Source organism: Fodinicurvata fenggangensis DSM 21160 (assembly GCF_000686045.1).
Taxonomy (GTDB): domain Bacteria; phylum Pseudomonadota; class Alphaproteobacteria; order Kiloniellales; family DSM-21159; genus Fodinicurvata; species Fodinicurvata fenggangensis.
Map to the genome: position 1 here is coordinate 112,607 of NZ_JMLV01000004.1, position 55,607 is coordinate 168,213.

Annotated in this window: 57 protein-coding genes, 1 tRNA gene, 1 pseudogene and 1 riboswitch (1 of these 60 cut by a window edge); of the genes and pseudogenes, 15 read left to right on the top strand and 44 right to left on the bottom strand. The window is 60.2% G+C overall.

The features are described from left to right. From BP38_RS0108035 to BP38_RS22185, 5 genes are all read right to left on the bottom strand, one after another. Nucleotides 1–235, bottom strand: partial view of an enoyl-CoA hydratase gene (locus BP38_RS0108035; protein WP_026987305.1) — the 5' end (the start) only. Its footprint begins 566 nt before the window's first position; the window shows 235 of its 801 coding nt (coding positions 1–235); the start codon lies at nt 233–235; its stop codon lies off the left edge, out of view. Nucleotides 236–272: 37 nt separating this feature from the next. After that, nucleotides 273–722, bottom strand: coding sequence for an OsmC family protein (locus tag BP38_RS0108040; RefSeq protein ID WP_026987306.1), 450 nt, complete (start codon nt 720–722; stop codon nt 273–275). Between the two features lie 29 nt (nt 723–751). Continuing rightward, complete coding sequence (locus BP38_RS0108045) at nt 752–1,891, bottom strand: glycine cleavage T C-terminal barrel domain-containing protein (protein ID WP_026987307.1); 1,140 nt, start codon at nt 1,889–1,891, stop codon at nt 752–754. Nucleotides 1,892–2,053: 162 nt separating this feature from the next. Next, the gene (locus tag BP38_RS0108050; protein ID WP_026987308.1) at nt 2,054–2,545 is read right to left on the bottom strand and encodes an Lrp/AsnC family transcriptional regulator; all 492 of its coding nucleotides are present in this window, start codon (nt 2,543–2,545) and stop codon (nt 2,054–2,056) included. A 209-nt stretch (nt 2,546–2,754) separates the two neighbouring features. Beyond that, nucleotides 2,755–3,648, bottom strand: coding sequence for a LysR substrate-binding domain-containing protein (locus BP38_RS22185; protein ID WP_081816538.1), 894 nt, complete (start codon nt 3,646–3,648; stop codon nt 2,755–2,757). 285 nt (nt 3,649–3,933) lie between these two features. On the opposite strand from BP38_RS22185, the gene BP38_RS0108060 reads away from it, so the two are divergent. Together BP38_RS0108060 and BP38_RS0108065 are read left to right on the top strand one after the other, a co-directional pair. After that, nucleotides 3,934–5,124 carry an epoxide hydrolase family protein gene (locus BP38_RS0108060; RefSeq protein ID WP_026987310.1) on the top strand — a complete coding sequence of 397 codons (1,191 nt, stop codon included), beginning with the start codon at nt 3,934–3,936 and terminating at the stop codon, nt 5,122–5,124. Between the two features lie 603 nt (nt 5,125–5,727). Continuing rightward, a complete protein-coding gene (locus tag BP38_RS0108065) occupies nt 5,728–6,069 on the top strand; it encodes a Rap1a/Tai family immunity protein (RefSeq protein WP_026987311.1) in 342 nt (113 codons plus the stop codon). Between the two features lie 228 nt (nt 6,070–6,297). Here BP38_RS0108065 and BP38_RS19690 read toward each other — a convergent pair whose 3' ends face one another. The 8 genes from BP38_RS19690 to BP38_RS0108105 all read right to left on the bottom strand — a co-directional run bounded on the left by BP38_RS19690 (nt 6,298) and on the right by BP38_RS0108105 (nt 13,568). Further along, a complete protein-coding gene (locus tag BP38_RS19690; RefSeq protein ID WP_211250266.1) occupies nt 6,298–6,531 on the bottom strand; it encodes a rhodanese-like domain-containing protein in 234 nt (77 codons plus the stop codon). 44 nt (nt 6,532–6,575) lie between these two features. Then, nucleotides 6,576–7,499: an MBL fold metallo-hydrolase gene (locus tag BP38_RS0108075; protein WP_035724255.1), complete on the bottom strand. Its 924-nt coding sequence runs from the start codon at nt 7,497–7,499 to the stop codon at nt 6,576–6,578. Continuing rightward, entirely contained in the window at nt 7,496–9,235 is a 1,740-nt protein-coding gene (locus tag BP38_RS0108080) for a SulP family inorganic anion transporter (protein WP_211250267.1), read from the bottom strand. The genes BP38_RS0108075 and BP38_RS0108080 overlap by 4 nt, the downstream gene beginning before the upstream one ends. A gap of 98 nt (nt 9,236–9,333) precedes the next feature. Then, entirely contained in the window at nt 9,334–11,013 is a 1,680-nt protein-coding gene (locus BP38_RS0108085) for a bifunctional protein tyrosine phosphatase family protein/NAD(P)/FAD-dependent oxidoreductase (RefSeq protein WP_026987314.1), read from the bottom strand. Between the two features lie 75 nt (nt 11,014–11,088). Beyond that, nucleotides 11,089–11,976 (bottom strand): MBL fold metallo-hydrolase, encoded by an 888-nt coding sequence (locus BP38_RS0108090; RefSeq protein ID WP_026987315.1) that lies wholly within the window; start codon nt 11,974–11,976, stop codon nt 11,089–11,091. A gap of 128 nt (nt 11,977–12,104) precedes the next feature. Then, complete coding sequence (locus tag BP38_RS22190; RefSeq protein ID WP_026987316.1) at nt 12,105–12,317, bottom strand: YgaP family membrane protein; 213 nt, start codon at nt 12,315–12,317, stop codon at nt 12,105–12,107. A 118-nt stretch (nt 12,318–12,435) separates the two neighbouring features. After that, nucleotides 12,436–13,101, bottom strand: coding sequence for a Crp/Fnr family transcriptional regulator (locus BP38_RS0108100; protein WP_026987317.1), 666 nt, complete (start codon nt 13,099–13,101; stop codon nt 12,436–12,438). Continuing rightward, nucleotides 13,098–13,568: an RrF2 family transcriptional regulator gene (locus BP38_RS0108105; RefSeq protein ID WP_026987318.1), complete on the bottom strand. Its 471-nt coding sequence runs from the start codon at nt 13,566–13,568 to the stop codon at nt 13,098–13,100. The genes BP38_RS0108100 and BP38_RS0108105 overlap by 4 nt, the downstream gene beginning before the upstream one ends. 120 nt (nt 13,569–13,688) lie before the next feature. Here BP38_RS0108105 and BP38_RS0108110 point away from each other — a divergent pair, with 120 nt between their 5' ends. Continuing rightward, complete coding sequence (locus BP38_RS0108110; protein WP_026987319.1) at nt 13,689–14,324, top strand: peroxiredoxin; 636 nt, start codon at nt 13,689–13,691, stop codon at nt 14,322–14,324. Between the two features lie 111 nt (nt 14,325–14,435). Then, the gene (locus BP38_RS22950; RefSeq protein ID WP_437123993.1) at nt 14,436–14,726 is read left to right on the top strand and encodes a hypothetical protein; all 291 of its coding nucleotides are present in this window, start codon (nt 14,436–14,438) and stop codon (nt 14,724–14,726) included. 160 nt (nt 14,727–14,886) lie between these two features. On the opposite strand, the pseudogene BP38_RS23325 reads toward BP38_RS22950, so the two are convergent. Next, nucleotides 14,887–15,030: pseudogene (locus BP38_RS23325) on the bottom strand (DUF6538 domain-containing protein); the annotation flags it as partial. Nucleotides 15,031–15,286: 256 nt separating this feature from the next. On the opposite strand from BP38_RS23325, the gene BP38_RS0108120 reads away from it, so the two are divergent. Next, nucleotides 15,287–16,432: a tyrosine-type recombinase/integrase gene (locus BP38_RS0108120; protein ID WP_026987321.1), complete on the top strand. Its 1,146-nt coding sequence runs from the start codon at nt 15,287–15,289 to the stop codon at nt 16,430–16,432. A gap of 142 nt (nt 16,433–16,574) precedes the next feature. Next, on the top strand, nt 16,575–17,648 hold the full coding sequence (locus BP38_RS22200; protein WP_081816539.1) for a type I restriction endonuclease: 1,074 nt from the start codon (nt 16,575–16,577) through the stop codon (nt 17,646–17,648). Between the two features lie 676 nt (nt 17,649–18,324). Here BP38_RS22200 and BP38_RS0108135 read toward each other — a convergent pair. The 6 genes from BP38_RS0108135 to BP38_RS0108170 form a co-directional block, all read right to left on the bottom strand. Then, the gene (locus tag BP38_RS0108135) at nt 18,325–18,996 is read right to left on the bottom strand and encodes a hypothetical protein (RefSeq protein WP_026987323.1); all 672 of its coding nucleotides are present in this window, start codon (nt 18,994–18,996) and stop codon (nt 18,325–18,327) included. A gap of 4 nt (nt 18,997–19,000) precedes the next feature. After that, nucleotides 19,001–19,576, bottom strand: coding sequence for a hypothetical protein (locus BP38_RS0108140; protein WP_026987324.1), 576 nt, complete (start codon nt 19,574–19,576; stop codon nt 19,001–19,003). Beyond that, nucleotides 19,576–20,523 (bottom strand): hypothetical protein, encoded by a 948-nt coding sequence (locus tag BP38_RS0108145; RefSeq protein WP_026987325.1) that lies wholly within the window; start codon nt 20,521–20,523, stop codon nt 19,576–19,578. The genes BP38_RS0108140 and BP38_RS0108145 overlap by 1 nt, the downstream gene beginning before the upstream one ends. A 5-nt stretch (nt 20,524–20,528) precedes the next feature. Continuing rightward, nucleotides 20,529–23,084, bottom strand: a complete 2,556-nt coding sequence (locus tag BP38_RS22205) for a DNA-primase RepB domain-containing protein (RefSeq protein WP_081816540.1) — start codon at nt 23,082–23,084, stop codon at nt 20,529–20,531. Beyond that, nucleotides 23,081–23,425: a plasmid mobilization protein gene (locus tag BP38_RS19705; protein ID WP_155992303.1), complete on the bottom strand. Its 345-nt coding sequence runs from the start codon at nt 23,423–23,425 to the stop codon at nt 23,081–23,083. Before BP38_RS19705 ends, BP38_RS22205 begins: the two co-directional genes overlap by 4 nt. A 244-nt stretch (nt 23,426–23,669) precedes the next feature. Then, a complete protein-coding gene (locus BP38_RS0108170; protein ID WP_026987329.1) occupies nt 23,670–26,090 on the bottom strand; it encodes a replication endonuclease in 2,421 nt (806 codons plus the stop codon). Between the two features lie 480 nt (nt 26,091–26,570). On the opposite strand from BP38_RS0108170, the gene BP38_RS22555 reads away from it, so the two are divergent. Next, nucleotides 26,571–27,170 (top strand): hypothetical protein, encoded by a 600-nt coding sequence (locus BP38_RS22555; RefSeq protein ID WP_155992305.1) that lies wholly within the window; start codon nt 26,571–26,573, stop codon nt 27,168–27,170. A gap of 375 nt (nt 27,171–27,545) precedes the next feature. Here BP38_RS22555 and BP38_RS22560 read toward each other — a convergent pair whose 3' ends face one another. After that, entirely contained in the window at nt 27,546–28,031 is a 486-nt protein-coding gene (locus tag BP38_RS22560; RefSeq protein ID WP_155992307.1) for a hypothetical protein, read from the bottom strand. A 534-nt stretch (nt 28,032–28,565) separates the two neighbouring features. On the opposite strand from BP38_RS22560, the gene BP38_RS19710 reads away from it, so the two are divergent. Then, the gene (locus BP38_RS19710) at nt 28,566–29,564 is read left to right on the top strand and encodes a hypothetical protein (protein WP_155992309.1); all 999 of its coding nucleotides are present in this window, start codon (nt 28,566–28,568) and stop codon (nt 29,562–29,564) included. A 235-nt stretch (nt 29,565–29,799) separates the two neighbouring features. Here BP38_RS19710 and BP38_RS0108180 read toward each other — a convergent pair. Then, nucleotides 29,800–29,890 (bottom strand) — tRNA-Ser (locus tag BP38_RS0108180). Between the two features lie 174 nt (nt 29,891–30,064). Beyond that, a riboswitch (cobalamin riboswitch) is annotated at nt 30,065–30,282 on the top strand. Nucleotides 30,283–30,408: 126 nt separating this feature from the next. Between BP38_RS0108180 and BP38_RS0108190 the strand changes: the two genes are divergently transcribed. Further along, nucleotides 30,409–30,894 carry a copper chaperone PCu(A)C gene (locus BP38_RS0108190; protein WP_026987330.1) on the top strand — a complete coding sequence of 162 codons (486 nt, stop codon included), beginning with the start codon at nt 30,409–30,411 and terminating at the stop codon, nt 30,892–30,894. A gap of 151 nt (nt 30,895–31,045) precedes the next feature. After that, nucleotides 31,046–31,804 carry a glycerophosphodiester phosphodiesterase family protein gene (locus BP38_RS0108195; protein ID WP_051609121.1) on the top strand — a complete coding sequence of 253 codons (759 nt, stop codon included), beginning with the start codon at nt 31,046–31,048 and terminating at the stop codon, nt 31,802–31,804. A 5-nt stretch (nt 31,805–31,809) separates the two neighbouring features. Here BP38_RS0108195 and BP38_RS0108200 read toward each other — a convergent pair whose 3' ends face one another. From BP38_RS0108200 to ffh, 9 genes are all read right to left on the bottom strand, one after another. Continuing rightward, nucleotides 31,810–32,913, bottom strand: a complete 1,104-nt coding sequence (locus BP38_RS0108200) for an ABC transporter ATP-binding protein (protein ID WP_026987332.1) — start codon at nt 32,911–32,913, stop codon at nt 31,810–31,812. Between the two features lie 11 nt (nt 32,914–32,924). Beyond that, nucleotides 32,925–33,773: a sn-glycerol-3-phosphate ABC transporter permease UgpE gene (gene ugpE / locus BP38_RS0108205; RefSeq protein ID WP_026987333.1), complete on the bottom strand. Its 849-nt coding sequence runs from the start codon at nt 33,771–33,773 to the stop codon at nt 32,925–32,927. Beyond that, a complete protein-coding gene (gene ugpA / locus BP38_RS0108210; protein WP_026987334.1) occupies nt 33,773–34,654 on the bottom strand; it encodes a sn-glycerol-3-phosphate ABC transporter permease UgpA in 882 nt (293 codons plus the stop codon). Before ugpA ends, ugpE begins: the two co-directional genes overlap by 1 nt. Nucleotides 34,655–34,757: 103 nt before the next feature. Further along, nucleotides 34,758–36,080: a sn-glycerol-3-phosphate ABC transporter substrate-binding protein UgpB gene (gene ugpB, locus BP38_RS0108215; protein ID WP_051609122.1), complete on the bottom strand. Its 1,323-nt coding sequence runs from the start codon at nt 36,078–36,080 to the stop codon at nt 34,758–34,760. Nucleotides 36,081–36,330: 250 nt separating this feature from the next. Continuing rightward, nucleotides 36,331–36,756 (bottom strand): 50S ribosomal protein L19, encoded by a 426-nt coding sequence (gene rplS / locus BP38_RS0108220; RefSeq protein ID WP_026987336.1) that lies wholly within the window; start codon nt 36,754–36,756, stop codon nt 36,331–36,333. Between the two features lie 10 nt (nt 36,757–36,766). Beyond that, a complete protein-coding gene (gene trmD / locus BP38_RS0108225) occupies nt 36,767–37,507 on the bottom strand; it encodes a tRNA (guanosine(37)-N1)-methyltransferase TrmD (RefSeq protein ID WP_051609123.1) in 741 nt (246 codons plus the stop codon). A gap of 61 nt (nt 37,508–37,568) precedes the next feature. After that, nucleotides 37,569–38,120, bottom strand: coding sequence for a ribosome maturation factor RimM (gene rimM / locus BP38_RS19715; RefSeq protein WP_035724264.1), 552 nt, complete (start codon nt 38,118–38,120; stop codon nt 37,569–37,571). 33 nt (nt 38,121–38,153) lie between these two features. Continuing rightward, a complete protein-coding gene (rpsP, locus tag BP38_RS0108235; protein WP_026987338.1) occupies nt 38,154–38,627 on the bottom strand; it encodes a 30S ribosomal protein S16 in 474 nt (157 codons plus the stop codon). An 84-nt stretch (nt 38,628–38,711) separates the two neighbouring features. Further along, on the bottom strand, nt 38,712–40,187 hold the full coding sequence (ffh, locus tag BP38_RS0108240) for a signal recognition particle protein (RefSeq protein WP_026987339.1): 1,476 nt from the start codon (nt 40,185–40,187) through the stop codon (nt 38,712–38,714). A gap of 278 nt (nt 40,188–40,465) precedes the next feature. Here ffh and BP38_RS0108245 point away from each other — a divergent pair, with 278 nt between their 5' ends. Together BP38_RS0108245 and BP38_RS0108250 are read left to right on the top strand one after the other, a co-directional pair. Then, nucleotides 40,466–41,173, top strand: coding sequence for a GntR family transcriptional regulator (locus BP38_RS0108245; protein WP_026987340.1), 708 nt, complete (start codon nt 40,466–40,468; stop codon nt 41,171–41,173). A 37-nt stretch (nt 41,174–41,210) separates the two neighbouring features. Continuing rightward, on the top strand, nt 41,211–41,948 hold the full coding sequence (locus tag BP38_RS0108250) for an SDR family NAD(P)-dependent oxidoreductase (protein ID WP_026987341.1): 738 nt from the start codon (nt 41,211–41,213) through the stop codon (nt 41,946–41,948). A gap of 7 nt (nt 41,949–41,955) precedes the next feature. Here BP38_RS0108250 and dgcN read toward each other — a convergent pair whose 3' ends face one another. Beyond that, complete coding sequence (gene dgcN / locus BP38_RS0108255) at nt 41,956–42,969, bottom strand: N-acetyltransferase DgcN (RefSeq protein WP_035724266.1); 1,014 nt, start codon at nt 42,967–42,969, stop codon at nt 41,956–41,958. Nucleotides 42,970–43,103: 134 nt separating this feature from the next. On the opposite strand from dgcN, the gene BP38_RS0108260 reads away from it, so the two are divergent. Both BP38_RS0108260 and BP38_RS0108265 read left to right on the top strand, forming a co-directional pair. Next, nucleotides 43,104–44,432: an MATE family efflux transporter gene (locus BP38_RS0108260; RefSeq protein ID WP_245602363.1), complete on the top strand. Its 1,329-nt coding sequence runs from the start codon at nt 43,104–43,106 to the stop codon at nt 44,430–44,432. 134 nt (nt 44,433–44,566) lie between these two features. Further along, the gene (locus BP38_RS0108265) at nt 44,567–45,334 is read left to right on the top strand and encodes an SDR family oxidoreductase (protein WP_035724268.1); all 768 of its coding nucleotides are present in this window, start codon (nt 44,567–44,569) and stop codon (nt 45,332–45,334) included. 86 nt (nt 45,335–45,420) lie between these two features. Here BP38_RS0108265 and BP38_RS0108270 read toward each other — a convergent pair whose 3' ends face one another. From BP38_RS0108270 to BP38_RS0108315, 10 genes are all read right to left on the bottom strand, one after another. After that, nucleotides 45,421–46,545 (bottom strand): ABC transporter ATP-binding protein, encoded by a 1,125-nt coding sequence (locus tag BP38_RS0108270; protein WP_026987345.1) that lies wholly within the window; start codon nt 46,543–46,545, stop codon nt 45,421–45,423. A gap of 9 nt (nt 46,546–46,554) precedes the next feature. Next, on the bottom strand, nt 46,555–47,472 hold the full coding sequence (locus BP38_RS0108275; protein WP_081816541.1) for an ABC transporter permease: 918 nt from the start codon (nt 47,470–47,472) through the stop codon (nt 46,555–46,557). Continuing rightward, complete coding sequence (locus BP38_RS0108280; RefSeq protein ID WP_026987347.1) at nt 47,469–48,392, bottom strand: ABC transporter permease; 924 nt, start codon at nt 48,390–48,392, stop codon at nt 47,469–47,471. The genes BP38_RS0108275 and BP38_RS0108280 overlap by 4 nt, the downstream gene beginning before the upstream one ends. A gap of 93 nt (nt 48,393–48,485) precedes the next feature. Next, nucleotides 48,486–49,586 (bottom strand): ABC transporter substrate-binding protein, encoded by a 1,101-nt coding sequence (locus tag BP38_RS0108285; protein ID WP_035724270.1) that lies wholly within the window; start codon nt 49,584–49,586, stop codon nt 48,486–48,488. Between the two features lie 172 nt (nt 49,587–49,758). Further along, nucleotides 49,759–50,181, bottom strand: coding sequence for an OmpA family protein (locus BP38_RS0108290; RefSeq protein ID WP_026987349.1), 423 nt, complete (start codon nt 50,179–50,181; stop codon nt 49,759–49,761). Between the two features lie 171 nt (nt 50,182–50,352). Further along, entirely contained in the window at nt 50,353–51,366 is a 1,014-nt protein-coding gene (locus tag BP38_RS0108295; protein WP_026987350.1) for an NADP-dependent oxidoreductase, read from the bottom strand. Nucleotides 51,367–51,519: 153 nt separating this feature from the next. Then, complete coding sequence (dusA, locus tag BP38_RS0108300) at nt 51,520–52,545, bottom strand: tRNA dihydrouridine(20/20a) synthase DusA (RefSeq protein ID WP_035724272.1); 1,026 nt, start codon at nt 52,543–52,545, stop codon at nt 51,520–51,522. A 205-nt stretch (nt 52,546–52,750) separates the two neighbouring features. After that, nucleotides 52,751–53,641: a CopD family protein gene (locus BP38_RS19720; RefSeq protein WP_051609124.1), complete on the bottom strand. Its 891-nt coding sequence runs from the start codon at nt 53,639–53,641 to the stop codon at nt 52,751–52,753. 8 nt (nt 53,642–53,649) lie between these two features. Beyond that, nucleotides 53,650–54,012, bottom strand: coding sequence for a copper resistance CopC family protein (locus tag BP38_RS19725; RefSeq protein WP_162175138.1), 363 nt, complete (start codon nt 54,010–54,012; stop codon nt 53,650–53,652). Between the two features lie 106 nt (nt 54,013–54,118). Then, nucleotides 54,119–54,727 (bottom strand): hypothetical protein, encoded by a 609-nt coding sequence (locus BP38_RS0108315; protein WP_026987352.1) that lies wholly within the window; start codon nt 54,725–54,727, stop codon nt 54,119–54,121. A 60-nt stretch (nt 54,728–54,787) separates the two neighbouring features. On the opposite strand from BP38_RS0108315, the gene BP38_RS22565 reads away from it, so the two are divergent. Next, nucleotides 54,788–54,961 carry a type 2 periplasmic-binding domain-containing protein gene (locus BP38_RS22565; protein ID WP_211250268.1) on the top strand — a complete coding sequence of 58 codons (174 nt, stop codon included), beginning with the start codon at nt 54,788–54,790 and terminating at the stop codon, nt 54,959–54,961. A gap of 5 nt (nt 54,962–54,966) precedes the next feature. On the opposite strand, the gene BP38_RS0108325 is transcribed toward BP38_RS22565, so the two are convergent. Both BP38_RS0108325 and BP38_RS23330 read right to left on the bottom strand, forming a co-directional pair. Further along, the gene (locus tag BP38_RS0108325) at nt 54,967–55,272 is read right to left on the bottom strand and encodes a hypothetical protein (protein WP_026987353.1); all 306 of its coding nucleotides are present in this window, start codon (nt 55,270–55,272) and stop codon (nt 54,967–54,969) included. Beyond that, nucleotides 55,173–55,607 (bottom strand): gamma-glutamylcyclotransferase family protein, encoded by a 435-nt coding sequence (locus BP38_RS23330; protein WP_081816544.1) that lies wholly within the window; start codon nt 55,605–55,607, stop codon nt 55,173–55,175. The genes BP38_RS0108325 and BP38_RS23330 overlap by 100 nt, the downstream gene beginning before the upstream one ends.

A 55,607-nucleotide genomic window follows, 5' to 3' on the forward strand; every position in this document is an offset into this window, starting at 1 on the left:
CACCGCTGCGGCCCGCCGTCATCTCCTTCAGGTCGTGACCGGCGCAGAAGGCCCGGCCGTTCGCGGCGAGGATGATGACCCGGACAGAGGCATCGGTGCCGGCCTCGGCAATGGCCGTACCCAGTTCCGTCAGCATCGCCTCGGACAGCGCGTTGCGCCGTTCCGGGTCGTTCAGGGTAAGACGCAGGATGCCATCCGCATCCAGGTCGCGGGACAGGATTTCGCTTTGGGTCAAGGCTCGGCTCCTTCGTCGGAACTAAACTGTGTCGGGACTAAAGGATGTTGATCTCGACGCTGTCCGCCAGGCTGTTCACGATGAAGCAGTAGCGATGCGCGCGGTCCTGCATCTCGTCCAGTTTCGCCGACTCTATCGTGAAGCCGCTGTCAAAGTGAACAGCCGGATGAAGGTCGATGCGAACGACCGACATCTGTCCCCTGGTGTTCTTGCCCAGATGGGCGACGGCCTGGTCGTGGTAGCTGGCGACCGGCCAGCCGGCCTTGGCGGCGAGCGCCAGGAAGGTCATCATGTGGCAGCTTGCCAGTGCCGAGGCCAGAGCCTGTTCGGGGTTGGTGTTGCCGGGGTCACCGCCCCAATCAGGGGCGGCATCCACTTGAAGGCCATAGCTGCTTTTGAACTGCACGCTGTGCGCGTTGGTGTATTTTCCCGGCCGCAGCTCTGGCTCCGTACGCTGCCAGTGCAGCTGGATGGAAAGATCGGACATTGTTGAGTCCTCTGCATCGGCCATGGTGGTCAGCTGGTGGCGAGCTTCTTCTTTGGGTCGTAGAAAGGACGTTCGACAATGGTCGCGTTGGTCGGACCGGACCGTGTTACCACCTCGACCTCCGTCCCGATGTTGGCGAAGTCCACCGAAATCATGGCAAGCGCGATGTTCTGTTCAAGCCGCGGGGAGTAGACGGCGGAGGTGACCTTGCCGATATTCCGGCCATCCTTGTTGATGGCCCAGAAGGTGGTGTTCGGGCCTTTCAGCGGCGCGCTGTCGATGACCAGGCCGACCTGCTTGCGGCTCACGCCCTGTTCATGAATGCGGCGCAGCGCGGCCTTGCCGATGAAATCAGCCTCCATGTCCAGATCGACCAGCCGGTCCAGCCCCAGCTCGTAGGGGTTGGTGTGGATGTCCGCGTCGGCATGGTAGGACAGCATCGCGCCTTCGATCCGCCGGATGGAAGAGGTGTGGCCGGGCTTCAGGCCGTACGGCCCGCCTGCCTCCATGATGCGTTCCCACAGCCTGTCGCCGAACGCACTGTCGCGCAGGTAGATCTCATAGCCCAGTTCGCTCGACCAGCCGGTGCGCGAAACGATCAGGGGAATGCCGTCCAGCTCGACCTCGCGCAGCCAGTAATAGCGCAGGTCCATGATGCTGTCGCCGAACAGCGTCCGCATGATCTCGCCCGACTTCGGACCCTGCAGCTGCAGGGGCGAGACGTCCGGTTCGACAATGGTGACATCCATCCCGGAATGCACGGCAACGCCCTGTGCCCAGAACAGGATGTCGCTGTCCGCCAGGGAGATCCAGAAGTGGTTCTCTGCCAGGCGCAGCAGGATCGGATCGTTCAGGATGCCGCCCTCGGCATTGGTGAGCAGGACATACTTGCACTGCCCGACCGCCATCTTCGACAGATTGCGCGGGACCAGCATCTGGACGAACCTGGCTGCATCGGGGCCGGTGATCTCGACCTGGCGCTCGACCGCCACGTCACAGAGGATCGCGTCGTTCACGAGGTTCCAGAAGTTCTGTTCCGGGCTGCCGAAGTCCCGTGGAATATACATATGATTGTAAACGGAAAATCCCTGGACGCCCCAGCGAACGGTGGCGTCGAAGTACGGGGATTTCCGGATCTGCGTGCCAAAGCCGAAGTCGTCTGTATTCATCTTGCCGCCTCTTGCCTGTTTCCCAGCCTGAGCGAACCGGGATTAAGTGTACCTGCCGCTGGTGTACGCTCGTGGGCCACGAAACTGTGGTCCAAAAAAATCTGGCTTCCAGACTCAACAGGCTGTTTTTGGGCGGTTTTCAGGCTGTCTGGTCCGCAGACGCTACAGGTCCGCTGCGGCGGTCAGTTTTTCGAGGTTTGGACGGCTTGCCTTCACGTTCCGTGTCGCGATGTAGGTCATGTATCGATCGACCCCCAGCTCGGGGTCCTGCATCGCCTGCATCAGGGACTGGAATGAGGACAGGTTCGGGCTGATCGTCATGAGGACATAATCCATGCCGCCGCCCGTGGAGACGCAGTCCGTGATCTCGTCGCGCTCATGGACGAAGGCTTCGAAACGATCGAAGTCTGTCTTTCCGTGGTATCGCAACGAGACAGTGACCACGACCTGCGTGAAATCACAGATCTGTTCAAGCGCGATGTCACCACGGTACCCTCGAATCAGGCCCGCCTCCTTGAGGCGGCGTAGGCGCGTCCAGCAGGGAGTCGGCGAGAGGTTGGCGATCTCGGCCAGCCTGGCCTTGCTCAGTTGCCCATGCTCTTGCACCGCGCCGAGGATGCGAATGTCCGTCGCGTCAAGACCAAGCTTCTTCATGCGTCTGAATATCCTTGCTGAATCCCACTTGTTTGCCGGTCACCGGTTTTACGCCAACCTCTCTCGCAACGCTTTATACTGGCTGAATGTCGGAAGGCGGGCAACGAAACCAAACCGGACGCCATATGCCCTACATAGGGAAATGATAGCCGGAGTCTTGAAACATTCGTTTGTTGGGGTGCTGCTCTGAAGCTGGCCTTGTCACTCGACTATCCTGCGAGTTGCCCCCTTATCCATTGTCGGAACGTCCTAAAACTCGGCCGGTTCTTGCTGTCTACCCAGCACAGGTAATAGTGGCGCGTATTCTGTGCTGGCCACCGGTCGTCGCTCAATAATTGCACCAAGCGTCCGCTGGTCAAATAAGGTGCAGCATAAACTTGCGGAAGCCATGCCACGCCGTGTCCGTCGAGTGCCGCGGCAAGAGTCAGCGCGCTAGGCAGCCGGGTAATCCGTTTATGAGCTCGATGGGCCAAGCCGTGATCCTCAAACCACTTGGACATTTCGATATCCCGGTCCTCATCCAGAATCCATGGCAGCTTGGTCAGCTCCTGAGGTGTTTGAACGGAAACAGATTCCAGAAGCGAAGGCGCCGCCACGACCACATCCATACTTTCAAGAAGCCTTTCGCAGTTCACCTCCGGCCAGCTCCCGTCACCATGCCGGACAGCGGCATCGAAATCACTTTGAGCAAGATCGTGCACTGTCGCATCGGCATTGATGCGCAGATCGATTTCCGGGTGACGCTGCAGAAATTCACCAAGGCGTGGCAGCAGCCAGTACTGGGCGAAATGCGGCGTCACGGTGATGTTGAGGATATTATCGTCACGCCGAAACTGCTCGATATCACCGGCAATTGCCCTGAAATTCCGAAGCAGATTGTCGGCCAACTCTGTGGCTTCCGGCAACATGACCAGGCGATTGCCGGAACGGGTAAACAATTTGCGCTGCAAGCGGTCTTCCAAGCCCCGTAGATGCTGACTTACTGCGCCATGCGTCACCTTGAGTGTATCCGCGGCAGTACCGACAGAGCCGGTCTCATGGACCGCCGCGAATGCACGAAGGGAATTCAGCGGCAGCCAGGCGATATCGTTTCGTTTTGTCATAATAGAAAAACTAACAGTGACACAGTTTTTCTGACAAGCCTAAAGCCTCATGAAACGCTAAATTGCATGAGAAATGTAATGGAGGTAAAACCAGATGGAATGTAGTTTTTCTAACAATATTTCTGAGGCAGTCTCCACCTGTCAGGGTCCTGCCCCCGGCATTGATCAGGAGGCGGTTCACCGAATCCGCAACCAGGGACGGATCGAGCGGGCGAAAACCGTTCGTCAGGGCTTTGCAAGACTCAAGCGCATTGCCGCGGCAACTCACTTCGGCGGGAGCATCTGATGAACCGTCCAACCAATGACGTGCAGGCATTCGAGGCCCACGCATCCGACGCCGATCTCGACGATCTTCGCGCGCGGCTGGCCGCGGTGCGGCTGCCGGAGGCCGAGACGGTCTATCGCGCCGCGCCCGACCCGCACCGATGGAACCAGGGCGTTCCGCTTGCCGACCTCGTCGACATCGTGGATTACTGGCGCACCGAGTATGACTGGCGGTCGTTCGAGGCGCGCCTTAACCGGATCGGCCAGTTCCGCACGACTATCGGTGATCTGGGACTCCATTTCCTGCACCGCCGATCCGCCCGTGCAGACGCCACGCCTTTGATCCTGACACACGGCTGGCCAGGCAGCGTTTCTGAATTCACCCATGTCATAGATGAACTGGCCGATCCGACAGATCCGGATGCGCCGGCCTTCCACGTGGTGGCTCCGTCGCTGCCAGGCTTCGGATACAGCGACAAGCCGGCCACCACCGGGTGGGGGATCGAGAAGATCGCGGCCGCATGGGTGGAACTGATGGGAAGGCTCGGTTACAGCAAGTTCACAGCCCACGGCGGTGACTGGGGAGGTGTAATCACCACGATCCTCGGCGGCAGGTTTCCGGATCACGTTCTCGGCATCCACACAGTGCTCGCGCAGGCGCCACCAGGGTTGACCACGGATGGGCTGACGGCGACCGAGCGCAAATGGACTGAGGAAACCCACAATTTCTGGCGCAACCGTTCTGCTTACGCCAAGCAGCAGGCGACCCGACCGCAGACCATCGGCTATGCGCTCGTCGACTCGCCAGTCGGCCTTCTTGCCTGGATTCTCGACAAGTTTGCTGAGTGGACAGATACCCAAGATAGCCCGTTCGAGACGATCTCCAGAGATCGCATTCTTGACGACGTCACCTTGTACTGGCTGACGCGAACCGGCGCATCGGCGGCCCGCATCTACTACGAAAGTCACGGAGGCGTAAACGCGTTTGACCCTGAACTTCGGGTCGACGTTCCCTCGGCAATCAGCATATATACCCGCGACATCGAGAAGTGTCCCCGTCCCTGGGCACAAGAGCGATACCGACAGATCGTCCTATGGAGAGCGCCGGAGACCGGGGGACATTTCCCGTCGCTGGAGGTCCCCGAGTATTTCGTCAAGGATCTGCAGCATGGCCTCACGGCAGTACTGGCCGCAAGCGGTCGTTGGTCATGACGTTGTCGACGCTGGCGTGAAGGCGTGAGGTCGGGTGCTGATCGTCGCAGGGCGGCTTCCCCATTATCTGCCGGGTTATGTCGAAAGGGATCGCGATAGCTATCGGCGGGTCTTGGAGAGGCGCAGAAGCAACTGGGCTACGGCCCGACACCTCATTTGTCGCACGGGCCGTGATAGCTTCGGATGAAGACGAGCGGATCAGCAAAAGCGCAATCTCTAATCTTCCTGAAGCCCGGCAGAAACGGGGAGGTTTTCGCAGTGGGTCTTCCGTGGCCCGCGCTCTGCACCTCTTGATGTGCATACTAATCGTGATGGCACGCCGACTGTTTGCCGAGCTTGATGTTTCCTTCCAGGCTGCGTCTTCCGCACTCAAGGTGCTTGAAGGCGCGCGGCGAAATCTTGAGGCTGGAACGTTATGATCAATCGGATCTGATGAATGCCCGGCCCCGTTCATGGGGAAGAGCCCGTGCTGACCTTAAGCAATCCTTTTGCTGAAAGGGTATTTGCCATGTCTCTGGTACAATCTGTTACCTCTGTCTCCGGAACAGATACGTCGGAGGTGTGAGGGATATCGGGGAAGGATGTAAAAAGTGAGGCCGCGTCATGAGATACCTGTTGGCAAGCATAACCGCAGCGACGTTCCTGACATTCGCCAGCGCGGCGGGGGCGGAGGCGGAGGATACGCAACAGCTGACAGGAGATAATCTATTATTGGATTTCAACGAGGACGCCCTGGCGCGTGAAACCTCGATCAATTACGTACTTGGCATTCTCGATACCCTGATCTTGATCCAGCATATTTGCCCGCCGGAAGAAACCATGACCATGGGAGAGGCGGCAGAGACCGTGATCAATACAATTGGGTCGGATCGACAATTGCGGCAGTCGGAGATACCTGCCGCTGCCATTGCCGCCGCCAGGAGGACCTTTCCCTGCGATGGGTGACGAGCCATCCTATAGGCTAGGCTGTCTCGCTTTGCCTTGTCCCTGATGGCGGGTTTCTTTTGATGCTTCTTCTTGATTTTGCAGGGCTCTGCACTGCCCTATCTGTTTGAGCAGCGCAGGGCCGATGGTGAGTTGACCGTCAAAAAGCTGTCCGCCTGGGCGATAGAGGCTCAGTTGTGGCCAGCCAGGCACTGAAGGTCGCCTTGTAGATCTGGCGCAAAAGAAGTCTCAGCCCTCCATATGCGCGAGCGGCGTCAGCCCGGCGGACAGGGCGATCTCGGCCACCTTGCCCGATCGGGCGCCGGAGCCGCAGTGCGGAACGATACGCTTGCCGTCCCGCCTGGGCAGGACCTCTGGGCGGAAGAACGTCATGGGCATCAATGACGCGCCGTCAATATGCTCCAGGATGTATTCGGGCGGCGTGCGCACATCGATCAATAGAATTTCCTGTGCATCGAGCACCGCCTTCACTTCTTACGGAGTCCAGATTTCAAGCTTTGCCATGATCAGAACCTGTTCGCAGGTATCTTGAAGTAACTGTTTCCATCAGCCTCCGGTTCCGGCAGCCGCCCGCCGCGCAGGTTGACCTGAAGCGCGTGCAGCATTCTGCCGGGAAGGTTGAGTGTAGAGTCGCGCTCCTCGCGCAGCTTAATGTACTCCTCCTTTGCAACGCCGCCGCCCAGATGCTTGTTCGAAGCCTTCTGCTCGGCGACCGTGCTTTCCCAAGCGGGGCCGTCGCGGCCTTCCGCACCGTAGTCGTGGCCGATAAAGATTCGATAAAAGTCTGGCAGCGCCAGGATCGCCATCAACGAGTCGTAGAGCTCTGTCGCCGATCCGCCGGGAAAGTCGGCACGCGCCGTCCCACTGTCGGGCTGCATGAATGTGTCATGGGCAAAAACCGCGTCTCCGACGACATAGGTAATCGAGCCGAGGGTATGACCGGGCGACAACATCACGTGCGCGTTGAGCTCACCAATCCTGAATGTGTCGCCGTCGCCGAAGAGCCGGTCGAAATCGGCGTCCGGGTGGTATGCATCCGGCGTGTTGTAGTATTCGCTCCAGAGTTCCGAGATCTCCCGAACCTTCTCGCCGATGGCGTTCGGCGTGCCGGTCCTCTGCTTGAGATACGCCGCTGCCATCAGATGGTCGGCATGAGGGTGCGTGTCGAGGATCCACTCGAGGGTCAGACCCTCGCGGTCAATCCAGTCGAGCACCCAGTCGGCGGCCTCAGTCGAGGTGCGGGCGCGGGCAGGATTGAAGTCGAGGACCACGTCGATCAGCGCGCATTTCTTCGTCGCCGGGTCGATGCAGATGTACAGGCAACTCCCCGAAGCCTCATCGTAGAAACCGACGATGTCAGGGCTTCCCGGCCCACGGGAGGCGCTTTTTGAATGTGGGGTGGTTATGCTGTCTTTCTCCTTTCGCGTCATTTCGCGGCTTTGGCGGGATCGTCAGACTTGGCGAGCGCCGTCCAGGCGTCGTACTGGGACAGGAAGACGCGTCCGTTGAGCTGGTCGAGGAAATGTGTGGTCTTCAGGCGGTCCATTACCGGACCCTTCACTTCCGAAAGGTGCAGTCCGATCCCAAGGTCCGTAAGCCTGTGATTGATCGCCTCGAGGCTTTCGAGGGCCGAATAATCGATCTCGTTCACCGCAGAGCACATGAGAACCACGTGGCGCAGGGCGTCGCCGTCGACCACGCGGTCCTGGATCAGATCCTCGAGAAACCGGGCATTCACGAAATAGAGGCTCTCGTCCACACGCAGGGTGAGGACCTGCGGATCGGTCTCGACCTCGTGCCTGTTGATATTGCGGAAGTGGTTCGTGCCGGGAACGAGCCCGACCTCGGCGACATGGGGCTTTGACGTCTTGTAGAGGTGCAGTGCGATGGAGAGGGCCACGCCGGTGGCGACGCCGATCTCGACGCCCAGCGTCAGTGTCAGCAGGATCGTTGCGGCGACAGCGGCAAAATCGGCGCGCGAGTAGGACCAGGTTCTCTTCAGAATCGAGAAGTCGACGAGGCTCAGCACGGCGACGACGATGGTTGCGGCCAGCGTCGCGTTGGGCAGGTAGTAGACCAGCGGTGTCAGGGCAAGCGCGGCAATTGCGAGGCCGATCGCCGTGAAGGCGCCGGCGGCCGGTGTCTCGGCACCTGCGTCGAAGTTCACGACCGACCGCGCGAAGCCGCCGGTAACCGGATAGCCGCCGGTAAAGGCCGCGCCGAGGTTGGCGGCTCCGAGGCCGATGAGTTCCTGGTTGGGGTCTATGCGCTGGCGTTTCTTCGCGGCGAGCGTTTGGGCGACGGAAATCGATTCCACGAATCCGATGATGGAGATCAAGATCGCCGGGATTGCCAGCTGGCGGATCAGGTCAAGTGCACCTCCCGGCATGGTCAGCGGTGGCAACGCCTGCGGCACCTCGCCGACGATGGAGACGCCGCGCTCGTCGAGACCCAACGCCCAGACCGTGAGCGTCGTGACGACGACTGCGGCTACGGGCCCGGCCTTGGTGACGCTATCAGCCAGAAGCGGACCTGCGCCCATCTTGCGCAAGAGCGGCTTCAGTCCCTTGCGCACCCAGAAGAGAAACGCTGTTGCAGCCACGCCGATCGTGAGGGTGATCGGGTTCAATTCGCCGAGCCGCGTGAGGAGCGCGCCGGCTATCTCGATCAGCGTATGGCCGCCCGCCTCGATTCCGAGGATGTGCTTGAGCTGGCTCGTCGCGATCAGGATGCCGGAGGCGGTAATGAATCCCGCAATCACCGGGTGGCTGAGGAAATTCGCCAGAAAGCCCAGGCGGAAGATGCCGAGCAGCACGAGGAACCCGCCTGAGAGCGCAGCAAGCGTCAGCGCGGCGACGGCATAGCCCGCCGTGCCCTGTTCGGCCACCTGTCCAACGGCGGAGGCGGTCAGGAGCGACACGACCGCGACCGGCCCCACGGCGAGCGCGCGGGAGGTGCCGAACAACGCGTAGAGGAGGATCGGTGCGATCGAGGCGTAGATTCCTGCCTCCGGCGGCAGGCCCGCGAGAAGCGCATAGGCCAGCGACTGGGGGATCAGCATGATCGTCACGATCACCGCCGCCACGAGATCGTTCGTCAGCGCGGAGCGGTCGTAATGCCGGCCCCACTTCAGGATCGGCAGATAACGGGGAAGGTTCGGCGACATCGTGTGCATTCTCTTGGGTTCAGGGGGACGGGGTGCAGCAAATGCGCTCCGTTCATTGTCGCGCGCTCGGCGGGCGGAGGTGCCGGCGCGCGTGTCCGCTACTCGGCGGCGCTCTCGAGTTTTTCTGGCTTCGCCATCCACTCGCGGCCCCGAAGCATCGCCCGCCAGTAGATCGGCGGCAGCATCTTCTCCTTCAGGAACCACGCGGCGCGACTCGGTTTCGTTCCGTCGATCAGAAAGGAGGGGAAGCTCGGCTTCACCACCCCGCCATAGCCGAACTCGGCCAGGACGATCTTGCCGCGCTCGACCGTCAGCGGGCACGAGCCGTAGCCGTCATACTGCGCCACGGCGGAGCGTCCGGAGATGTCGGCGACGATGTTCTCGGCCACCGTGGGCGCCTGCTTGCGCGCTGCCGCCGCCGTCTTTGCGTTGGGCGCGTTCATCACGTCGCCGAGCGCCCAGATATTGTCGAAGCTCTTGTGACGCAGCGTCGCCTGGTCCACGTCGATCCAGCCCGCCTGATCGGCCAGCGGCGAGACACGGATGAAGTCCGGCGCGGTCTGCGGCGGGCAGACATGCATCATGTCGTACGCCATCTCGACGCGCCGCGGCTCCTTCTCAGGCTCCTTGATCTCGAAGGTGGCTTTCTTCGCGGGGCCGTCGACCGCCACGAGATTGTGGAAGAAGTCGAGCGTGGCATCGTACTTCTTCACGTATTCCATCAGAGCAGGCACGTAGTCCTTCACTCCGAAGAGCACGCCGCCAGCGTTGCAGAAATGAATGTCGATGTCCTTCAGCCGCCCGGAACGGTACCAGTGGTCGGCCGAGAGATACATCGCCTTTTGCGGCGCGCCGGCGCACTTGATGGGCATCGGCGGCTGGGTGAAGAGCGCGGTCCCGCCACGCATCTCCTGCACCAGTTGCCATGTGTAGGGCGCAAGGTCGTAGCGATAGTTCGTGGTGACCCCGTTCTGACCGAGTGTCTCGACAAGGCCCTCGACCTTGCCCCAGTCGAGTTTGAGGCCAGGACAGATGACAAGCCGGTCGTATTTCACGACACGGCATCCTTCGAGGATCACGGCGTTGTTCTGCGGCTCGAAGGCTGCGACTGCGGCCTTGATCCAAGCGACCCCCTTGGGGATCAGGCTGCCCATCGTCTTGGCGGTTTCCTGCGGCTCGAAGATGCCGCCGCCCACCATGGTCCAGCCGGGCTGATAGTAGTGAATGTCTGCGGGGTCGATAATCGCGATCTCAAGACCCGGCTTGCGCGCCTTGAGGCTTGCCGCGACCGCGATGCCCCCGGCGCCCGCGCCGACGATCACCACCTTGTAGTGAGCGTCGCCGGTATCGGTCGGCGTCTTGCCGCCGTTGGCGACGCGGCGCGCGACGCCCGACATGTCGTAACCTGCGGTCTTGGTCTTGCCGAGGATCTCGGGCAAAGGACGGCGCTTTGCTTCGGACAGCGCCCAGAGCGTCGCCGAGCGTGTCCCGGAGCGGCAATAGGCCAGAACGGGACCAGGCAAGGTGCGCATCGCCTCGGCGAAGTCGTCCGCGTTCTCGTCGCGCACGAGGCCCGAGTCCACGGGCAGGTAACGAGCCTCCATGCCGTTCTCGCGTGCCGCGCGCTCGATCTCTTCGAACGAGGGTTGGTCCCCCCCCTCTCCATCGGGACGGTTGCAGATCACTGCGCGGTAGCCCTCCGCAGCGAGCTTCGGCAGGTCGTCAACGGCGATTTGCGGCGAGACGGCGAGGCTGTCGTCAATCTTCCGGATGTTCATGTTTCCTCCCAGGGGTTTTCGCGGCTGGCGCTACGTTGTGCTGATTGCGTTCCGTCAGCGGATCGCGCGTGAAGGTCAAAGACAGTTGATCGGCACTTTGAGGAAGTGTTTGCCGCTCTCATCGGCGGGGGGCAGTTCGCCAGCCCGCATGTTGACCTGGAGCGAGGGAATGATGAGCCTCGGCATGGCGAGCTGCGCGTCGCGCTCGGTGCGGAACTTGATGAACTCGTCCCGCGTCTTGCCGCCGCCCACATGGATGTTGTGGGCCTTTTCCTCGGCCACCGTCGTCTCCCACCGGATTTCGCGCCCGTTCGGGCCGTAGTCGTGGCACATGAAGAGCCGCGTCTCGTCGGGTAGCCTCAGCACCTTCTGGATAGACTCGTAGAGTGTGCCGGCGTCGCCGCCCGGAAAATCTGCCCGCGCCGATCCGCCGTCCGGCATGAAGAGCGTGTCGCCCACGAAGGCCGCGTCGCCCATCACATGGGTCATGCAGGCCGGCGTGTGACCGGGCGTCGCCATGGCGAAAGCCTGCATCTTGCCTACCATGTAGGTCTCGCCATCCTCGAACAGAGCGTCGAACTGCGATCCGTCGCGCTGAAATTCCGTGCCTTCGTTGAAGATCTTGCCGAAAGTGTCCTGCACGACCATGATCCTTGCGCCGATGCCGATCTTGCCGCCCAGCTTCTGCTGGATGTAGGGCGCAGCACTCAGATGGTCGGCATGGACGTGGGTCTCGATAATCCACTCCACCGTCAGGCCCATCTCCTCCACGCTGCGGATCAGCTTGTTGGCGTGGTCGTAGGTGATCCGTCCAGCCGCGTAGTCGATGTCCATGACACTGTCGATGATCGCGCAGGCGTTCGATGCGGGATCCTTCACGATGTAGCTGATGGTGTTGGTCGCGTCGTCGAAGAAGGCATGAACTTCGGGTTTGACGTCCAGATTGGTCGGATAGTGGGTCATGAAGTTCTCCGTTTGCTGACTGTCAGGCCGTCGCGCACCTGGCGCCGCTGCCTTGGGATTGTAGAAATTTTGCCTGGAAGATGCCCCCGCCAAGGGAGATCCAGGGTGTGAACACGGTCTTCATCGGTTCAGGCCCGGCAGGTCTTGATGCCCAGCACCGCGTAGACCGGGCAGACCCGTGTCGTTGCGACGACCAGGATGACGATTCCCACGACAGCTGCGCCATACTTCAAAAGCGCACCTTCGAAGAGCGGCAGTCCACTCAGAAAGGCGAGATAGAGAAGCGCGAGGCCAAGGACGGCCCGAAAGATACGATCGATAGTTCCTACATTGATGCGCACGGCAGGTACTCCAGGATGAAAGCTGTCTGCTTGATATAACTTTATCGCGCCGACTTCAGTGACATTGTCACTTTGCGTCTGAAAACCGGCGGGTGGAACTGCGCGCAGGGAATTTCATTCAATCGCTTTCGGCGATCCGCGCCAGACTTTCCCGGGAGAGCAGCCGGATCCGGCCGCGGGCCTGGCTGACAAGCCCCCGCTTTTGGAAGTCCTGCAGCACGCGAGAAATAACCTCGCGCGCCGTGCCCAGCTCTCGGGCGAGGTCGTCATGTGTCGCCGAAACTACTTCGGCATTGCCGGCAAGTGCGAGAAGCCTCGCCGCAAGTCGTACATCGATCCGACCGAACGCCACCTCGTCGACGACGTGGAGCAGATCGAGCAGACGGCGGGAATAGGCCGCGAACACGAATCTTCGAAAACTCGGCTCTTCCGCCGCAAGGAGATCGAAAGTGTCTTTCGAGAGCACAACGGCAACCAGCGCCGTTTCGGCAATGCCCTCGGCGTTGTAGGCCTCCTCTGCCAGCATGCAGGCCGTCGTCAGCACACAGCTTTCGCCCGCCTCCACCCGGTAGAGAACGATCTCCCGCCCCGATTCTGCCGTTTGCGAGACCCGGAGCGTTCCTTCGACCAGAAACAGCAGGTTGTCCGGACGATTGTCGGGGTTGAAGACGATCGCGCCACTTGCGTACCGTACGACCTGTGCGCTGGCGAGGAGCCGGTTCCGCACCGCGCGGGGAAGGTCACGAGTGCCCTGGAACCGCTCGGTCCAGTCTCCGATGGTCATGGCTTGCTCCGCATTGGCGCCAAGGCCTGTTTCTCGGCGGTTGCGATGCGCACCAGGAGTTGATCGCGATTGGCGGAGATATCAGCCACCGTGAGATCGTCGAGAACGGCCATGAAGGCGCGCGTCGCCTCGTGCAGACCCCGGGAAAGCCGGCAGACCCCGATGAGGGGACAGGTGTTCGACGCCGGGTTGAAGCATTCAACCACATCGAGCGGCCCCTCGGTCAGCCGAATGACGTCGCCCACGACGATCTCCTCGGCTGGACGGGCGAGCTGGAACCCGCCGCCACGCCCGCGTTGGGTGTTGACGAAGCCCGCGCATCCCAGTTCGTGCACAATTTTCACGATATGCGGCCGTGCCAGCCCGTGCACCCGCACAACGTCGTCAACGCGGATGAGATCGGGTGCCCTGAGTGCGGCAAGTTGAAGCGATCGAAGCGCATAGTTGGAATATGCCGTGAGCTTCATCTGTATCTCCCAGCGAAACTTCTACTCAGAATATAATTTTTTTGCAAGCTAGGTGACAATGTCACTTAACTGCACGGCAATGGGCGGTAGACTGTTATCACTCAATCGAAAGGAACCATCATGCCTCTGCTTCTCGGAGATACTGTCCCGGACTTTACTGCCGACACGACGCTCGGCCCGATCTCATTCCACGACTGGATTGGCGACGACTGGGCCTTCTTCTTCAGCCATCCGGCCGACTTCACTCCGGTCTGCACCACGGAAATGGGCCGAACCTCTCAGCTTAGCGCCGAATTTGACAAGCGCGGCGTGAAACCGATCGGGCTCAGCACCGACACCGTCGACGAACATCTGGAGTGGATCGACGATGTGAACGACACCCAGAACACCACGTTACGGTTTCCAATCGTCGCGGACCCGGACCTGAAAATCGCGCGCCTCTATGACATGATTCATCCCGCCCAGTCCGAAACGGCCGCGGTGCGCTCGGTCTTCATCATCGACAATGCCAAGAAGCTTCGTCTGACGATGACCTACCCGATGAGCGTCGGGCGCAACTTCGATGAAATCCTCCGGGTTATCGACGCGCTCAAGACCGGCGACACAAGGGGTGTGGCGCTGCCAGCCGACTGGCGTCCGGGCGACCGCGCGATCATCCCCCCGAGCCTCAGCGACGCCGACGCAAAGGTTCAGTTCCCGCAGGGGTTCGAGACGCTTCGTCCCTACCTTCGGATGGTCGATATCGACCCAGCTTGAACGCAGGTACCCGACCTGTTCGATCTGTCTTCAGCCGAGATACTGGCGCGCCTGCAGTTTGCCTTCACGATCGGGCTGGCGAGTTGGCTCATAATCCTCAACGCGCTTTGGCTGAAGACAGGCGACAACACCTATCTCGCGCTATTCGAGCATTGGAAGAAGATCTTCGCCGTCGCATTTGGCATGGAGGGTCCTCTCCGGCATCGTGATGTCTTACTTGTCCGAGAACACCAACTGGTCGGTGTTCTCAGGACAAGGCGGCCCAGTCGTGGGGCCGCTCAAAAACGGCTTTGGGATCATGCCTTCTTCGGCGGCTCGCGAGTGGCCGCGCTCTGTCAGGGCATCGCACTCGGCGCGCTGGTGCGGGGATCTTTGCAGGCCCGGATATCGTCGTTCGCATAACCCGCGATCCGCTTGCTTCCGGCGACTTCATCAAGCCAGCTCGCGCGAGGACATAAGTTATCCCGCATGCGCGTGTCATTCTCCGCACGTTCGCTCCAGAAGATATCCAGTAGCTCAGGTGGGCGGCATTGACACCGTTGCGCATGGTTGCAATCAATGCCAGCCTTCGCGCCTGCTGTCCATCGACGAGGACGAGCGAACGGCGGATCTCGCCTTTTCCGAGAAGATCCCGGAGATCCCGGGGCACCGGGATTCGGAAGTGCCAGCGGGCGCCGCGGCGCACCAGGTTCACGGAAGAGCCCATGATCTGTACCACCCTGTTGTACCAGCCAACTGTACCAGTCAAGGGGTGGGACAAATTCTGGCCCTGTAACTCATTGATTTTATTGTTGGTCTCCAGGGAAATGGCGGAGAGGGAGGGATTCGAACCCTCGGTAGGGGGGTACCCTACAACGGTTTTCGAGACCGTTCAACATAGTTGAGAATAAAGGATTTTCCGTTTATACTGTGCACGAATTACGCTATATTTACCCATCAAACCGTTACAAGAGGTGGGGCATATGCATTTGCAGCGTACGTCGGTCGGAAACTATTCTGTTATTGTGGACATTCCCAAAAACTATCCGAAGCCGGTGAAGGCACGCTCAATATCCCAGACTTTCAGGAAAAAGAAGGATGCCATGCAATGGGGGAGGGATACTGAGGCGGCTATCAGGAAAGGGGAATGGGAAGATCCTCGGATTGAGAAGGAACCCGAACCGGTTCCAGAGGAGAAATGGTTTCCAACGCTTTGGCAAGTATTAAACGGTTATCATAAAATTGAAACAAACTATAAGAAGGGTTGGAGGCAAGAAAGAACCCTAATAAAAAGATTTATGAACAATTATGAATGGCTTGTTTCAAAGAAAATTAATCATATAACATCTGGACATATAGCTGAATACATAGTGGAGCGCCAGCGAGCAGGGTGCAAGCCCTCGACTATTAGGAATGAAGTGAATACGTTGTCTGCTGTCTATGGGAATATTCAGAATAAACCAGAGTTCGCCGAAGTTGAGAATCCTGTGAAAAAACTGCGCGCTGAAAAGCGCCACCGTGGTGGTATTCCACGTCCGTCCTCTCCGCGTGAACGTCGGTTTCGGAACGGCGAGGAACGAGCTATACGGCGTGAGCTAGCTGTGGGTCTGGACGGTCAGGAGATGCTGGCCTTACTGGAATTGGCACTGTCAACGGGCGCCCGGATGGGAGAATTGTTATCCTTCCGCAGAAGCTGGCGCATTGAGCCTGATGTGATTCGTGTGCCCGACACGAAAAATGGTTCCGAACGGAATGTGGTGCTGTCGTCAGTGGCTCAGTCGGCGCTTGATGCACTCGATGAATTACCCCGCCGTCGCCGGGGTAGTGGCCTTGATGAGTATTTTAGTCTGAGTGTGCACAATGCGGAATATCGTTGGAGTGAGGCGCGGAAGCGCGCAGCAAAGGATTTGTCTGGGATAAAAGATTTGCGATTTCATGATATGCGCCACGAGGCTTTGACGCGTATGTCATTGGCTGGCTGGGGGTTGAGGGTGCTGATGCGACAGTCTGGTCATAGCAGCGTCGCTCAGCTGATGCGGTATGTGAATCCCAATGACGATGACGTGAGAAAGCTGATGAGAAAGCATGAAGTGGCTCATGCTGGTGAGTTTATTGAGGGTGCTACCTAGACTTATCTCGCACTGATGATGTGGCCTGAGTCGGGGTCTGGGAACATATTTCTAGCCTTGCTTTTCAAATTCCTATCATTGCTCAAAAGAGTTTGTCTTGGCATGGTTGCACGTCATGGAGGCAAATAAGAGGGTAATGTAAATGGATCTTACTGATGGTGTTCGTGATCTTGCGAAACGGGCTAACGTGGGCAAGCAAACAGCCCAAACGGAAGAGGCCACAAAAAATGCGACAGTTCTGCCATTCTTAAGGATGCTTGGATTTGATGTCTTTGATATTAGGCAGGTAATACCGGAATACACTGCAGATGTTGGAGTGAAAAAAGGGGAAAAGGTGGATTATGCCTTAAAAATTAATGACGAAATAAAAATGCTTGTTGAGGCAAAGCCAATTAATACAGAACTATCTGAAGCTCAATATACTCAATTATATAGATATTTTTCAGTAGAGGATGTTAGAATTAGCCTGCTTACAAATGGAAGGCAGTATTGGTTTTTTTCAGATATAGATGAACCAAACAAAATGGATAGACTTCCATTTTTTATGTTTGATCTAGAAAGTTTTGATGATGCCGATATTAAAGAATTGGCTAAGTTCCATAGGGAAAAATTCAATTTAGAAGCAATACTTTCAACTGCCGCAAACATGAAATACACACATGCGGCGGCCCGTTATCTCAATAGCCAAATGCGGGATCCGGAAGATGAATTTGTTAAATTAATAGGCCGCCAATTTTATGATGGAAATATGACCAGAACGGCTATTGAACAACTTAGAAATCCAGTTATTTCGGCATTTGAGCAGATTATTCGTGACCGCATTCAGGATCGACTTCAAGTTGCTTTTCAATCTGAAGGGGACGCCCATGCCGGTGGTTCTGAAGGTGATGAAGTTGAAGGTGATGATTTAGAAGAATCTGAAATAGAAACTACTGAGGAAGAATGGCAAGGGTTTTATATTGTTCGGGCCATTGCATCAAATGTACTTGAGGAAGTAGATCGTGTAACAATACGTGACCAAAAGAGTTATTGTTCTATTATTCTTGATGATAACAACAGGCAGCCAATATGTAGATTATGGTTTAATTCACAGAAGGTGAAGCATATTGGATTGTTTGATGAAGGTAAGAATGAAGACAAGAATAAAATTAAAAAAGTCACAGATATCTATAAGTATAAAGAAAAAATACAAGAAACAATTAAAAGATATATTTAGTCTATGGGAACGCCTCACCTCCTATAAGGAGGTGAGGTAGGGAAAATTATATTGATGCATAATTTTTCCGATATATTACTCTAAAATTCGCGTGACCAGATAATTATACAGTCCCAAATTATATCGATCTCGACTTCTCCGGCCCAGTCCACCTCTTTAGCCAAGTCCCCAGCGAACCTCTCGCGCGCTGTTCCTTTCTCCCAAGCTGCCAACGATTTCTGCCGAATCTCAGCGCCCTCCGTCGTCTCGGTTATGTCCGTGAACGTGCCTTCCACGCCCACCGCAGCGATCCGGAGATCAGGTTCCGGTAGCATGTCTAATGGTCTCCTGAGTTGTGTTAAGTCCGACCAGGTATTAGCAACCTTGGGTTCAATGCGCCAGGAAAAAAGTTATTAACCTATTGATTTTGAACAATTCCTTGTCAACATTCATGAGTCCTTGGCCGCCCAAGGATTTTGCAAGGATTTCCAGCAAGGATCTTGAGGAAAGCTTTTTCCTCACCCCCCAGGTGGGGGATGATCTCTTGTGTCAAATCCAGAACGTGAAGGCCCGAGGCTCGGCGGTCTCCCGCCATGTCGAGAGACGATGCATCACTTCCGGGTTCCCGGTGCGCCACTGGAGCCGCCGGAGGCGGCGAGAGTAGCGGACCCCGGAATGATGCTCCGCATCCGCCGCATCATGCGGCGGCCTGCTTCTCCATGTCCTGCTGGATCTTCTTCCCAATCTCGCCTGAGTATATGCCATCGAAAATGGATTCCAAACATAGCGACCCATCTTGGGGCAGTATGAACGGCCGGGGCTGCCAGCCTTCGAGGAGGGCATGCGCCCAGGATTCGAAGAGCCTGGCCTTCCGCTCCTCTGGGTTGCGGTGATACGGGTCGTGCCAGTCGTACCCAGTGCTCGTGTGTTGCTCCAGCACACGATGTGCCTGGCTGGATAGGTGTGGGCTGATGATGTGAAAACACTCATGGAGCGCCGTTGTGATCAGCCCGACAGTGGTGACATCTAGAGCCAATGTGATGCTCTCAGGGGCAGTATCGTGCGCAACTCCGCACGTCCGCGCCCAAGGCCGCCCGTGGCGATCCTGGCGGATGTTGTGTGACATCCGCATCGCGGCCTCCTCTTCACCTATCATCCGCCACAGCCCCGGCCCAGCGTGCACATGCTCTAGCCAAGGACATATTGTGCGAATGATCGAGATGGCTACAGGAAGGGTCTCCAGAGTGCCTTCCGGGATATACGCGGATGTGATGCGGTAGTCCAAAAGCGTGGGCGGCCGCCACGCCGCCCCCGGCGGTAGCTCGATGGTGCTGCCGTCGAGGGCGTATATGGTGCGGTGCTGGCCCATGTTATCACCATGGAGCCCGTGGGCGCGGGGTGTCCTGCCCAGGGTCGGCCTTGGCCTTGGGTGCGCGGTGAGGCCGTTCTGCATCCCCGATATTCGCAGCTACTATGATCTGGAGGGAATAGTGTGCCCCGCGGATTCCGTATCGGCCGTGCACGCAGATCGCGCGCTCGATGTCCTCTTCGTCGTATCCGGCGGCAAGACATGCCTTGGCCGCACCATAATCGCCAGCAGCCTGGTCGTTCGCGAGCACATGCGGGCGGATCGCCGCATACGCGTGGAGAGCGGGCATCGAACTCTCCGCGCCCTGTAGTATCCTGGTTGTTAACTCACTGCCTTGTTGCTCACCGCCCACGCGCAGAATGCCTGTCAGGGCCGCTCTCACGGCCTGTCTGGTGTGGCCGGTATATAGTGCATCCATCGATCCGAAGACCCCGGCCCGCGTCTCGTTCATGATGTCATCGCCGTGCTCCTGAGTGTATGATTGGATGATCTCACGGGCACGCGTGATCTCGTCCTGCAGCTCCTCTTCGTTGGTCTCGGGTTCGTCTGGCGTGGTGGTGTCATTATGGTCATGTGTCATCATAAGTCTCCGTAGGTTTGGGATTTCGGTGGTGAGGGCGGCTGGGGTAATCCCAACCTGGTGGAGTCCAGGGTGTCATCTGGACTGTCAGAATCCGGTTCAGGCTCGGGCTCAGGTTCGGCAGGTGGAAGGTCTAGCTCTCCGGTGCCGGGACCCGGAGCAATATGCACATGTCGAGGATGGGTAGCGGCCACGGCACCCAAGCACTCCCAATGATCCAACAGCTCTTTGCGTTGCATGTCAGAACCGGCCTGTTCGGCTTTCCGGGCCTTTGTGAGCATCCTTCGCAAGCCATCTCCGCTGGTCCTATTGGCCAACGCAATGATCAGTTGCGAGTGTCCGCCTTTCACTGCTGCTGGAGGAGGAGCGCCAAGACCCCCGCCAGCCTTCCACTCGATGTATGCCAGGGCTGCTCTCCAGCGGCTGCCGGTAGGCATCATGAAGCCTTTTGTGAGCTGGGGGTTGTCAGTCAGGCGGTATTCCCGCAAGCGCTTACCGAGTGTGACAATGGCGTGCGGCTCGGTCGCCTGCCCGTCTTCGGCCCAATCCTCCGGCGGCACCCGGTCATCATCAGGGTCGGCGTGGTCGCGCGCGAGGATGGGGTGTAGGTCTCTGAGCGCATGCCACAGCGCCATTCCCCACACGGTAGCCAGCACCATGTCTCCGAGGATGTTGTCTATCATGTGGGTGATTTCGCCCCCGGAGGGCGGCTTCTTCTGGTATTGCTTCATCCCGAACTCGTCGCGCAGTCGTTTGCGGCCCGCGACGAGGCCTTGGTAATCCCTATCTTTCCGTGCTTTCCGGCGCATGCCCTTCTCGATCATGACACCCCTCAAGGCGGCCACCTCGGCCAGGGTTGGTAACCTACCCAGGCGCTGGGCGAGGTAGCGCACGAGCTCGTGGTGGCTCGGGAAATCGTCGGGCAAAAAGTCGAATTCATCTTCCATGGGCGCTATCTCCTGAATGCGGGAGCTGGCTGGTGCTGTTGCTCGGCGGCAATCTCTCGCGCGCGTGCGATCGTGCGCTCGATGTACTGTTCGGCGCGGCCGTTCTTCTTGGTGTCCAAGGATGGTCGCGCGGCCTGGATGGCATCTGCAATCTCGCGGTCTGAGAAGCCGCGCCGGATGAGTGCCAGGGAGCCTGAGAAGTCAAGTGCACTCTGGTCATCGGTCTTCGCGGCCGCCCGTGACCGTGCGGCCTGGAAGACGGCGATGGGGTCTTGTGTCTGCCGTCCTGGTGTCCGCCGTGCCCTCGGTCCCGGAACGGGGAATGTTGTGGCCTCCTTGGCCTGCTGGGCGGCTTCCTTCATTTTGGCCTTGATCTCGGAGACCAGTTGGGGGCCTTGGGGAGTAACGCCTTCATGCACGCTCTCAACGCGCGCGTAAGGGGGCAGGCCGTGGGGCTGGACCCTGCTGGGCTTTCTGTTCGTGAAGCCCGCTAAACGGCCAAAGCGGCGGCTGGTGGCCGCGCCGGGGTCGCCCGAATACTTTTCGGCCAGCGCTTTGTTGACTTCCTTGATTTCCTGACGGGTCAGTTCACCTCCGACGCGAACCCATCCTTGATAGTTGCCGGGCGAGGACTCGATAAGGCAGGTGACCGGCAGGCCGTCTTTGAACATGCGGTTTGCCGTAGTGAGGTCGATATCATCGATGAACGCTAACCCCTGGGAAGCCTCTTGCTCGGCGGTGGGCCTGACGTAAATGTCGAAGCCGTCGCGGTTGAGCCGCCTCAGCCATGATTTGGCCTTCTCCAGGTCTGCCCGGGAGCCGGTGCGGAGAGGGCTGGGGTTGCGCTGGTATCCTTTCGGAGGAATAGCCTGCCATTCATATTGAGTGGCATTCAGTGCATCGAGCTGGCGGGCCATGTTCCGGTCTGTGGCGTCAGTCTTGCCTCTGGGCGCAGCCGGTACACCGGCTGCGGCGGCCAAGTTCCATCTCGGGGAGCCGGGTGCGGGTTCCCGGGCTTCCATGCGCTTCTTCTCATCTTCAACGATGGATTGAAGTTCGGGGTTGGTGACTGGCAGGCCATTCCTGGTTGCCTCCCGTGCTGCCCGCTCTTTAAATAGGTCACTGCCGGTAAATTTGATAGCCTTCCACTCTTTCGCTTGCGCTTCCGCAATCATTAGCTTTACGGCGGCGTTTGTGGGCTTATTGGTTGTTATGTGGCGGCCGTGGTCGGCAATCCGTGCACCGTCGTTCAACGCAATGATGCGGCGATCTTGGTCTACGAAGCGGAGTTGTTCGCGAAGTGATTCGGGTAATTTCTGATTGTACAGAGCGCCCCAAAGCTCGGCCTTATACAGCTGCTTCCCGTTGTCAGCGGGTTCTACAGAACCCCCTTCGTCAAGAGAATCGTGGTCGCCGTCATCAGGGCCGTGGCGGCGGTCAGGACTGCGCATGATGTGAGGGTGAACCGCACGACCCGGGAGAGCCGGTTTGCGTTGGCGGCGACCTGACCCTGTATTTCCTGGACGGTTTCCAAGGTTCTTTGAGCCTCCTGGCTTGACCTGTGCAGTGTCTGGTTGGCCTTGCCCGTTCTCTGGATCATGGCTGTCATCGTTGCCGCGATCGGCTCCAACGTGCGGGCCAGCTCCTCGGCGTGGTCTGCTGAGGTTAGGTGTTTCAGGTCCTGCTTCAGGAGCTCCAAGTTCTCCATGTCCTCTTTCAGGAGTTGCATCCGCACTTTGTGATGTGCAGCTACGGAGGAGTTCAAAGTCTCTGTTCGGGTCATATGATAGCCCCTTCGTCTGAAGATTTTTGAGCGTGTACCCGCGTCCGAGCTTCTTGCTCGTTACAGCTTTTCCATCCATCTCATAGCTGAATCCGTTCAGCTTGCCGGTGCTGGCAAGATTGGGCAGCACGGTGATTCCACAGGATTCCAGACCTTGGACGAATTGAGGTGCGGTAACGGACCCGGTCTCATCGGCAAGGGCTGCATCTATGGCGTCAGAGATAATCTGGCGAATGGGTGCTTCCCCTCGCTCTGCCTGGGATATCTCTGCCATCGACGGCGCGCGGCGGTGGTCGGCAGCGCGTTCGGGGGTGAGGAGGTGCGAGGATGGTACGCGTTTGAGGTCGAACCGTTCTTCAATCTCTCGCAGTATAGCTTCGGTGCGCTCGTAGTCGTTCTTGTCGGATACGGTGGTGCCGTCCAGCGCAACACGGCTGGCGACGATGTGGATGTGATCGTTGTGGGATATGATCGTGTATCCATCGTGGCCCATCTGCTCGGCCCACATCCGCCCGACTTCGGACCACTCTTCATCCGTCAAATCGCGATCGTCAGGGCTTTTCCGGATACTGCAGTGGGTCACATGGCGGCCTAGTCCGGGCCGGAGTTCGCGCAGGTTGCCGAACTCGCGGGCGATCTCGCCGGGTGTCTGGCCGGAAAATGTGCCGCCGAGGATTCGTGGTTCCCTTTCGCGAGCTTTCCCGTTCATATCCCGGTCTCCGAGGGTATAGTTGAGTACTCCACGGCTGCCCCGGCCTTTCGTGACATTCCCGATCATCGAGCGGACTCCTGGTCGGCCCCGATGAGATGATTCCTCAAGTCGCGCACGTGGGCGTTTATTTCATCGATGCGCCGCAGAAGGGTCTTCCCGGTCTCACTGTCGGCAGGCACTTCTCCTCGGTTAACCGCACGCGTGATCTGGTTGAGGTTCCCTAGACATCTCGCCAGGTCGGACCAGGCCGCTTGGTTGATGGCGGGAATCTGGCGGGGAAGGCGGGGGCGGCGGCCCAGGGCCTGGGCGCGGATGAACTCGGATACGTGCATGGCTCCAGCACGCGCGAAGATGTGGGCGTGTTCATCGTCTGTCAGCCGAATGCCGATTCTTTTTTTCCGTGGCATGATGTGTCTCCCTTGGTCCCGATGCGAGCGAAGCGAGTGAGGGCAAGCGTCGTTGTCGAACAACGACATTGCTTGCTCCTGACCTACCCTGGCCCTCCTATCAGGTTAGGGTGAACAAATGCGGAACGCAATGATCTCGTGAAGAAAAAATCCTGGTAACACCGATCTGGGACTTATGAATCACATTTCGCTAGTTGTGAATCACGATCCGTGAACGCGAATTACTTAAATATGTTGACAAAACCTACGTGGTATCTGCCATCCAGGACAGCCGGGTACCGCGTAGCCGGTGCATTTTTCCGGTCTCTCTCAGCTTGTTTACGATGCACCGCGCCCGTTCGGATTCCTGAAGTGATGTATGCTCCGCCTGCGAAGGGGGTGCGGGTGTGAGCAGGGCCTGCAGGCCAGCGGCAGCGATTGCTTCGTCTATCGCATCGGCCTGCTGCTGCAGCCGCGCGGGCACGCGCGGGGGGACTTCCGCGTCTCCTGCGGTCTCCAGTAAAGCCGTAATTGGGGTCTGAGGTGATCCGGAATCCGGAGGATCGTGGCCGTCAGGAGGGTGCTCATGGTCACCCGGCGGGGCGTCAGCCCCGCAACTTGAAGAACTGATAACATTTGAAAGTGGATTTGTTTTCAGGGTGTTATGACCCTGTCCACTAACCTCACGGATAGTCCAGACCTCCTCCCGCACGACCAGGGTGACGGGACGGGTGTGTTTGACCTTTATCTCACCATCAACCGTGACGAACTCATAGGGGGTGGCCTGGGGGTGGACATAGTGGGTAGTGGTGTAGACGGTGTCACCCCACGTTGACCTTCTCTCACCGCGCCGAGGAAGCAAGCGGGGATGTTCAGACAAACCCCCGAGCAGCACCAGAACGGTTCCCCACTGTCTCTTCTTCCAGGCATGCAGGATAGAGCGGATGCGCGGTATCTCGCTATCGATGTCCCGGGTGCTCTCTTCATCTTCGACTTGCCGCGCGAGACGTTGCACCGTCTGCCACAACGCCAAGGTTCCTGGTCGCAATCCGACCAGGGAAATTCTGCGGGCGCCAATGTGAGAGGCCCATGCAGCGGCTCTTTCATGACCAGGATCATCCTCGCTCTCCGGCGCTGAATTGCTTCTCAGCGACTTGAGAACGTACTTCATGATATACGTGGTCGGGGAGCTCAGGGATGGGTCTACGACTCGGACTACAGCGGCAGGCCCTGCGCTGAAATCGCGCGGTTTTTCGTTCTTATTTTCATCGACTGCGCTACGCGCGGCTTTCTCTTTTTCTATCGTCGTGGGGAAATGACGATCGATGGCGTTGAGAAATTCGTCGTGCATCTCTTCGCGTATCCAAATACATGCGTGCAGGTGGGGAGTGCCGTCGCGCTGCGGTTCAATTACCCTGGCTCCGAACGGCGAGTTTCCGGCCTGCCGCATCCAGGCCATTATCCAATGCCATCTGCGGTTGATTTCCTTCGCAGCCATGGATGGTGAGATGCTTGGGTCGCCCCGCTTCCCGGATTCGGCGTGTAAGTGGAATTTTGATGGTAGTGTGAGTGTGACGAACAACGGCAGTAGGCCGCGTCGTTCGCCCTGCTCCTGCATGCCATTAATTACTGCATACCACCGCGCTTCGCGTCCTCGTGCAGCTGATGCGGCCACTTCGGCTAGGGACACGGCGGTCTCTTCTCCGCCGACGTTCCGGTAGATTTCGTGAGTCTCCAGAAAAGCTTGGCCTTTTTCCTGAACCTCCCGCCAGCGCCGCAATTGCCAGTTGTCCGCATATGCGGGCAGGCGCTTCCTGGGAGGGCCACCGACCAAACCCAGGATGCCAGCAGCCCATGCGGCCGATTTGCCAATCTTGCGCCGCAACCGGCGGCGGCAGGATTTTGCATCCCGCTCCCGCTTATGGATACCGCCGCCCTGCGCGGCCTTTTTCCGGGCACCTTTTAGGCGGCGGCGAATCTTCTTCACGGCGGCCTTCTGCTTCCTGGCGGAGAATGCGTGGTTTGGAACATTCGCTTCTTGGATAAAAACCAATCCCATTCCCAGTATCCTCCTGGTGCTCGTTATGTCCTGATGCGCCCTTCGAAGACCTTCGTTCACTTTCTGCCGCCGAGCAAAATCTTGCCGCCGCCGTGCAAGCCAAGCAACGTGAACCGCCTCGCGTCCCTCAGTGATGCGGGTTGCTTCTTCAAGGAGTTCTTCGTCTGTCGATGCGAGTAGCCGGATGGTGTCTCGGGGTACATGCTCCAGGCCTTGGCATGCATTGGAGATGGACCGCGCGAGCGGCTTGAGATCTGCCAGACGATAATGGTCCGCCTCGATAGCCTGAAATCTATCTAGCGCCTCCTGGCCGCTTTTTTCCTCCATCCACTGACGCTCATTATAGGTATACGGGAGAGGGGCATCATTCGGCGGTCGCATCCAGCGTGTCCATGTCGCCATATGTCCATAGTCGCGGCGGTAGATCGCTCTGTTTTCCAGTTCTTCCGCGAAGGCGGCCTTTGGGTCTGGCTCTGGCGGAATCAGTGCGAGGTGTAGGTCGTCCGGCTCCTCGTCCCCGGTGCCGCCATGTCGGCGGAGAAGCGTTCTTTGCCAGGCGCGCGGCAGGCACTGGAACAAGCGCAAGCCCTTCTCTTCATGCTCACGCTGCTCCTGCAGCCAAGCCATCGGGTTGGCTTTGTCAACAATGTCAACATAGTTTTGAGGGGGATCTGTGATCGGAGCGGATTGCTTATCAGCAAACCTGCTCAATTACCGCCGTGAACGGCGGGAACCTGAAGGTTGACAATAGTGAATGCGCGTATCATGATTAACTCATATCTGGTTAATTTTAAAGGCCGCTAGGGTTCCCGCCCGTTGATGCGGCCTTTACTTCATGATGTCCCGGGACAAACCAGGAACGCAATAGGTTTGTTGCAAGACACACCTCCATCCCCTTCGTGGTGGGATGGAGGAAAAGGTTATCTTCTTCTTTTTATTTGGAGCCTGCCATCGCCCACCTGGTGCAGAGTTTCCTATGGGAAGCCTATGGTTGCGCTTCTAATTGTGTGGGATAAACTAAAATTATAATTTGTGTAGCAAGTAGGGATTCAAGTTTTCTTGATGACAGGATGTTGAAATCACCTGATCCAAAGGGATAAGCCTTAAATGCGAAAAGCCATATTAAATTCTTTGGTGCTTATCACCTCTCCCTTGGCAATTTTAGTGATAGTGTCAGCTTGGGTAGCGTGGCCAGTTTCAGGGATAGTGCTTGTATTTGATGGTGCTTGGTACTTAATTTTATTAGGTATATTAACAACTATATTGTTGCCATATATTTACATTTTCCTAAAAATAAAATATATTTCCATATTATATAAACCATATCGATTTATAATCGAAAATACAAATAATGAAGGTTTATTATATAAAATAAGCATATCTCTCATAATGGTTATAGCTATTGTATTTCATATAGCATTAATATTATTAATAATATTATCTGTATATAATTATATTCCATACTATTCTGGAATTAGCGTAGAGGGAAAAAATTATATTATCTTTGAGTACTTTTGGTATCCTGAATATAGTTGGAGTGTCTTATTATGGTGCCATGGTATTATATCAGGAGCATTTAGTTATATACTAAGCAAAGAATCAAGTGATAATCATTTTGCGACGTTCTTTGTTATTTTTATTTCTTTAATTTCTCTGATTATATGTATAAATTTTTCCCTTCAAGATATAATTGGGTGGGAATTTTAGCGTAGACAATTCAAACCTCTGACTAACCCCCATAGTTTTCTATTAAGATATGGGGTGGTAGGGGCTTTGAGGAGCCTCCGAACGAGCAGCATTTGGCTCTCGAAGCCACCACCTGTCCAAAATTGTTGTGCTCGTGAGCCCCGCTCAAGCGGGGGTCTTCGCAGCTCATATGTGGCTGCGCTAACGGTAGCAGGGCCGCAGCAACAACGCTGTGATCAGTCACGAGCCAAACCCCGGGGACCCGCTCCTTTCTGAGCCAGCTCACCAAAAAACAAAAGGTGAGTGATTGACTTCCGCGCGCCCTCCAGAATTAGTTGTTTGAAATTTAGCATTTAATAGTGTGGCCATTCCGAGAACTGGAAGGAATCTTATGATTTAATTTCTCGGATAATAGAAGATATCAAATTCATTCTCAAAATATTCCTTTATACAAAAGAATGTATCGATTCCGTGGATGTGCTCGTAGTTAAAAGCCGTACCATGCAGATCTGTTAGATCAAAATGCATTCTACCAAATCTATATTCACGACGAAACCTCTCTTTAGTTATCCACCACTTCGGTTCAGCGATATCATGTGCAAATGCATTGCGGATCTGGTAAATTAGAGAAACACATTGATCATTTTCGCTATCAATTGTTTCTGGAAGTGGAATATTTAGTTCTTCGCGCACTCTATTCAATGTAATTGCCGCTGCCCCAAAAGTTATAGTTAAGTTATTTTTTAAGGTTTTTAATGGGCCATCTTGATTCTTATTAATTGCATTATCCACCTCATCAATATTTATTTTTCCTTTGATTCTGCAATTCAAGAGACTGCGGGAAAACTCCAATTGCTCAAAAGCTATTGGTAGGTATTGCATGTCCCCTCCCTTGCTAATTTTTGTACTCTTGCTAGATCAAAGCATAATAAGATTAACTTTGTCCACAGAGTTACTGTTTTGCCCCTTCAAGACTGCCCGCTCCTCCTCCTTCTTCCTCAAGATTGGCGCCTCCGCATGGCGGGAAATGGATATTATGACAATCCTAGGAAACCTTCACCTTCCCTACGATCATGCGCGGGCGTTCCGCCTTGGCCTACGGCAAATCCGGTTATCTCCACGGTAGCCACTCTCAAAATTTGTTGCCTCATTGTTGCCTCGGGAAAGTCGCGCAAGCAGGGGGCTTCACGCCGCACATACGGACGCGTTAACGATACCAGGACCTCTGCTGTCCTAATTTTCTCTTATTTTTCAGAGCCTTGGGAGTAAATGGCGGAGGGAGGGGGATTCGAACTCCCGATAGGGCTATTAACCCTATAACGGTTTAACGACCCCTTATAAGGGTGTTCACATTTTACAACATTAATGTTCAGCTTCTCTCTGGTGGTCTTTCTCAACCCGATAAGGTTGGATTACATGGACGAAGAAGAGGACCTGCAAGAGACCGCACCGGAAAAGATCCCAGTATCTGTGAACGGCTTCCAGGACACCACGGACGCTCAGGATTTTGCGTATTATATTGCGTACACGGTGCGGGCGATCAGTCGTTACATTGACCTCAGCCGTCTCGATGGAATTACGGTCGCCTTTGATTATGACAAAGCACTTGCTGCGTTGGATCGAGGCTATGAAGCGATGCACCCCCTGACACCAACCACGGATGACCGGGTGCTGGGTGTTGGCATGGCCCCGGCAGTCATTCGAGATGGCGTGATTAAATGCCACCTTGTTTTTAATGCCCCCATGGTGCTGCCAATTCAGGATGAAGCTCAGGAGGGTTTCAAGAACGCGCTCTATCTGATCGCCCATGAATGTGCACATGTCGAGGAACTACTACATCGCGACGAGCGTTTTCCTGGCACAATTCTCCAGCCCGTTATCACAGACTACGAAGAAGCGGTCCTGTCCAGCATCACGGATGCATTGTGGTCTGAGTATGCCGCCTGCCGATTGAGTGCCATCTTTGGAGATGAAGAGGCCTCCGCCTATGAGGAATGCTTTGTCGGAGCTTTGGATGTGGCCCGCACCCAAGCTAATGAGAGGATACGAGACTATCGCGTGCACGGTGAGATCAATCGCCTCCTGGAAGAAGCTGGGCGGCCACTTTGCGAGCCACTGCGATTTGCTGCCTATCTGTCAGGACATCTGGATGGCCGCGACGAAGATTGGAGTGCAGTACCCACAGCCCGAGAATGTGTTGCCAAAAGCGAGTATGCGCCGTTCATAGAGCGGATGGTAGAGGCCCTCCGTGAACTCTGGAATACGGCTGATTCTTGGGAATCGCTTACTGTCTTCGATCCGTTGAAGGACATCGCCCGTGACGCTCTGGAAATGGGCGGGATTATTCTGATCCATCAGGATGATGGAACTTTATATGTAGACGTACCGTATTCAGAAGAAACAATGCCGATTTAGGATGAATTCCAACACAGTCTTGGTGTGGGGTATGAACTGAACTTCGAGGCTGGCTGAGACGGGACGCCGAAAAATTTTCTCGGTCTCAGAGTGTCAACATAGTTTACGCTATGTTTACGCCGCCAGGCCGTAAATCAGGCGTAAACAGCGGACATAGCGAGAACAACCGAATTGCCCAGCGTGACAATCTGCTCTTTCTAATGTCTCGATTTTCGTAGTATCTTCAGTAGGTTAATGGCGGAGAGGGAGGGATTCGAACCCTCGGTAGGGGGGTACCCTACAACGGTTTTCGAGACCGCCCCGTTCGACCGCTCCGGCACCTCTCCGCGGCTCTGGTCGCCGGGCTGTCTGGCAGCCTTTTCGCGACCGGGTCGAGCAGGCGCGGAACCTAGCGCAAGCGCCGGGCTCCTGCAACCCGCTCTGGTGTCCTGAAATGCAGGCGGACGAGGCGGGTGCGGGCGTTGGTGGCGTGGCGCTGGACAGCGCGCGCCTGTTCTGCGATCCTCTGTCGCTGTCATGGTTTTCCGGTGGGGCGGGGCTGGCTCCGTCAGGCCGGGAATGAAAAGGGAACCCGGTGAAAGACCGGGGCTGCCCCCGCAACTGTGAGCGGTGCGTTGACCGTCGCTGGAGTCACTGGCTGTTATTGATGGCCGGGAAGGCAAGACGGTCGGACCGACGAGCCGCAAGTCAGGAGACCTGCCATGGCACAGAAGAATTCATCCGACCGGAACGGGGTGTGTCCGGACACGAAGGAGATTTGATTGCCGCCGCACGGCGTTCACTTCCTGGCCCTACTCCCTATTTCAGGTCGCTGTTATTACAAGAAGACCGGAGTCCAAGAGCTATGCGCATTCTCATACTGACAGTCTTCCTGGCTCTCGCCGGAAGTGTTTCCGCCGCCTTTGCCCACCACGACGGTGAGCGTTCCGCGGCCGCCAACATGGTGGTCAGCCATGCCTGGACCGTGGAGAACGCGGCCAACGCCCACGCCAATGCCGTCTACCTGACCCTGGAGAACACCGGTGAGGCAGGCGATCGCCTGGTCGACGCCGAGGTGGACTTTGCCAATGGGTCCAGCTTCCGTGCGCCGGTCATGGACGAAGACGGCAACTACAGCATGAGCCCGGTCGCGGCCATCGGCGTGCCGGCCGGCGAGTCCGTCACCCTGCAGCCCGGCGGCGTGCAGATCGTCCTGGAGGACCTGCAAGGCGAATACCGCGCCGGCGATCACTTCCACATGACGCTGACCTTCGAGAAGGCCGGCAGTGTCGAGGTGGAAGTTCTGGTCGAGGACCTGGACGAAGCCGAGTCCGATACGCCCAGCAGCTGAGGCCCGTTACAGACGAATGGCGAATCAGGCCCCGTTCCCGCTTGCCGGGGGCGGGGCTGTTTCATTTGCGCGGGCAGAATCATGGACCTGATGCCGGGGCTGTGATAGCTCCTTTTGCTTGCCAGGCCGCCCAGCCGGGACAAGGCGGCCCATGAAACAAGAGGGGAAGATCCAGGGAATGAAGAAACTGCCGAAGATCATCGGGCATCGCGGGGCGGCCGGCCTGGCGCCCGAGAACACGCTGGCCGGCTTTCGCAAGACGGTGGAAACCGGCGTGCGCATGATCGAGCTGGACGCCAAGCTGACCTCGGACAGCCACGTGATCGTCTTCCATGACGAGACCCTGGAGCGCACGACGGACGGCCAGGGGGCCGTGGCCGAAACCTCCTATGAGGCCATCGCGAAGCTGGATGCCGGGCGCTGGTTCGCCCCGGAGTACGAGGGCACGCGCGTGCCCCTGCTGTCGGACACGCTGGACTATTTCCGCGAGAACGACATCGCCGTCAATGTGGAGATCAAGCCCTGTCCCGGCCGCGAACGGGAAACGGCGCTGAAGACGCTCGAGGTCCTGGCGGCGCACTGGTCGGAAGACGCACCGCTGGTGGTGATCTCCAGCTTCCAGCGCCTCTGCCTGGACCTGGCCCAGGAGCAGGCGCCGCACTGGCCGCGGGCGCTTCTGACGCATCATTTCGAGGATGGCTGGAAAGAGGCCGTGAAGGAACTGAAGGCCTATAGCGTTCACGGCAACTTCGCTGCCTTCGGCAAGACCCGGGCCATGGATGTGCAGCTACTGGGGGCGCAGGCGGCGGCCTATACCGTCAACGATATCGAAACCACCAAGATCCTCTTCTCGGCCGGCGTCGATTCCATCATCACCGATCGCCCGGACATGCTGGCCGCCTGGTTGTAGCCAGCTCAGGCGGCGTTCTGCCCGTAATAGAGGCTCTTGCCGCTGTCGCGGTCGAAGAGGTGCAGTCTGCGTGGCCGGAATGCCAGGTGCACCACCTCGCCATTTTTGACCTGGGGCACGCCGGACAGGCGGGCGATGATCAGCGTATCCAGGTGCGGAACCTGTCCATGCAGCAGGGTATCGGCTCCCAGCACCTCCACGAGGTCCACGGTCAGGGGCAGGCTGGCCTCGTCCGGGCTTTCCTGGGTCAGGTGCAGGTCCTCGGGGCGCAGGCCGACGGTCACCGGCTGATCGGCCTGGATGGCGTCGGTCACCTGGGGCAGCGGGATGGAGAAATCCTGGCCGATGACCACCGATTGACGGTCCGCCGCGATCCGCCCCTCGACAAAGTTCATCGAGGGTGAGCCGATGAAGCCGGCCACGAAGATGGAAGCCGGCCTTTCGTAGATCTCCAGCGGGGTGCCGATCTGTTCCGCCACGCCGGCATTCATCACCACCAGGCGGTCGGCCATGGTCATGGCTTCGACCTGGTCGTGGGTGACATAGAGCGACGTGGTGCCCAGGCGACGCTGGAGCTGGCGGATCTCCACACGCATCTGCACGCGCAGCTTGGCGTCCAGGTTCGACAGCGGCTCGTCGAAGAGGAAGATGGACGGCTCGCGCACGATGGCCCGGCCCATGGCCACGCGCTGGCGCTGTCCGCCCGAGAGCTGGTTGGGCCGGCGGTCCAGGTATTCGCCAAGTTGCAGCAGGTCGGCGGCGTCGTTGACGCGCTGTTCGATTTCCTGCTTCGGGAACTTCCGGATCTTCAGGCCATAGGCCATGTTCTGGCGCACGGACATGTGCGGATAGAGCGCATAGTTCTGGAAGACGATGGCGATGTCCCGGTCCTTGGGCTCGACACGGTTGACCATCCTCTCGTCGATGTGAATCTCGCCGCCGGAGACCTCCTCCAGGCCGGCCACCATGCGCAGCAGGGTGGATTTGCCACAGCCCGAGGGTCCCACGACCACGACGAACTCGCCGTCCTGCACCTTCAGGTCCACGCCGTGGATGACGCGGACCTCACCGAATTCCTTGATGACATTGTCCAGCCGCAGCTCGGCCATAACACTTGTTCCTATTTCTCGGTTTCCACCAGGCCCTTGACGAAGAGCCGCTGCATGAGAAGGACCACGATCACCGGCGGGATCATGCCCAGCATGGCCGTGGTCATGATGGCGTTCCACACCGGGACCGTATCGGAGACGTTCAGCATGCGCTGGATGCCCATGACGATGGTGTAGTAGCGCTCGTCCGTGGTGACCAGCAGGGGCCAGAGGTACTGGTTCCAGCCATAGATGAAGAGGATGACGAAGAGCGCCGCGATGTTGGTCCGCGACAGCGGCAGCACCACGTCCCAGAAAAAGCGCATGGGACTGGCGCCGTCCATGCGTGCGGCTTCCAGCAGCTCGTCGGGAATCGTCAGGAAGAACTGCCGGAAGAGGAAGGTCGCCGTGGCCGAGGCGATCAGCGGCAGGGTCAGGCCCACGTAGCTGTTCAGCAGGTTCAGGCTGGAGGCCACGCCATAGGTCGGCAGGATGCGCACCTCGACCGGCAGCATCAGCGTGATGAAGATCAGCCAGAAGAAGAACATCCGGAAAGGAAAGCGGAAATAGACGATGGCATAGGCCGACAGCAGCGAGATGGCGATCTTGCCGATGGTGATGCCCAGGGCCATCACCATGGAGTTGAACATCATCAGCGCGACAGGCGGTGCGCCGGCCGTGCTGAGCCCTTCGCCCAGGACCAGCTTCATGTTCTCGAAGAACTGGTCCCCCGGAAGCAGCGGAAAGGGCGGGCGCTGAAGCGCCGGGCCGGTGTGGGTCGTGGCGATCACCATGATGTAGATGGGGAAAACCACAGCGGCGATCCCCAACAGAAGGATCAGGTGCGAGGAGAACTTTACCCAGCGATTGTTCTCGACCATCAGTACTGCACCTTCTTCTCGATGTAGCGGAACTGGAAGACGGTCAGGGAGATCACGATGGCCATCAGGATGACCGACTGGGCCGCGGACCCGCCCAGGTCGAGTCCGACGAAGCCGTCGCGATAGACCTTGTAGACCAGGATCGAGGTGGCGCGCGAGGGACCACCGGCGGTGACGGCATGAACGATGCCGAAGGTCTCGAAGAAGGCATAGACCACGTTGACCACCATCAGGAAGAAGGTGGTGGGCGAAAGCAGCGGAAAGATGATGGTCCAGAAACGCTTGAAGGGTCCTGCACCGTCGATGGCGGCGGCTTCGGTCAGCGACTTAGGGATGGCCTGAAGCCCCGCCAGGAAGAACAGGAAATTGTAGCTGATCTGTTTCCAGGTGGCGGCCACGATGATCAGCATCATGGCATCGGTGCCATCCAGGCGGTGGTCCCAGTCATAGCCGACGGTCTTCAGGAACCCGGAAATGATCCCCAGCGTGGGATCGAACATGAAGGCCCAGAGCGCACCGGCCAGCGCCGGAGCCACGGCATAGGGCCAGACCAGCAATGTCTTGTAGACGCTGGAGCCGCGAATGACACGGTCGGCCATGGTGGCAAAGCAAAGGCCCAGCGCCATGGCGGAAAAGGTGACGGCGGCGCTGAAGACGATGGTGATCCGGAAAGAGTGAAGGTAATTGCCATCGCGAAAGAGGGCGATGAAGTTCTCGAACCAGACAAACTCATAGCTCAGCCCGAAGGCATCCTCGATCAGGAGCGACTGATAGAGCGCCTGGGCCGCCGGCCAGATGAAGAAGACCAGAGTGACTGCAATCTGCGGCAGGACCAGCAGATAGGGCAGATAGGATCGGCGGAAGTGAACGCGTTTCAGCATGCGGTGGCCGGATGTCTGGCAAAACGACTAGGGGGAAAAGACAATCCGGCCGGAAGAGTCCTTGATACTCTTCCGGCCGAAGTTGTCAGCGCGTGACGAACGCTCAGTTGTTCTGGCGGTGGAATTTCTCCATTTCGCCATTGGCGCGTTCTGCGGCATCGTCGAGGGCATCAGAGGCGGATTTTTCGCCAGCGAAAGCCGCTTCAAACTCCTCGTTGATGATGTCGCGGATCTGCACGAAGTTGCCGATGCGCAGGCCCTTGGAGTTTTCCGTGGGCTCGTTCAGGTTCATCTGCTCCACGGAGATGTCTGCGCCCGGGTTCTCCTCGTAATAACCCTGCTCCTGGGTCAGCTCGTACGCGGCCTGGGTAATCGGCAGGTAGCCCGATTCCTGGTGCCATTCGGCCTGCACTTCCGGGGAGGAGAGATATTCGAAGAATGCGGCAACGGCCTCGTATTCCTCGTCGGAATGGCCTTCCAGGACCCAGAGGGAAGCGCCGCCGATGATGGAGTTCTGCGGGGCACCTTCGGCTTCCGGCCAGTAGGGCAGCATGGAAATGCCGAACTCGAAGTCTTCGACATTGGCGTTCAATGCGGCCCGTGAGGCGGAGGATCCCATGTACATCGCGCATTCGCCGGCGATGAACTTGGGCCGGCTGTTGCTGTAGCGTCCACCGTAGCTGAAGATGCCATTCTCCTGCCACTCGGCCAGCTTGCCGATGTGCTTCTTGTGCAGGTCGCTGTTGAAGCGTGCCTCAATGTCCGTACCGGCAAAGCCGTTCTCTCCGGTGACGAAGGGCACGTTATGAAGAGCGCTGAAGTTCTCCAACTGCACCCAGGACAGCCAGCCGGATGTGAAGCCGCATTCATAACCGGCATCCAGCAGGGCCTGGGAGTATTCCTCGACCTCGGGCCAGGTGCGCGGCGGCTGTTCGGGGTCCAGGCCCGCTTCCTCGAAGGCGTTCTTGTTGTAGAACACGACCGGCGTCGAGCTGTTGAAGGGCATGGAGAGCATGTCGCCTTCGGTGGTCGTGTAGTAGCCGGTCACGGCCGGCAGGTAGGCCTCTGGATCGAATTCGATCTCGGAGTTCTCCATGACCTCGTAGACCGGGCGGATGGCGCCTTCGGCGGACATCATGGTCGCGGTGCCGACTTCGTAGATCTGCACGATATGCGGCTGTTCGCCGGCACGGAAGGCGGCGATGGCACCGGTCATGGTGTCATTGTACTCGCCCTTGTAGACCGGGTTGACGGCATAGTCGTCCTGGCTGGCGTTGAAGCCGTCCGTGATGTTTTCCAGAAGTTCTCCCAGGCTGCCGCCCATGGCATGCCACCATTGGACCTCGGTCTGGGCCAGGGCCGGCGAGGCCAGAAGAAGGGTGGTTGCGGCCGTGGCGGCCGCCAGGGTGGTCTTTCGGGTTCTCATGCGTTTCTCCTTGCTGTTCGGATTGTGGTTCCCGGTTCTTAGTAGGACCAGGTTATAGTCTGACGACACAACTATGAAGGTTTTGTTACAACAAGTTTAAGCACACTCCAGCAGACGAGAGAAGAGCGAGTTTATCCACAGGACAGGCGATCGAAGACAGGCCGAAAACAGAAAACGCCGGCTTTGACAGCCGGCGTTCCCGATCGTCCCATGGACTGCCCTTGAAGGGCAGCCGGATGGTAGAGTGGAGCTACTTGCGCCCCGCCTTGCGGTCGGCCTGATCCTGGCGCTCTTTCTGGGCGATCTTGCCGGCCAGACCCGTGGTCTTCTCGGCGATGCGAGCCGCCTTGCCGCGCAGGTTGCGCAGGTAGTAGAGCTTGGCGCGGCGCACGTCGCCACGGCGCAGCACCTCGATGCTGTCGATTCGCGGGCTGTAGAGCGGGAAGACACGCTCGACGCCTTCGCCGTAGGATATCTTGCGCACCGTGAAGGAGGAATTCACGCCGCGGTTCTTGCGGGCGATACAGACCCCGTCGAAGGCCTGGACACGCTCGCGAGAGCCTTCGACAACCTTCACGTTGACGCGCAGAGTGTCACCGGGCGCAAAGCGCGGGACCTTGGCATTGGCGTTCAGTGTGGCGATCTGCTCCTGCTCGAGCTGTTCGATCGTATTCATGGCCTTCGTCCTATCCTTCCTCGTTTCCGCCCGTTCGGCGGCGTTCAAGGTAGCGGTGCCAGAGGTCCGGCCGCCGCTGTTGGGTTATTTCCTCTGCGCGGGCCCGCCGCCATTGGCGAACCCTCTCGTGATGGCCGGAAAGCAGAACCTCCGGCACGCTGCGCCCCTGCCATTCCGCGGGTCGCGTATAGTGGGGATACTCAAGCAGATCCCCTTCGAATGACTCATCTCCACCGCTGTCCTGGTTGCCCATGACCCCGGGCAAAAGCCGAACCACGGCATCCAGTATCACCTGTGCGGCCACTTCGCCTCCGGAAAGGACGTAGTCGCCGATGCTGACTTCACGTGTGCCGCTGGCCTGAAGCACACGTTCATCAATCCCCTCGTAACGCCCGCAGAGCAGGCGCAGACCGGGTTCTCCCGCAAACTCGCGTGCCATGGCCTGGTCGAAGGTCCGCCCGCGAGGGCTGAGATAGACCAAGGGACCGGGCCGTTCGGCGCTGGCCTCGATGGCTGCACCGACCACGTCCGGCCGCATCACCATGCCGGCACCGCCGCCGAAGGGGGTATCATCCACGGAGCGGTGTTTATCGCGCGCAAAGCCCCGGATGTCCAGAGCTTCCAGCCGCCAGAGATCCCTTTCCAGGGCCTTTCCTGCCAGGCTGGTCCCCAGCAGGCCGGGAAAGGCTTGCGGAAAGAGGGTCAGGACGGTTGCCGTCCAGGGCTGTGGTTCTGTCCCCGAGCTCGTCACAACTGTCCATCCCTTGAAGCCGCGCTTTATGACCTGTCACGGAGAGCTTGTCCAGCCCCGCTCAGGCTTCCGGCGCGTTTTTTTCCTCGTCTTCCGGGCCGGACCCTGCCTCGGTCTCGGGCGGCGGGTCCACCAGGATGCGTCCCCGGTCCAGGTCGACATCAGGGACGACATCGCGTGAAAAGGGCAGCATGCGTTCGCCGCCATCCTCGTCCCGCAGTTCCAGCAGGTCGCCGGCCCCGAAATTATACACCGCCGAGACGTATCCCAGGGAGTTATCCTCCCTGTCCCGTGCCTCGAGCCCGATCAGGTCCGCGAAGTAGAACTCCTCGGCATCCTCGGGCGGCGGCAGGGCGTCCCGCGTCACATAGAGGCGCGTGCCCTTCAGGGCCTCGGCGGCGTTGCGGTCCTTCACGCCTTCGATTTCGGCGATCAGCATGCCTTTCTTTTGGCCCTTCAGGTTCAGGCGGTAGCTGTTGCCTTCCTCGTCCTGCAGGGGGCCGTAGGCCGCCACGGACTCCGGTTCCTCGGTGAAGGTCTTGACCGTGACCTGGCCGCGCACGCCGTGAACGCCCGCGATGGCGGCCAGACAGACAAGCTTTTCCGGAGTCATGGAGTCTCCGCCCTCTGCAGTCCAACCACCAGGTTACGCCTTGGCTTCCTCGCTGCTTTCCTCGGCGGGAGCTTCCTCGGCAGGGGCTTCCTCGGCAGGGGCTTCCTCGGCGGGGGCCTCTTCGGCAGCAGCTTCTGCGCTGGCCGCAGCGGCCTCTTCCTCGGCCTGCTTGCGGCGCTCTTCGTCTTCGCGCATGCGCTCCTGCGCCTTGGCGCCCGGCTGGCTCTTCTTGGTCTGCTCGCGCCGCGGCTTCGCCTTGATCAGGTCGCGCTCGGCCAGGAAGCGGGCCACCCGCTCGGTGGGCTGGGCCCCGTGGGACAGCCAGTACTGGATGCGTTCGGTGTTCAGGCGAATGCGCTCCTCATGCTCACGCGGCAGCATGGGGTTGTAGGTGCCCAGCTTCTCCTTGAAGCGACCGTCGCGCGGCATGCGCGTGTCGGCCACGACGATGGAGTAGAAGGGGCGCTTCTTGGCGCCGCCGCGGGCGAGGCGAATCTTCAGGGACATCGGGTTTCCTTTCTTTCCTTAATAAGCACGTGTTCGAAGTCTTGTGGCCGGACCTGGCCAGATGGCTGGCCGGCTGTAGTGATCCTATTTCTTGCCGCCGAAGGGGTTGCTCATGTCGCCGAGGCCGGGGGGCAGGCCGCCGCCGCCACCGCCACTGCCCATGCCGCCGGGACCGCCCATGCCCCCCGGGCCGCCCATGCCGCCACCGGGGGGCATGCCCGGCATGCCGCCGCGCATCATGCCCTTCTTGCCCAGCTTGCGGGCGCGTTTCATCATCTTCTGGGCGTCGGCAAACTGTTTCAGCAGCTTGTTGACCTCCTGCACCGAGGTGCCGGAGCCGGACGCGATCCGCTTGCGGCGCGAGGCCTTGATGATCTCGGGGTGGGCTCGTTCCTTCTTGGTCATGGACGAGATGATGGCCAGCTGGCGATTGACCATGCCGTCGTCCACGTTGGCGTTCTTGAGCTGCTCCTGCATCTTGCCCATGCCGGGCATGAGGTTCATCAGCTGCTGCATGCCGCCCATCTTGGTGAGCTGCTTCAGCTGCTTGGCCATGTCGTCCAGGTCGAACTTGCCCTTCTCGAGCTTCTTGGCCATCTTCTCGGCCTCGTCCTGCTCGAAGCTCTCGGCCGCTTTCTCGACCAGCGAGACGATGTCGCCCATGCCCAGGATACGTCCGGCGACACGATCGGCATGGAAGTTCTCGAGGGCGTCCAGCTTTTCGCCCACGCCCAGCAGCTTGATGGGGCGGCCGGTGACCGCGCGCATGGACAGGGCCGCGCCGCCGCGCGCATCGCCATCCACACGGGTCAGCACGATGCCGGAGATGCCGACGCGCTCGTTGAAGGTGCTGGCGACATTGACGGCATCCTGGCCGGTCATGGCATCGGCGACCAGCAGGGTTTCCTTGGGCTTGACGGCGTCGCGCACCTCGGCGACCTCGTTCATCAAGGCCTCGTCGATGGACAGGCGGCCGGCGGTATCCAGCATGACCACGTCATAGCCTTCCAGCGCGCCGGTGTTCATGGCGCGCTTGGCGATGGCCAGCGGTGGTTCGCCGCTGACGATGGGCAGTGTGGCGACGCCCGCCTGCTCGCCGAGAACCGCCAGCTGGTGCTGGGCCGCGGGACGGCTGGTGTCCAGCGAGGCCATCAGGACCTTCTTGCGGTCCTTTTCGGTCAGGCGCTTGGCCAGCTTGGCGCAGGAGGTGGTCTTGCCCGAGCCCTGAAGGCCCACGAACATGACGGGGACCGGTGGCTGGGCCGCCAGGTCGATGGCGCCGGTCTCGGGGTCCGAGCCGCCCAGGGTCTCCACGAGGTGGTCGTGGACGACCTTGACCACCATCTGTCCCGGGGTCACCGAGCGCAGGACCTCCTGGCCAATGGCCTTTTCCTTGACGCCGGCAATGAAGTCCTTGACGACGGGCAGGGCAACGTCGGCCTCGAGCAGGGCGACGCGAACCTCGCGCAGCGCTTCGGAGACATCTTCCTCGCTCAGCGCGCCGCGTTTCGTCAGGCGCTCAAAGACGCCAGAGAGACGTTCCTGCAGTGATTCGAACATGCGTTCCTTCCCGTCGGATTGACTGGCCGGACCTCCGAACAGCAGGTTTCGCACCGCTGCGCGAAAACTCGCGGACCGGTGGAGCTCCTCGGAGCCGACAGGCAACCTGTGGCGATAATACGGGGAACCTAGAAAACCACGGGCCCTGCGTCAAACGGATTCCGCATCATCAGGCGGTGCGCTGGTCTGGACGGCCTTCCCTGCGCCGGAATTTTCCGGCATTATTGAATTCCGTATGCGAAAATACCGCAGGCAGGCAGCCTGATTATGGGGGTGACATGGAACCGTTGGCCCAGCAACCGGCCCTGATCGACCAGGTCTACGAGAAACTGCTGGCCGCGATCACGGCCGGCGAAATCCAGCCCGGCGAACGCCTGGCCCAGGAAAAGCTGGCAGCGCGCCTGGGTGTCTCGCGCCAGCCGGTCAGCCATGCGCTCGCCATGCTGAAGAAACAGGGGCTGCTCACCGAGCTGGGGCGCAAGGGCCTGCAGGTGGCACCGCTGGATGCCGAACGTGTGCGCGCCTTCTATCAGCTGCGCGTAGCGCTGGACGGCCTGGCGGCCCAACTGGCCGCACGCCGGGCGGCTAAGCTGAGCGATCACGAGCGCGACCGGCTGCAGGCCGTCCTCTCCGAAGGGCGTGCGGCCCTGATGGCGAACGCGGTGGCGGACCTGGTGGCGGCGGACGCTGCCTTTCACCGCCAGCTCTATCAGCTGTCCGGCAATTCGGTGGTGGTGGAAACGGCTGCGCAGTCCTGGCCGCATCTGCGCCGGGCCCTGTCGGTAGCGCTGGGACGTGCCCCGGCCAGCCCGCGGGTCTGGGAGGAGCATGCCGAGATCGCCGACGCCGTCCTGTCCGGCAATGCCGCGCAGGCCAAGTCCCTGGCCGAGGTTCATGCGGCGCGCGCCGGCAACGAGATATGGCAGCGCCTGCAGGACGCCGGTGCGGTCAGCGGGACCTCCCCACAGGTGAGCGGCGAGCGTTGAGCCGCCACCAGTTCCTTCCAGATCCGGGATTCAATGAATGACCAACCCTGTCCTTCTCGTAACCGGCGGCAGCCGCGGCATCGGTGCGGCCGTCGTGCGGCGGGCGGCCGCCCAGGGCTATGACCTTTGCATCAACTACAGCCGGGATTCCAGAGCGGCCGAGGAACTGGTCGGTGAAGTCGAGGCCCTGGGCCGCCGGGCCATAGCGGTGCAGGCCGATGTCAGCGATGCGCAGGCGGTGGCGCAACTGTTCGACCGCTGCACGGAAAGACTGGGGAGGCTTTCGGCCCTGGTGAATTGCGCTGGAGTGACGGGCCGCATCTCGTCCCTGGCCGAGGCGGCGCCGGACACCATTCGCCAGACCATCGACATCAACCTGACGGGAACGCTCTATTGCTGTCGCGAGGCGGTGCGTCGCATGAGCCGGAACCGCGGCGTGATCGTCAACATTTCCTCGCCATCGGCCTATAACGGCGCGCCGCATGAGTTCGTCTGGTATGCGGCCTCGAAGGGCGGCGTGGACAGCCTGACGATCGGCCTGGCGCGCGAATGTGCCGATGAGGGCATCCGCGTGAATGCCGTGGCGCCGGGCCTGACCGAGACCGACCTGCACGCCTCGGGCGGTGCACCGGACCGGGCGCAACGCCTGGCGCCGCAGATACCGCTGAAACGGGCCGCCACACCGGATGAGATCGCCGATCCCGTTGTCTACCTGCTGGGGCCAGGCGCCGGCTATGTAACCGGCGCGGTGCTGCGCGTGATCGGCGGGCGCTGAGCCGGCCTCAGAATTCCTGTTCCAGGCGGTCCGCCAGGCTGCCGACCCCGTGGCGCACAGGGTCCACGGCTGGCAGGCTGAAACGGTCCTCCAGGCGCTCCAGGTAGGCATCGGCCTCGTCCTCGGGCAGCTTCGCCGTGTTGACCGCGATGCCGGTGAAGCGCGCATCGGGATTGGTCAGGTGCGCGGCCTCCAGATTGCGGTCCATGCAGACCTTCAGGTCGGGCAGGGGATAGTCCGGCAGGCCCCGCATGTGCCTGCGGGTCGGTTCGTGACAGAGCACCAGGGCATCGGCCTGGGCACCGTGCAGCAGACCCATGGACACCCCGGCGAAGGAGGCATGGAACAGCGACCCCTGGCCCTCGATCAGGTCCCAGTGGTCGGGTTCGTTATCCGGCGAGAGCCATTCCACCGCGCCCGAAATGAAATCCGCCACCACGGCATCGATGGAGATTCCGGTGCCCTTGATCAGGATTCCGGTCTGGCCGGTGGCCCGGAAGTCGGCTTTCAGGCCGCGGCGCTGCAGTTCGTGCTCGAGCGCCAGGGTGGTGTACATCTTGCCCACGGAGCAGTCGCTGCCCACGGCCAGCAGCCGCTTGCCCGAGCGCGGCTTGCCGTTGGCGACCTCGACCTCCTGGGTGGGATGGCGCACATCCCAGAGCTGGCGTCCGTGCTTTTCCGCCAGCTCCGCCAGGACGGGTACATCCACCAGCCGGTTGTGCAGCCCGGCAGCCAGGTCGTAGCCCATCTCCAGGGCCTGCCCCAGGACCTCCAGCCAGACCTGGGAGAAGCGCCCGCCGCGGTTGGCCACGCCGATCACCAGGGTCTTGGCCCCCGCTTCACGGCCCTGTTCCAGGCTCAGGTCCGCCAGGCCCACGTCCGCCTGGCAGCCCTCGAGCCGCAGCTGGCCGACGCAGCCGTCCTTGCGCCAGTGCGCGATGCCGTCGGCGGTCTTGGCCGCCAACTGGTCGGGGGCGTCACCGAGAAAGAGAAGGTAGGGGGAACGGATCGTGCTGGACATACGCATATCTTCCTTTAAACGCGGAAACTCCCGGGGCCGGGACACCGGCCTCTCTCGTCATTCATGGCGATCTTTTCGCATGGAATGCGGGCAAAGAAAATGCCGTTTGGACGCAACGAGGGGGAAGTGGGCTCTTGCAGGCGCGCATAGACACAGAGGTGAACTGGTCGCGCAGGGTCTGGCGCATTTCGGGCCCGGTCATCCTGTCCAACCTTTCGATCCCGCTGCTGGGGGCGGTGGACACGGCGGTCATGGGGCACATGCCGGGGCCGTCCTATGTGGGGGCGGTGGCGGTTGGCGCCCTGATCTTCAATGTCTTCTACTGGATCTTCGGGTTCCTGCGCATGGGAACCACGGGCTTTGCCGCGCAGGCCCATGGGGCGGAGGATGCGGTGGAACGGGCCGCCGTGATCTGGCGGGCCGCGCTGGTGGGCGGCGTCCTTGGACTGGGCCTGATCGTCCTGCAGTGGCCATTGGGACTTCTCGCCTTTGCCGTGATCGACCCCAGTGCCGAGGTGACGGCCCTGGGCGAGCGCTACTATGACCTGCGCATCTGGGGGGCGCCGGCCACCCTGATCACCTATGCCATCAGCGGCTGGCTGCTGGGCATCGACCGGGCCGGCCATGTGCTGGCGGTGCAGTTGACACTCAACGGGCTCAACATCGCCCTCAACCTCTTCTTCGTGCTGGGCCTGGGCATGACTGTGGAGGGCGTGGCGCTGGGCACCGTGATTGCGGAGTACACGGCCGTGACGCTCGGGCTGGTGCTGGTCTGGCGGCGCCTGCGCCCAGAGCAGGTCCTGGTTTCCCGCCACAGGCTGTTCGCCCGCGCCCGCCTGCTGGCGCTGTTCCGGGTCAACCGCGACATCATGATCCGCACGGCCTGCCTGCAGACGGCCTTCGTTCTGTTCACCGCGATCGGTGCACGAATGGGGGATGTGACGCTGGCGGCCAATGCCATCCTGATCAACCTGCTGCAGTTCACCTCCTACGGCCTGGACGGCTTCGCACATGCCGCCGAAGCGCTGGCCGGCCAGGCCTTTGGTGCGCGTCGGCGGTCTTCGTTCCGGCGGGCCGCCTGGGTCAGCAGCCTCTGGGCCGCCGGGGCCGCGGTGGCGGTTTCCCTGCTGTTCTGGCTGGCCGGCGAGGCCATCCTGTCGCTCTACACGAACCAGGACCCGGTCCTGCGTCAGGCCGGGACCTACATGCCCTGGATGGTGGCCATGCCGCTGGTGGCCGTGGCCTCCTACCAACTGGATGGCGTCTTCATCGGCGCCACGCGCACGGTGGCCATGCGCAACGCCATGATCGCATCGCTGCTGGTCTACCTGGCGGTCCTGGCCGTGGCGGTCCCGCTGTGGGGGAACCACGGTCTCTGGTTCTCGATGGTCAGCCTGATGCTGGCCCGTGCCGCCACCCTGGCGGTCCGCTGGCCGGCCCTGGAACGCACGGTAGAGGGCTAGGCCCTTTTCAGTACTGATGTAACCTGCCGACACAACTTTTGGCTCCCGCCGCAAGAAGCGGATGGCGGGGATGCTGCCGATCGAGAGAGATTTGACTCTCACATGCAAGATCACATTCGTGAGAGGAGCAAATCATGATCTTATTGAACAAGACCGCACTCGTAACGGGAGCCAGTTCCGGTATCGGCCGTGCCACGGCAAAACTCTTTGCCCAAGAGGGGGCGACGGTGGTTGTCACGGCACGCCGCCAGGCCGAGCTCGACAGCTTGGTGGCCGAGATAGAAACGGACGGCGGGCAGGCCTGCGCCCTTGCCGGGGATGTCCGGGAGGAGTTGCATGCTCGTGCCCTGGTGGATGTGGCCAGGGAGCGTTTCGGGGGGCTGGACATCGCCTTCAACAACGCCGGCGTCGTCGGCGATATGCTGGAAACCACGGAGCTGTCCCTGTCCTCCTGGCAGGAGATGCTGGACACCAACCTGACCAGTGCGTTTCTGGGTGCGAAGTACCAGGTGCCGGCGATGCTGGAACGCGGCGGCGGCTCGCTTATCTTCACCTCGACCTTCGTCGGCTACAGCGTCGGCATGCCGGGCATGACGGCCTATGCCGCCAGCAAGTCGGGTCTGATCGGGCTGGTGCGTGGCCTGGCGGTCGAGCACGGGGCAAGGGGCATCCGGGTGAATACCCTGCTGCCCGGCGGCACCGACACTCCGGCCAGCATCACCAATGCCCCGGACGCCACACCGGAGCTGCTCACCTTCGTGGAAGGCCTGCATGCTCTCAAGCGAATGGCCACGCCCGAGGAGATTGCCCGTTCGGCCCTTTACCTGGCCTCAGATGCCTCCAGCTTCACCACCGGCACGGCCCTGCTCGCGGATGGCGGTGTCTCGATATCGCGCACTTGAAGCGTTTTGACGGGTGTGGGCCTTTTCCTTCTCTTGGGAAGAAAGGGCTTGCACCCAACGCTATGCAGGAGCGTTCGTGGTGGAAGTCAATCTGCCAGCACCAGCATGTCGTGTGCTTCCCAGGAGCACCAGACACGGTCGCCGGGCCGCAGGGCGGGATCGTTGCGGCGGGCCTCGTTCTGGACGTTGGCGTTGATGGTGAAGGCGCCGTCCAGGGTGACGAAGACATAGCTCATGTCACCGTAGTAGGCGACATTCTTGACGGTGCCCTGGCGCCGCACGCGGCTTTCGCCCTCGGGGGCCTCTGCCGTGACGCGCACCTTTTCCGGACGCACGGCCAGGTCCACCTCTTCGCGCCCTTCGAAGATCGAGCTGTCCTGGGTGGGTGCTGTCATGGGGCCCAAGCCCGCGACGCGCACATCCAACCGGTCCTCATGCCGAGATTCCAGCCGTCCGCTAAAGAGGTTCATCTTGCCGATGAAGTCGGCGACGAAGCGCCGGGTCGGGTATTCGTAAAGGGTCAGCGGGGCGGCCACCTGCTGCACCTGCCCGTCGTTCATCACGGCCACGCGGTCGGCCATGGAGAGGGCCTCGTCCTGGTCATGGGTGACGATGATGAAGGTGATGCCCAGGGCATGGCGCAGGCGCACAAGTTCCATCTGCATGGCCTCGCGCAGCTTGGCGTCCAGGGCCGAGAGCGGCTCGTCCAGCAGCAGAACACGCGGACGCTTGATCAGGGCGCGCGCCAGTGCGACGCGCTGGCGCTGGCCGCCGGAGAGCTGGTCAGGTTGCTTGTCGGCCTGGTTGTCCAGCTTGACGAGTTGCAGGGCCTCTTCCACCCGATCGCGTGCTTCGCTGCGCCCCACGCCGGCGACCTTCAGGCCATAGGCCACATTCTCGCGCACGCTCATGTGCGGGAAGACGGCATAGGACTGGAAGACCATGTTCACCGGTCGCCTGTTGGGCGGCTGCAGGCTCATGTCCTTGCCATCCAGGTGAATGGTCCCGGCGTTCGGCATCTCAAAACCGGCCAGCATGCGCAGCAGGGTGGTCTTGCCGCAGCCGGAGGGGCCCAGAAGGGCAAAGAACTCGTTCTCGGCGATGTCCAGGTTCACATCCTCGACGGCGGTGAAGTCGCCGAAGACCTTGGTGACCCCGCGCAGGGACAGGATGGTCCGCTGGTCGGCGTTGTGCTCGGAGGCAGCGTACATGATCGGGACCTACTCCGTTTGTCGTGAGCGCAGGGGGTGCATCAGGCTGCGCCCCTGCAGCCACATGGCCAGGGTCGCTGTGACGATGGTGATCAGGATCAGGATGGTCGAGGCGGCATTGACCTCGGGGGTCACGCTGAAGCGGACCATGGAGAAGATCTTCACCGGCAGGGTGATGGTGTTGGGGCCGGCGGTGAAGAAGGTGATGACAAAGTCGTCCAGGGACAGCGTGAAGGCGATCAGCGCGCCTGCGATCACGGCCGGCTTGAGGTGCGGCAGCAGTATGTAGCGCATGTTCTGCCACTGCGTGGCACCCAGGTCGGTGGAGGCCTCTTCCAGCGCGCGATCGAAATTCGACAGGCGGGCCCGCACCACGATCGCCACGAAGGGAAAGGAAAAGGCGATATGTGCAATGGTAATCTTGACCAGGTTGACCGGCCAGGGCAGGTCCGTCGGCCAGCCGATGCGGGCGAAGAAGGCCATCATGGCCACGCCCATGCAGATCTCGGGAATCACGATCGGCAGGGCCGTCAGGCCCTCGAAAGCGGCGCGGCCCCGGAAGCGGAAGCGCCAGAGCGCAATCGCCACCAGCGTTCCAAGCAGGGTCGCGACGACGGTGTTCATCAGCGCGATGGTCAGGGAATTGATGAAGGCCTCCATCAATTCGGTGTTGTTGAAGGCCGCGACATAGTAGTCGGTGGTGAAGCCCTGCCAGACGATGTTGCGCTTGCTGTCATTGAAGCTGAAGGCGACCAGGACAACCATGGGCGCATAGAGGAAGAAGAAGACGAGGAAGAGCGGCAGGCGCATCCACCAGCGCCGGCTGTAATCCAGGGGGCCGGGGGGCAGCTTGCGGTGCTGCCGTGGCGGCCTGCGTGCTTCGTTTTCCGAATGGGGCGCCAGCAGGGAAGAGTTGGATCTGCTCATACGCCCCCCCTTGCTTCCGCATTGCGCCCGGCCAGGACGGCGCGCAGGGCCAGGGCGCCGAAGGTGGCATACATCAGCAGCAGCGAAAGTGCCGCGCCGAAGGGCCAGTCGTTGGCCGCCTTGAACTGGCGCTCGATGACGTTGCCGATCATCTGGCTGTCGGTGCCGCCGAGTATGGCCGGGATGAAGAAGTAGCCCAGAGCCGGGATGAAGACGATGATGATGCCCGACAGCGCACCCTGCCAGGTGAGCGGCAGGATGACCGAGCGGAAGGTGCGCAGGTGTCCGGCGCCCAGGTCCAGGCTGGCCTCGATATAGGAGCGGTCCATGCGCTCGATGTTGGCGTAGAGCGGCAGCACCATGAAGGGCAGGAAGGCATAGACCAGACCGGCCGACACCGCGAAGTTGTTGTAGAGCAGGGGCAAGGGCGTGAAGTACTCGCCCAGCAGGTTCTGGTCGCCCAGCCCAGCCAGGGCAAGCAGGTCGTTGGCGCGCGTCCAGAGCCATTCATAGGCCATGTTGACGAAGCCGCGCCCACGGAAGACGGCGATCAGGGAATAGGTGCGGATCAGCACATTGATCCAGAAGGGCAGGATCACGATCAGCAGCAGCAGCGCTTTCCAGCGCGCCGGCGCGAAGGCGATGGCGAAGGCCACCGGGTAGCCGAGCAGCAGGCAGACAAGCGTGGCGCCGCCGGCGATCAGGATCGATTTCCAGATGATGCCCAGGTAAAGCGGATCGAGGGCGCGGATATAGTTGTCCAGCGTCCCGGTGATCTCGATGCCGATGATGCCGCTCTTCTCGCCGAAGCTGAGGACAAAGACAACACTGAGCGGGGCAAGGAAAAAGGCGGCAAGCCAGAAGCCCGGCGGCAGGAGGAACAGCCAGAATAGGAGCGGATGCTTGCGCCAGCTTTCCATGTGGTTCGCCCGGGGCCCCCTCGGCAGCGGATCAATGGACAGAGGAACGACGGGCGGGCCGCGTCATGCCACGCGGCCCGTCCATGGTCGGATTCAGGAGGAGAGGATGCGTGTCCAGGATTCCTCGAGCATGCGGGTGACCTCTTCCCCGCGGTAAAGCGCGGATTCGCATTCCTCCAGCACCTCTTCCGGCGGGAAGATGGCGGGATTGTCCTTGTAGTCCTCCGGCATCAATTCGCGGGCCGCCTCGTTGGGCGTGGCATAGCGGATGAAGTCGGCGATCTCGGCCCCGACCTCGGCGTCCAGCAGATAGTTGATGAATTCGTGTGCGTTGTTCGGGTGTGGTGCGTCCTTGGGAATGCACAGGCAGTCCTCCCACAACAGCCCGCCTTCCTTGGGTACGATGTAGGAGAGGTCGTCATCCTCGCGCATGACCTGGACGATATCGCCCGACCATTCGACGGCCAGGTCGACCTCGCCGGACAACAGCAGGTCCTGTCCGGTGTCGGGGGCGATGACCTTCACGTTGGGTTTCTGGGCCATCAGCATCTCCTCGACGGCCTTGATCTCCTCCGGATCGTCGGTGTTGTAGGAGTAGCCGCGGTACATGGCGGCCTGGCCCATCATGGAAACCGCTTCGCTGATCCAGGCGATGCGCCCGGCAAACTCGTCAGAATCGAATACCACCTTCCAGCTGTCGGGGGTGCCGACCCGCGACTTGCGGAAGCCGATGCCCATGGTGCCCCACATGTAGGGCATGGAGTGCTCGCGGCCCGGATCGAACTCCACATTGTTCTTGAAGGGAGCCGCGATGTTCTTCTCGTAGTTGGGGATCTTCGCGTGATCCAGCGGCATCAGCATGTCCGCCAGGATCATGCGCTCGACGTAGGTGTCGGAGGGAACGATGACATCGAAGCCGGGATTTCCCTCGCGCAGGCGGGCAAAGAGCTCGTCGTTGTCGGCGAAGAGGCTCATGGAGACGTTGATGCCCGTCTCTTCCCGGAAATCCTCCAGCGTGGTTTCGCCGATGTAGGTGTCCCAGTTATAGAAGTTCAGTTCCTTTTCTTCCTCCTGGGCCCAGGCCAGACGCCCGCCGGCCCCGAAGGTCACGCCCACAGCGGCAGCACCGGCCATGAAGCGGCGGCGGCTGATTTCGTCTCTCAGGATCTGTCCGGGGGATTTCTTCTTCTGCATGGTCCTCGGTCTCCTTCGTTCACGTGTGCCTCTTCGCCACCGCAGTGACGCCTGTCTTGTCTTTTGCAGTATTTGAACGATTGCTGCGTCATATCGCAAGAGTGGTCTTGCAAAAGTTGCAACCTCACCGCGACTATTCCGCCTGTAGCCGGGTTTTATAACGTTTGAGCGGCTATTCCGCGTCCAGGATCAGGATGCGCCGTTCCATGGCGTGGTGGGTCATTTCGCGCGAGTCCCCCGGCAGCAGTGTCACCGCCGTGGCCTTCAGGCCGCTGTCCCGAAGGGCCTGTACCACGGCTTCCGTTCGGCGGAGCGCCAGGGCCTTGTTGTAATCGGTGTCCCCGAAGATTTCCGGCTGGGCGATGACGCAGAGATCATCGGTGTGGCTGGGATTCTTCAGGAAGGTTTCAAGGCGCTTGCGCTCCCGCTCCGACAGTTCGGCGGAATCAGGAGAGAAGGTGACGACCATGGGCGCTTCCTGGGGCTGGGCCAGCGCTTGAAGGCAGTCTTCCTTGGCCGATGCCAAGAATGGCAGGCCGAGGCAAAGCAAACCTGCCGCCAGTGCAAAGGATCCCGAGATAGCCAAGTGGCGCATGCGATCAGCCTGTCCTAATATCCAAAAAAACGAACCTGTTACCTGTCCTGTGGCGGAAAAGCCGCAGAGAGGATTGCTGTGCGAGGCTCTCCATGCAAGGCCGGGAATGCGGCATCGTTAAGGCGTGAAGGTGAAGAATCCGGAACCGGCGCCAAGGTCGGCACTCCCGATTCAGGATTTGTCGAGCGCAACGAGCATCTTCCCGGTGTTGTCTCCCCGGAAGAGTCCGATAAAGGCCTCGGGTGCGTTTTCCAGGCCTTCGACGACGGTTTCGCGCCAGGTGATCTGTCCGCCAGCGATCCACTGCGACATTTCCCGCGTGAATTCGGGCAGCAGGTCGAAGTGATCCCGTACGATCATGCCCTGTAGCTTGATGCGCTTGCCCACGGCCTGGAAGAGGTTGTGGACGGCGGGCAGCTCGGAACCGGCATTGTACTGTCCGATCATGCCGCATAGCACGAACCGCGCACCTTCATTGGCGAGGGCCAGGGCCGCGTCCAGGTGGTCACCGCCGACATTGTCGAAGTAGATATCGATGCCGTCGGGACAGGCCTCGGCCAGCGCAGCCTGCAGGTTCTCCACGGTCTTGTAGTTGATGACGGCATCGACGCCGGCCTCCTGAAGCAGCCAGTCGATCTTGTCCTGGCTGCCGGCCGAGCCAACCACGCGGCAGCCGCGCAGCTTGGCGACCTGGCAGACGACCGCGCCCACGGCCCCGGCTGCGGCGGAGACGAAGATCGTTTCCCGTGCCTTGGGCTCCGCGATCCGGGTCAGGCCGGCATAGGCGGTGAGCCCCGGCATGCCCAGGACACCCAGGTAGGCCTGGGCAGGGACCTTGTCGGCATCGATTTTTCTTGTGCCTGCGGCATCCACGACGGCCTGGTCGCGCCAGCCGGCAAAGTGCGAGACCAGGTCTCCCGACTGGAAGCGTTCATCCCGGCTTTCGGTGACGCGTCCGATGGCGCCGCCCTCGAGCGCTTCGCCGAGCTGGAAGGGCGGAATGTAGCTCTTGCGGTCGTTCATGCGTCCGCGCATGTAGGGGTCGACCGACATCCAGAGATTCCGCACGAGGATCTGACCCTCCTGCGGCGCCGCGAGCGGGCGCTCCACCAGTTCGAAGTTCTCCCTGGAGGGCAGGCCCTCGGGACGGCTTTTCAGATGGATTTCACGGGCGGTGACGGTCATGGGACTCTCCAGGGGTAAGCGGCGCAAAATGGGAGGGGCTGGCTGCGGGCGGCCTTTCGGAACAGCCCGTCCGGCAAAGCGGTCGCTGTGCGATGCTCCGCCCCGATCTTCGGCGCAAAAGGTTTGGTGATAGCGGGCGTGAAGTCAACCTGGCTACAGGGCCAGGGCGGCTGCCGGCTGAGCCTCAGTCCCTGCGTAGATGCGCTGGGGCTGCATGGCGGCAAGCGCCTCTTCCAGGATTTCCGGTCCGGCCTGCTCAAGGCGTCGTGAATCGCTCAGCACCTGCCGCCAGCGGCGCGCACCGGGCTGCCCGTTGAACAGACCCAGGACGTGACGGGTTATGGCACGCGGCGGAACGCCCCTTTCCTGTTGCAGCTGCAGGTAGGACAGCAACCTGCGTGCGGTTGCCTCGCGTGAGCCGACAGGCGGTGTTTTGCCGAAGAAGCGTCGGTCGACCTCCGCCAGCACCCAGGGGTCCTTGTAGGCCGCACGTCCCAGCATGACGCCGTCCACACGCGCCAGCTGGTCTTCGGCCTGGTCCAGGCTCTCCACACCGCCGTTCAGGATGATGGCCAGGCCGGGGAAATCGGCCTTCAGGCGATAGACTGTTTCGTAGCTGAGCGGCGGAATCTCGCGATTCTCCTTGGGGCTCAGCCCCTTCAGCCAGGCCTTGCGGGCGTGGATGATGAAGGTCTCGCAGCCGCCGTCGGCCACCCGGGCCACGAAGTCGCGGAGTTCCTCGTAGCTGTCTCGGTGGTCGACGCCGATGCGTGTCTTGACCGTGACCGGACGCGCGGTCGCGTTCTTCATCGCCCTTACGCAGGTCGCCACCAGCTCGGGCTCGGCCATCAGGCAGGCGCCGAAGCGGCCGTTCTGGACGCGGTCGCTGGGACAGCCGACGTTGAGGTTGATCTCGTCGTAGCCATAGCTCTCGCCCGCCGCCGCCGATTCCGCCAGGGCGGCCGGATCGGACCCGCCCAGCTGCAGCGCCACGGGATGTTCCGCCGCATCGAAGGCCAGGTGCCGCTCAGCGTCGCCATAGAGAATGGCGCCGGTAGTCACCATCTCGGTATAGAGCAGCGCATGGCGCGTCATGAGGCGATGGAAAGCCCGGCAGTGCCGGTCCGTCCAGTCCATCATCGGGGCCACGCTGAACCTGTGATTCAGGTTTTCCGCCATTCTTCGAACTCATCCAATTCCCGGGCACAGGCGTGCTGCAGACTCATGTGCCCTTGATCGCTTGCCATGCAACGCTGGTCTCTTCCCGCAAAGTGGCAGGGGGTGTGACAGATGGCAACACTCTGTCGGCATTGCAATCAATGACAGGCACGGACCCTATCAGTGGACAGCCCGGCCAATGCGCGTGTCCATTTCGGCTTGCTCTTCAGTTCAGGCCGGGTGGTTTGGCGAGCGTCGTGAAGGTTGCCGTGACCAACAGGATGGTGACGACGGCCGCGATCTCCAATCGAATGGACGTCCTCAGCCTTTGCGGCGCTGTGACGTCTCCGGAGAAAAGCGCCGGGGTCAACCGTAACCTGTTGAGGGCAGCAAGCCCCAGGAGAGATGCAAACAACAAGAGCTTCCCGAGAAAGAGCTGTCCGTAATTTGACGTGATGAAATCCGCAGGGCTTTCGAAGAGCAGCCAGAGGAGGCTCACGCCTGCCAGGATAAGCAACGCAACGATGTAGACGGCCAAGTCTCCAAAACGCTTGGCGGCGGTGCCAAAACGTTCGCCGTCACGGCGCCTGCACAGCACGAGCAAGGGCAGCAGAGCACCCAGCCAGTACGTCACCGCAGCGATATGCAGGATAATGAGAAGCTGCGGCCAGGGGCTCAGGCCCAGGGCGGCGGGGTGGCCGCCTGGGGAGAAGGAGAGAATGACCAGTGCACTGCCCAACGCCGCCGTCACAAGGCCGAAGCCACGTGCCCTGATCAGCATCCCCACCAGCAACAGCAGACCGATGATTCGCAACATCAGCGCTGTGTCACGGTTCTCGAAAACGATGGAGAGCAAGAACGGGTCGGCGGCGCTGGAGAAGCTGCCGCCCAGGGCTGCCGCGGTCCAGAGAAAACCTGCAAGGCTGGCCAGGACTCCGATGACGGCAAGACAAGCCGTCGTAAGCGCGATGGGCGTCTTGTCCTCTCCGGCCAGCTGCCGGCCGAAAAGGAGGATGAAAAGGGTGCCTCCCGACGCCGACAAGGCGGTAAAATAGGTTACCGTCTTAAGGGCGATCGTCCCGGCCTGCCAGACGTTGAGCGTGGCGAGGGCCTCCATCAATGCACTCAGTCGGTGGCCACTGTGAACGAGAAGGTACCCTGCATGGCATGACCGTCGTCCGGCGAGAGCGCGCTCCACGAGACGGTATAGTTGCCCTCACTCAGGCTGGGCAGGGGCACCGAATGATCTTCTGCCGCGTTCGAACTGCGTTCGAATTCGACCGGTATCTCCTCGCCATCCTGATGCACCTCGACATTCGTGAGGACGACCGGACCGTTGAAGGTGACCTGCAGAGTCTCGGGTGCGGACTGGACGGTGGCCTCGTTGGCCGGAGTCGAGTTCTTGACGGGAGAGTGCGCCAGAGCGGAGACTGCAGACAGCATCGCCAAGAACGTGATGGAGAGCATTTTAAAATGAAGCTTGCGCACCTGTGTTCTCCTGATTCTTATTCTCTCGTCGTTGCTCAATATCAGAATCCTAACACAAGTCATACAGGAGAGGGGCGGGGCAACATCTGTCCCGGATGCGACTCCCCTAGAGGTGCTCCGCCAGGAAGCGGTCTACTTTTCGGCGCGCGCGTCGGGAGGAGATTTGCTGTGAGGAAACGGTCTGGGGCGTGAGTTCGTCGTTGCCCTTCAAGTGAAATCTGCGTTTGGCCGCGATCGACATGTCGTCTGCACCATAGGCCGCGACAACCATCAGTTCCAGTTCGCTGATCGTTTCCTTGAGGTCCTGTTCGGACAGCCCGGCCTTTCGGGCGGCCCGCTCGATCAGGTTCGAGAAACAGCCGGCGTCCATGAAGGCACCCGGGGCCAAAGGGCCCTGGTGCGTGGTATCCTGCGGGTTCGTTGCGTCTTCGGCCTGCAGGTCATCGATGTCGGTGACGGCCGCCGTCCATTCCTTTTCCTCGTTCTTCAGGGTCACGATGAGGCTTTGGATATAGACCGATTCCGCGCTCATGTTGCTGATCAGGCAATGGGCCTTCACGTCTTGACTGCCGCCCCGATTGATCAGCAGCTTGGGTCTGCGCTGGCGCCGATAGGAGATCAGCAGCAGATGCAGGTAGATCATCCAGACCAGGATCATCGTAATATTTGCCAGGACGTTGAGAACGTCACTGTATTCCTTGAGCCAATCGACCATGGACCCTGTCCTGTTCCGGGTTCGGCCAGACAGCATAACGCCAGCATCAGGAAGTTGCGAGTGACGAGGGGCGAGAGGCGAGAGCGTCTGAGGACGGTTCTCGATGACTGGGTGACGGTGGAGACCGATGTCTATGCCGTCTATCCTTCGCGCCGCCATGTGGTGGCCAAGCTGCGCGCCTTCCTGGATTTCCTGGTAGCCGAATTCAGCTCGGTTTCTCAGCCGCAGCCTTGAGGCTGTCAGGAAACCGCGGAGTGGCTGTCTTCCAGCCCCTGGGCCACCTGGCGCAGGAACGTCCCCAGGTGTCGCCCCGGATTATCCAGGATCTCTCCACAGCGCACTTCCATGTGTGAGGGAAGCTCCGCCGGCTGTCCCTGAACACGGGCCAGGAGAGACTCCCAATACAGGTCCAGTTCCTCAGCCGTACAGACGCCGCGGAAGTCCATCATGAGTTCGGCGTAGGCCAGCAACTCCGACTTCTCCGTCTCCTGCCAGGTCGTGATCGACCAGGGTTTCCGCGAGGCAGGCCAGGTCTGCTCCGGCATGAAGCAGGCACAGGGAGCCGGTCCTCCTTGGTGCTCACGGTCTTGCGGTCCACCCGGAACTCGGGCCACTCAAACCAGGCAATGCGGTCAATGGCCGTGTCTGGAAGGGAATGAAACAGAAGGCCCGGGGCCCACTCACCGGCGGCCGGTTGCAGGACCGGGTGGGGACCGTCGATGGCGTTCACGACGCGATGGTCCGGAAGCCAGGCCGTCTGCCTGGGCACCTGCTCCAGCGACAAACCGCCGGTCACGACATCGAAGACCTCGTTGTCCTGCAGGGTTCCGAAGGAGAACAACGGGTGGGTCCGGAGTACGGCCATGTCCATCTGTGTCAT

Bases quoted from the DNA above. Each gene is read 5' to 3' on its own strand.
- BP38_RS0108040 (WP_026987306.1), bottom strand. From the start codon at position 722: ATGTCCGATCTTTCCATCCAGCTGCACTGGCAGCGTACGGAGCCAGAG.
- BP38_RS0108045 (WP_026987307.1), bottom strand. From the start codon at position 1,891: ATGAATACAGACGACTTCGGCTTTGGCACGCAGATCCGGAAATCCCCG.
- BP38_RS0108050 (WP_026987308.1), bottom strand. From the start codon at position 2,545: ATGAAGAAGCTTGGTCTTGACGCGACGGACATTCGCATCCTCGGCGCG.
- BP38_RS22185 (WP_081816538.1), bottom strand. From the start codon at position 3,648: ATGACAAAACGAAACGATATCGCCTGGCTGCCGCTGAATTCCCTTCGT.
- BP38_RS0108060 (WP_026987310.1), top strand. From the start codon at position 3,934: ATGAACCGTCCAACCAATGACGTGCAGGCATTCGAGGCCCACGCATCC.
- BP38_RS0108065 (WP_026987311.1), top strand. From the start codon at position 5,728: ATGAGATACCTGTTGGCAAGCATAACCGCAGCGACGTTCCTGACATTC.
- BP38_RS0108075 (WP_035724255.1), bottom strand. From the start codon at position 7,499: ATGACGCGAAAGGAGAAAGACAGCATAACCACCCCACATTCAAAAAGC.
- BP38_RS0108080 (WP_211250267.1), bottom strand. From the start codon at position 9,235: ATGTCGCCGAACCTTCCCCGTTATCTGCCGATCCTGAAGTGGGGCCGG.
- BP38_RS0108085 (WP_026987314.1), bottom strand. From the start codon at position 11,013: ATGAACATCCGGAAGATTGACGACAGCCTCGCCGTCTCGCCGCAAATC.
- BP38_RS0108090 (WP_026987315.1), bottom strand. From the start codon at position 11,976: ATGACCCACTATCCGACCAATCTGGACGTCAAACCCGAAGTTCATGCC.
- BP38_RS0108100 (WP_026987317.1), bottom strand. From the start codon at position 13,101: ATGACCATCGGAGACTGGACCGAGCGGTTCCAGGGCACTCGTGACCTT.
- BP38_RS0108105 (WP_026987318.1), bottom strand. From the start codon at position 13,568: ATGAAGCTCACGGCATATTCCAACTATGCGCTTCGATCGCTTCAACTT.
- BP38_RS0108110 (WP_026987319.1), top strand. From the start codon at position 13,689: ATGCCTCTGCTTCTCGGAGATACTGTCCCGGACTTTACTGCCGACACG.
- BP38_RS0108120 (WP_026987321.1), top strand. From the start codon at position 15,287: ATGCATTTGCAGCGTACGTCGGTCGGAAACTATTCTGTTATTGTGGAC.
- BP38_RS22200 (WP_081816539.1), top strand. From the start codon at position 16,575: ATGGATCTTACTGATGGTGTTCGTGATCTTGCGAAACGGGCTAACGTG.
- BP38_RS0108135 (WP_026987323.1), bottom strand. From the start codon at position 18,996: ATGGGCCAGCACCGCACCATATACGCCCTCGACGGCAGCACCATCGAG.
- BP38_RS0108140 (WP_026987324.1), bottom strand. From the start codon at position 19,576: ATGACACATGACCATAATGACACCACCACGCCAGACGAACCCGAGACC.
- BP38_RS0108145 (WP_026987325.1), bottom strand. From the start codon at position 20,523: ATGGAAGATGAATTCGACTTTTTGCCCGACGATTTCCCGAGCCACCAC.
- BP38_RS22205 (WP_081816540.1), bottom strand. From the start codon at position 23,084: ATGATCGGGAATGTCACGAAAGGCCGGGGCAGCCGTGGAGTACTCAAC.
- BP38_RS19705 (WP_155992303.1), bottom strand. From the start codon at position 23,425: ATGCCACGGAAAAAAAGAATCGGCATTCGGCTGACAGACGATGAACAC.
- BP38_RS0108170 (WP_026987329.1), bottom strand. From the start codon at position 26,090: ATGGCTTGGCTGCAGGAGCAGCGTGAGCATGAAGAGAAGGGCTTGCGC.
- BP38_RS22555 (WP_155992305.1), top strand. From the start codon at position 26,571: ATGCGAAAAGCCATATTAAATTCTTTGGTGCTTATCACCTCTCCCTTG.
- BP38_RS22560 (WP_155992307.1), bottom strand. From the start codon at position 28,031: ATGCAATACCTACCAATAGCTTTTGAGCAATTGGAGTTTTCCCGCAGT.
- BP38_RS19710 (WP_155992309.1), top strand. From the start codon at position 28,566: ATGGACGAAGAAGAGGACCTGCAAGAGACCGCACCGGAAAAGATCCCA.
- BP38_RS0108190 (WP_026987330.1), top strand. From the start codon at position 30,409: ATGCGCATTCTCATACTGACAGTCTTCCTGGCTCTCGCCGGAAGTGTT.
- BP38_RS0108195 (WP_051609121.1), top strand. From the start codon at position 31,046: ATGAAACAAGAGGGGAAGATCCAGGGAATGAAGAAACTGCCGAAGATC.
- BP38_RS0108200 (WP_026987332.1), bottom strand. From the start codon at position 32,913: ATGGCCGAGCTGCGGCTGGACAATGTCATCAAGGAATTCGGTGAGGTC.
- ugpE (WP_026987333.1), bottom strand. From the start codon at position 33,773: ATGGTCGAGAACAATCGCTGGGTAAAGTTCTCCTCGCACCTGATCCTT.
- ugpA (WP_026987334.1), bottom strand. From the start codon at position 34,654: ATGCTGAAACGCGTTCACTTCCGCCGATCCTATCTGCCCTATCTGCTG.
- ugpB (WP_051609122.1), bottom strand. From the start codon at position 36,080: ATGAGAACCCGAAAGACCACCCTGGCGGCCGCCACGGCCGCAACCACC.
- rplS (WP_026987336.1), bottom strand. From the start codon at position 36,756: ATGAATACGATCGAACAGCTCGAGCAGGAGCAGATCGCCACACTGAAC.
- rimM (WP_035724264.1), bottom strand. From the start codon at position 38,120: ATGACTCCGGAAAAGCTTGTCTGTCTGGCCGCCATCGCGGGCGTTCAC.
- rpsP (WP_026987338.1), bottom strand. From the start codon at position 38,627: ATGTCCCTGAAGATTCGCCTCGCCCGCGGCGGCGCCAAGAAGCGCCCC.
- ffh (WP_026987339.1), bottom strand. From the start codon at position 40,187: ATGTTCGAATCACTGCAGGAACGTCTCTCTGGCGTCTTTGAGCGCCTG.
- BP38_RS0108245 (WP_026987340.1), top strand. From the start codon at position 40,466: ATGGAACCGTTGGCCCAGCAACCGGCCCTGATCGACCAGGTCTACGAG.
- BP38_RS0108250 (WP_026987341.1), top strand. From the start codon at position 41,211: ATGACCAACCCTGTCCTTCTCGTAACCGGCGGCAGCCGCGGCATCGGT.
- dgcN (WP_035724266.1), bottom strand. From the start codon at position 42,969: ATGTCCAGCACGATCCGTTCCCCCTACCTTCTCTTTCTCGGTGACGCC.
- BP38_RS0108265 (WP_035724268.1), top strand. From the start codon at position 44,567: ATGATCTTATTGAACAAGACCGCACTCGTAACGGGAGCCAGTTCCGGT.
- BP38_RS0108270 (WP_026987345.1), bottom strand. From the start codon at position 46,545: ATGTACGCTGCCTCCGAGCACAACGCCGACCAGCGGACCATCCTGTCC.
- BP38_RS0108275 (WP_081816541.1), bottom strand. From the start codon at position 47,472: ATGAGCAGATCCAACTCTTCCCTGCTGGCGCCCCATTCGGAAAACGAA.
- BP38_RS0108280 (WP_026987347.1), bottom strand. From the start codon at position 48,392: ATGGAAAGCTGGCGCAAGCATCCGCTCCTATTCTGGCTGTTCCTCCTG.
- BP38_RS0108285 (WP_035724270.1), bottom strand. From the start codon at position 49,586: ATGCAGAAGAAGAAATCCCCCGGACAGATCCTGAGAGACGAAATCAGC.
- BP38_RS0108290 (WP_026987349.1), bottom strand. From the start codon at position 50,181: ATGCGCCACTTGGCTATCTCGGGATCCTTTGCACTGGCGGCAGGTTTG.
- BP38_RS0108295 (WP_026987350.1), bottom strand. From the start codon at position 51,366: ATGACCGTCACCGCCCGTGAAATCCATCTGAAAAGCCGTCCCGAGGGC.
- dusA (WP_035724272.1), bottom strand. From the start codon at position 52,545: ATGGCGGAAAACCTGAATCACAGGTTCAGCGTGGCCCCGATGATGGAC.
- BP38_RS19720 (WP_051609124.1), bottom strand. From the start codon at position 53,641: ATGGAGGCCCTCGCCACGCTCAACGTCTGGCAGGCCGGGACGATCGCC.
- BP38_RS0108315 (WP_026987352.1), bottom strand. From the start codon at position 54,727: ATGGTCGATTGGCTCAAGGAATACAGTGACGTTCTCAACGTCCTGGCA.
- BP38_RS0108325 (WP_026987353.1), bottom strand. From the start codon at position 55,272: ATGCCGGAGCAGACCTGGCCTGCCTCGCGGAAACCCTGGTCGATCACG.
- BP38_RS23330 (WP_081816544.1), bottom strand. From the start codon at position 55,607: ATGACACAGATGGACATGGCCGTACTCCGGACCCACCCGTTGTTCTCC.